Origin of the sequence: Thauera aromatica (assembly GCF_023093595.1) — a bacterium.
In the GTDB taxonomy this organism is placed as follows: domain Bacteria; phylum Pseudomonadota; class Gammaproteobacteria; order Burkholderiales; family Rhodocyclaceae; genus Thauera; species Thauera aromatica_A.
Window position 1 is genome coordinate 1 of sequence record NZ_JALLIK010000102.1, and the last position, 56,951, is coordinate 56,951.

The following is a 56,951-nucleotide window of genomic DNA, read 5'->3' on the forward strand; positions in this document are numbered from 1 at the left end:
AGCGCCACCACCGTCGAACACTTCGAGGCTCTCCTGCCCTGGAATCTCAAGGCTGAGCAGTTGATCACAGCGTAGCGAGCCCAGGAAGGATGGGGTTCGTGGAGCGCTTACGGTCAATAATCCGCGTGAGCTCACCGAAGCCGATGTGCGTGTGCTCTACGCTTCGGTCCTGTAAGGCCTGGGTCCGGTAACGGCGCACCCGGCTCCCGGCCGGGAGGGCGCCCCCCCGTCGGGCCGCCGATCACTTCCTGAACACCCTGAAACGAGATCGAGGGACGCATGATGCAACTGAAGGATTCCGCGCTGCTGCGCGAGCTGGCTTATATCGACGGCGTCTGGGCGGGGGCCGATCACGGCGCCCGGTTCGAGATCACCAACCCGGCTGACGGCAGCGTGCTGGCGCGGGTGCCCGACATGGGGGCGGCCGAGACCCGGCGTGCGATCGACGCTGCGGCCGCGGCGCTGCCGGCCTGGCGGGCGCGGACCGCGAAGGAGCGCGCCGCGGTGCTGCGCACGTGGTTCGAGCTGATCCTGGCGAACCAGGACGACCTCGCCGTGCTGATGACTTCCGAGCAGGGCAAGCCGCTCGCCGAGGCGCGCGGTGAAGTGGCCTACGGTGCCGCCTTCATCGAGTGGTTCGCCGAGGAAGGCAAGCGCATCTACGGCGACGTGATTCCGAGCCACGGCGCGGACAAGCGCATCGTCGTGCTGAAGGAGCCGATCGGTGTGGTGGCGGCGATCACCCCGTGGAACTTCCCGATCGCGATGATCACGCGCAAGGCCGGCCCGGCGCTCGCCGCCGGGTGCACGATGGTGATCAAGCCCGCCGAGGACACCCCGCTGTGCGCGCTCGCGCTCGCCGCGCTGGCCGAGCGCGCCGGCCTGCCGAAAGGCGTGCTCAACATCGTCACCACGCGCCGCGCCGCCGAAGTCGGCGGCGAGCTCACCGCCAACCCGACCGTGCGCAAGCTCTCCTTCACCGGCTCCACCGAGGTCGGTAAGCTGCTGATGCGCCAGTGCGCCGGCAGCGTGAAGAAGGTGTCGCTGGAGCTCGGCGGCAATGCCCCCTTCATCGTCTTCGACGATGCCGATCTGGACGCCGCGGTGGCGGGGGCGATGGCCTCCAAGTACCGCAACGCCGGCCAGACCTGCGTGTGCGCCAACCGCCTGCTGGTGCAGGACGGCATCTACGACGCCTTCGCCGCGAAGCTGGCCGAGGCGGTGGCCCGTCTGCGGGTCGGCCCCGGCCTCTCCGGTGAAGTCGAGCAAGGCCCGCTGATCAACGACGACGCGGTGGCGAAGGTCGAGACCCTGGTCGCCGACGCGGTGGGCAAGGGCGCCCGGGTGCTCTGCGGTGGCCAGCGCCATGCGCTCGGCGGGACGTTCTACGAGCCCACCATCCTCACCGGCGTCACCGCGCAGATGCGCGTCGCGCGCGAGGAGATCTTCGGCCCGGTGGCGCCGCTGTTCCGCTTCCACACCGAAGCGGAGGCGATCGCCCTCGCCAACGCCACCGAGTTCGGGCTGGCGGCCTATTTCTACGCCAGGGACATCGCCCGTGTGTGGCGTGTCGCCGAAGGGCTGGAATACGGCATCGTCGGTATCAACGAAGGGATCATCTCGACCGAGGTCGCCCCCTTCGGCGGGGTCAAGGAGTCCGGCATCGGCCGCGAAGGCTCGAAGTACGGCATCGAGGACTACGTCGAGATGAAGTACCTGTGCCTGGGCGGGATCCGGTGAGGCGGCGGCGATGACGGCATTCACCTTGACGCCCTCGCGCGCAAGGCCCTCGCCCTGCTCGCGGGCAAGCTGCCGCGCGTGCTCGAAGACGGTGACGACCTCGAGGCCCGCGCAGCGGTGCTCGAAGGCGCGATGCTCGCCGGGATGGCGTTCGTCAACGCCTCCGTCGCCGCCATCCACGGGCTGGCCTACCCGCTCGGCGCACGCTTCCACGTGCCCCACGGCCACGCCAACGCCCTGGTGATGGGGCCGGTGCTGCGTTTCAACCTGCGGGCGGCGACCCCCCTCTACGCCGAACTGGCCCCCTGCGTGCTGCCCGGGCGGGCGTTCGCGTCCGGCGCCGAAGCGGCCGCGGCCTTCGTCGCGGCGATGGAGGCGATGGCAGGGTGGGGCGGGCTCGCCACGCGCATGAGCCACTTCGGCGTCACCGCAGCGGACATCCCGTCGATGGCCGACGAAGTCGTCACCCAGATCCAGCGCCTGATCGCCACCAACCATGTGCGACATGGGGTTCGAGGATGTCTGCGCGATCTATCGCGCGGTCCTGTAGTCCTTGCGGTGCTCACCGCGGGTTCGAATCCCGCCCGTGGTGAGCGCTGCGAATCGGATCGTTGCGCCGAGTCACTGCGACGGAATCCTCCGGGGCGAGGGGGCTGGATGGTTCCCCGCGCTACTTTCCCCACAAGGTCGATAAGGGCGCAGCCCAGATCCGCTCGCCCAGCGGCATCGTCTCGCTGCCGTCGTACAGCAGCACGCCCATCCTGAACCGGTCGCCGGCAATGCCGGCCAGTTTCTTCAGGCCGCGCAGATCACCCTCCTTGACGGTGGCCGCGGCTTTCACCTCGACGCAAACGAGGTTTCCGGCGGCATTCTCGATCACGATATCGACCTCGACCTTGTCGGCATCGCGGTAGTACAGCAGGCGATAGTCGCCGTCTGCCGTGGTCGTGTGCTTGAGCAATTCCCCAAAGACGAAGGTCTCCAGCACCTTGCCGAACCGTGTGCGATCCTGCCGCACTTCCTCGGCCGTCAAATCAAGCAGCGTAGCCAGCAAGCCGGAATCGACAAACTGCAGCTTGGGCGTCTTGACCACGCGATTGAGCCGGTTGCGAGCCCAGACGTCGATGCGCTCGAGGAGGTACATCTGCTCGAAGACGCCGACATAGCGCGAGGCGGTCTTGCCATCCAGACCCACCTGGCCGCCGAGCTGGGTGTAGTTGCACATCTGGCCGGCCGTCTGCGCCAGGGCGCGCAGGAAGCGTGGCAGGTGATCCAGCTTTTCGATGCCTGCCACGTCGCCGACATCGCGCTGGATGATGGCGTCGATGTACTGGCGTGCCCACGTCATCCGGCGCCTGGCCGACGCCCGCGCAATCGCCTCGGGATAGCCGCCGCGCAGCACACGCTCGATCAGATCGTCACCCAGGGCCGGTCGACCCGGGTCGAGAATCCGCCCGGCGAATGCCTTGTCGACCCAGTTCGCAGAGCGCGATTCGATCTCGCTCTGCGACAAAGGCAGCAGGGACAAGGTCTCCATCCGGCCAGCCAGGGAGTCGGCCACGGTCGGCAGCGTCATCAGGTTGGCCGAACCGGTCAGCAGGAAACGCCCGGGGCGTCGATCCTCGTCCACGCTTTTCTTGATCGCCAGAAGCAGCTGGGGCGCACGCTGGATTTCGTCGATTACCGCCCGGTCGAGGCCGCGAATCATGCCGACCGGGTCTTCCCGTGCCGACAACAGGGTCAGCGCATCGTCCAGGGTCAGGTAGCGCAGTCCCTCCTGCTCCGCGATCTGGCGCACCAGCGTGGTCTTGCCCGCCTGACGAGGCCCGGCCAGCAGGACCACGGGCGTGTCCTGCAAGGCTTCAGCGATGCGGGGCTCGATTCTTCGCGGGTACAGGGAGGTCGACTTCATCAGGTGATGGTAGCGTAGATTGCGGACCAGCAAAGCGTAAATATCGGAAACATTTGTCGTTAATTACGGAATAATAGATCGTAAATAACGGAGCTTATCCACGCCGCCTTCGCGCTTCGGTCGAGCACGCCCCCGCGCAGGCCCCCGGCGCAAGCCCCTTGTGCAGACCTTGGGTCAGTCGCTCCAGCCGGTTTGCAGCTGCGGTTCAGTTTGCTCGTCCCGCTAGCACCGCGACCTGCTCGCCGATCGCCAGCGCCGCGGTGAGCCCCGGCGATTCGATGCCGTAGAGGTGGATCAGGCCGGGCACGCCGTGGGCGGCGGGGCCGTCGATACGGAAGTCGGCGTCGGGCTCACCCGGGCCGACGATCTTCGGCCGCACGCCGGCGTAGCCCGGCTGCAGGCGGCCGTCTTCCAGTTGCGGCCACCAGCTGCGGATCGCGGCGTAGAAAGCGGCGGCGCGCGCCGGGTCGACGGCGTAGTCGGGGGTGTCGATCCACTCGACGTCGGGGCCGAACTTGGCCTGGCCGCCCAGGTCCAGCGTCAGGTGCACGCCCAGCCCGCCCGGCTCCGGGATCGGGTAGATCAGGTGCGAGAACGGCGCCTTGCCGGTGTAGCTGAAATACACCCCGCGGGCGAAGTGTGCCTGTGGCGCGCGGGCTGCGGCCGGGCCGCGGATGGCGTGGCCGAGGGCGACTGCGTCGAGCCCGGCGGCATTGACGACGCAGCGCGCGCGCAGCGTGCTCGGTGCCTCGCCGCCAACTTCGAGGACGATGCCGTCACCGTCGGCCGCGCCGCCGAGCACCGGGCTGCCCAGGGCGAGCATCGCGCCGCGCGCCTCGGCCGCGCCGAGCAGGGACAGCATCAGGCCGTGGCTGTCGACGATGCCGGTGGAGGGCGACAGCAGCGCGGCATGGACGTCGAGCGCGGGTTCGAGCGCGGCGACGTCGGCGCGATCGAGCAGGCGCAGGTCGGTCACGCCGTTGGCGCGGGCGCGGGCGGCGATCTGCTGCAGCCTGTCCTCCTGTTCGGCGCGCGCGGCGACGACGAGTTTGCCGCAGCGCGCGTGCGCCACGCCGCGCTCGGCGCACCAGGCGTACAGCAGCGCGCGGCCCTCGACGCACAGGCGGGCTTTCAGCGAGCCGGGCGGGTAGTAGAGGCCGGCGTGGATGACTTCGCTGTTGCGTGCGCTGATGCCGCTGCCGAAGCCCGCCTCGCGCTCGAGGATGACGACTTCGCGCCCGGCCTCGGCCAGGCTGCGCGCGCAGGCCAGCCCGACGACGCCGGCGCCGATGACCACGCAATCGACTGTTTCCATTGCACCTCCCGAATGCTTGCAGCCCACCTGCGTGGGCCTGGTGCCGCCTCTCGCGGCGGCGGGAAGCGGTTTGTAGCAGATCGGCCGGGGCGCTGGGAAGGGGGCGTCTTCCGTCATGACGATCGATTGTGCACTGCAGTGTGCGGGATCGCCGACAGCGCGCGCTGGTCCGTTCCGAAGATCCGCGCAGGGGGCGCGGCGACAGTGCCCGGCCAGGCGCCGGAAAGCCCGCGGAATCAGGGAAAACGCCAATCCGGCAAGGCGTGCGTTGGTGGCACGGGAGTTGCTAAAGTGTTCTCGCTCACTGATGGGCAGATAACCCGAACCAATTCGAGGAGGCTTCCCGATGAAATCCCTGATCCGCAAATGTGCGCTCGGCACCCTGTTCGTCGCGGTCACGTCCGTGGCCTCGGCGGCGACCTTCGTCAATGTGCTGACCGGCGGCACCAGCGGTGTCTACTATCCGCTCGGCGTCACTTTGTCGCAGGTGTACGGCGAGGCCATTCCCGACAGCAAGGTCCAGGTGCAGGCGACCAAGGCCTCGGCCGAGAACCTCAACCTGCTGCAGGCCGGCCGCGGCGAGATCGGCTTTTCGCTCGCCGACTCGGTGTCGGATGCGTGGAAGGGCAATGCCGAGGCGGGCTTCACCAAGCCGCTCGACAAGCTGCGTGCGGTCGCCTCCGTGTACCCCAACTACATCCAGATCGTCGCCCTCGCCGACGCCAACATCCAGTCGCTTGCCGACCTCAAGGGCAAGCGCATTTCGGTGGGTGCGCCGCGCTCGGGCACCGAGATCAACGCCCGCGCGATCCTGAAGGCAGCAGGCCTGACCTACGCCGACTTTGCCAAGGTCGAATACCTGCCCTTCGGCGAATCGGTCGAGCTGATGAAGAACCGCCAGATCGACGTCACCCTGCAGTCGGCCGGTCTCGGCGTGGCGGCGCTGCGCGACCTCTCCGCCGCGGTGAAGGTAAACTTCGTGCCGATCCCGGCCGAGGTCGTGGCCAAGGTCGGCGACGCCGCCTATCAGTCGGCGAAGGTGCCGGCCAACACCTACGAGGGCCAGACGGCGGACGTCGCCACCGTGGCCATCAACAATCTGCTCATCACCCACGAGAAGGTGCCGGCCGAAGTCGTGTACCAGATGACCAAGGGCATCTTCGACAACCTCGAGCGCCTCGGCAACTCGCACTCCGCCGCGCGCCAGATCAAGCTCGAAAAGGCCATCGAGGGCCTGCCGGTGCCGCTCCATCCGGGCGCCGAGAAGTACTACCGCGAGCAAGGCCTGATCAAGTAAGCCAGTAAGCCGCGCTCCCGAGGCCGGACCCGGCCCCCGCCCGCTGCCGTCACCGCGGCGGGGGCGGGCCGGACTCCCCCCGCTTTCCCGCCGATTTCCAGACCGGGGCCGTCATGACTGCTACCGCCGTTTCGCCCGCTGCCGAGGCGACCAAGAAGATGCTGCGCGTGGTCTTCTTCAGCGCCATCCTGTTCTCCACTTTCCAGCTCGTCACCTCGGCCTTCAGCCCGTTGTCGAGCACCGTCGTGCGTGCGCTGCACGTCGGCTTCCTGCTGCTGCTGACTTTCCTGCTTCATCCCTGGCAGGGCGGGCAGGGGCGGACGAGCCTCGCGACCAAGGCGCTGGGCTTCGGCGCGCTGATCCTGTCGGGCTACCACTGGGTGTTCGAGGCCGAGCTGGTGCAGCGTGCCGGTGAGCTGACCGATGCCGACATGGTGGTCGGCGTCGTCACCCTGGTGCTGGTGTTCGAGGCCGCGCGCCGCATCATGGGCCTGGCGCTGCCGCTGATCTGCCTCGGCTTTCTCGGCTACGCGCTGTTCGGCGAATACCTGCCGGGGGCGCTGGCGCACCGCGGCTACGGCCTCGATCAGGTCGTCGGCCAGCTCGCCTTCGGCACCGAGGGCATCTACGGCACGCCGACCTACGTGTCCTCCTCCTACATCTTCCTCTTCATCCTGTTCGGCGCCTTCCTCGAGCAGGCGGGGATGATCGACCTGTTCACCGATTTTGCGCTCGGCACCGTCGGCCACACCAAGGGCGGGCCGGCCAAGGTGTCGGTGGTGTCGTCCGGGCTGATGGGTACGATCAACGGCTCGGGCGTGGCCAACGTCGTCACCACCGGCCAGTTCACGATTCCGCTGATGAAGAAGTTCGGCTACAAGCCGGCCTTCGCCGGCGCGGTGGAGGCGACGAGCTCGATGGGCGGGCAGATCATGCCGCCGGTGATGGGCGCGGTGGCCTTCATCATGGCCGAGACGATCAACGTGCCCTACGTCGAGATCGCCAAGGCGGCGGCGATTCCGGCGCTGCTGTACTTCTTCACCGTGTTCTGGATGGTGCATCTGGAAGCCGGCCGCGCCGGGCTGAAGGGCCTGCCGAAGGCCGAGTGCCCCGACCCGTGGGCGGCGATCCGCCAGCGCTGGTACCTGCTGCTGCCGCTGATCAGCCTCGTGTACCTGCTCTTCGCCGGGTTCACGCCGATGTTCTCGGGCATGGTCGGCCTCGCCCTGACGGTGGTGCTGATCTTCGGCGCCTCCTTCTCCGGCCACCTCAACGGCACTTCGCTGCGCCTGCTGTTCTGGATCGCGCTTGGGCTGGCGTGCTCGGCCTTCGCCAAGGTCGGAATCGTCGCCGTGATCGCCGTCATCGCCGTGCTCGCGGTGCTGCTGGCACCGCGCCAGGACGGGCGGGCGACGCTGCGCGTGGCCGTCACCGCGCTCGTCGACGGCGCGCTGCACGCGCTGCCGGTGGGCGTGGCCTGCGCCCTGGTGGGGGTGATCATCGGTTCGCTGACCCTGACCGGTGGTGCCACCGCGTTCGCCGGTTACATCATCCAGATCGGCGGCGAGAGCCTGTTCCTGTCGCTGGTGCTGACGATGCTGACCTGCCTGGTGCTGGGGATGGGCATCCCGACCATCCCCAACTACATCATTACCAGCTCGATCGCCGCGCCTGCGTTGCTTGAGCTCGGCGTCCCGCTGGTGGTGTCGCACATGTTCGTTTTCTACTTCGGCATCATGGCCGACCTGACTCCGCCGGTGGCGCTGGCGGCCTTCGCCGCGGCGCCGATCGCCAAGGAGTCGGGGCTCAAGATCGGCCTGCGCGCGGTGCAGATCGCGATCGCCGGCTTCGTCGTGCCCTACATGGCGGTGTATGCGCCGGAGCTGATGCTGCAGGGCGACAAAGGGCTCGGCGCCACCTTCTACGTGGTGTTCAAGGCGCTGCTTGCGGTCAGCCTGTGGGGCATCGCGGTGGTCGGCCACCTGCGCTCGGCGCTGAACCTGCTCGAACGCGTGCTCGCCTTCGCCGCCGCCTCGCTGCTGGTGGTCGCGCTGCCGGTCACCGACGAGGCCGGCTTCGCCCTCGCCGCGCTCGTGCTCGGCTGGCACATCTGGCGCTCGCGCAGCGCGCAGGCGCTGACGGTGTGATCGGCGTCTGCCTCGCCAACGCCGCCGGCGCCGCGGCGCTGGCGGGCAACGCCTTCACTCTGGCGTGGACGCACTCGATCGAGAAAGTGCGCTGGGAGGAGCGCTGGCGGGTGGAGGCGGCGGCGCTGGTGCTGGAGGCCGTGCGCGTGCGCGGCTTTGGTGCCGGCATGGAGCCGCCTGCCGAGGCGGTGCTGCGCGACGGCGTGTGGGAATGGCGGCCCGGCAGCCGCCACGCCGTGATGCGCCTGACGCGCTCGGGCTACACCGCCGACTACGAGTGGTGTACGGGCGAGGCGGCGGAGGGGGGCGAGCCGGCCTGCGTGCCGCTGTCGGCGATCCTTCCCGCCGACGGTGGCGTGACCGAGCTGCGGCCGTGCACAATAGCCTCTCCGCCGGCGCCTGGGCCGGCTCCCGCCATCCCCTGAACCGATGATCCGCCACCCTGCCTTGCACCGCCTCCCACCGGCGCCCCGCCTGGCCCGCCCGGCGCTGTTGTGCCTGCTCGTGGTGGCGCTGTTGTGGGCGGTGCATGGCTATCGCTTCAAGGCCGGCACCGAGGAACTGGCGCTCCATGCGAGCCAGCGCCTGGCGCTGCTGGCGGCGAGCCTGGACGCGGAGCTGCTGCGCTTCGAGAGCCTGCCCACGGTGCTCGCGCAGCACCCCGGCCTGCAGCAGCTGCTCCAGGCGCCCGATGACCCGGTGCGGGTGGCGGCGGCGAATGCCTTGCTCGAGCAGGTCAATGAGCGTACCGGGGCGGGAATGCTGTACCTGATCGACCCCACTGGGCGCACCCTGGCGGCGAGCAACTGGCGGCGGGCGGATTCCTTCGTCGGTGAGAACTATGCTTTCCGCCCCTATTTCCGCGATGCGCTCGCCGGTGGGAGCGGAAAGTTCTTTGCCGTCGGTGCCACGACCCAGGTTCCGGGCTTCTTCATCGCCCACCCGGTGCGCGCCGCTGGTCGCATCACTGGCGTGCTCGCGGTCAAGGTCGAGCTGACCCAGCTCGAAACCACGTGGGCCGCGGGCGGAGAGTCGGTGCTGGTCGTGGACCGCCACGGCGTGGTGGCGCTGTCGTCGAATCCGGCATGGAAGTTCGGCACCCTGGCGCCGCTGTCGCCGGATTCGCGCGCGGCGTTGGCGGCGACGCGGCAGTATTTCACCGCCGCGCTCGAACCGCTGCCGCTGGTCTGGCGCGAGCCCGGCCGTGCGCTGCTCGGCGGACGGGAATACGTCGTCGGCAGCCGCGCCCTGGGCTGGGTCGACTGGCGCATGCTGATGCTGCTCGACACCGCTCCGGTGCGTGCCGCGGCGTGGTCCGCGGTGCTCGCCGCGGGGCTGGCGCTGTGCGTGCTGGCGGTTGCCGGGCTGTACTGGGCGCTGCATGCGCGGCGCCTGCGCGAGCGCCTGGCGGCACAGGCCGAGCTCGAACGCACGGTGGCCGAGCGCACCGCCGACCTCGCCACGACTAACGCTCAGCTGTTGCGCGAGATCTCCGAGCGCAGCGCCACCGAACAGAAGCTGCGCGGCACCCAGCGTGCGCTGATCGAAGCCAACCGCCTTGCCGCCCTCGGCCAGATGGCCGCCGGTGTGGCGCACGAGTTGAACCAGCCGCTGGCGGCGCTGCGCAGCTTCGCCGGCAACGGCCTCACCTTTCTCGACCGCGGCCGGCTCCAGCCGCTGCGAGACAACCTGAACCAGATCATCGGCCTGATCGAGCGCATGGCCCGGCTCACCGCCCAGCTCAAGGTATTCGCCTCGCGCCAGCAGACCGGCGGCGGTTCGGCGTCGGCGGCGCAGGCGATGCGGGTGGTGGCGGGCTGGTTCCGCGAGCGTCTGGACGCGGCCGGGGTCGAGCTGCGCATCGATGCCGGCGAGGTGCGTCTGCCGCTGCAGCCGCAGGCGCTCGAGCAGGTACTGTCGAACCTGGTCGGCAACGCGCTCGATGCGCTCGCCGGGTGCGGTGGCGGAGTCATCGCGTTGCGCGCGGCGCGGCACGGCACGCAGCTCTGCCTTGAAGTCGCCGACAATGGTCCGGGCATTCCGCAGGAGCTGCGCGAACGCATCACCCAGCCCTTCTTTTCCACCAAGCCGCTCGGCCAGGGCCTGGGCCTGGGACTGTCGATCGTCAGCGATCTGATCGAAGGTTCGGGTGGCCGTCTCGAGATCGAGTCCGGCGCGGGCGGGGGTACGGTGATGCGGGCGTGCTGGCCGCAGGCGGCAGGCACAGATGGCGCTGGCGAGGGCAGGGCAGGGGAGGCAGAATGAACGAGCACGCGATCGAGGGGGCGGTCGGTGTCCTCTATGTCGAGGACGACGAGCTGGTGCGGATGGCGGGGTGCCAGACTTTCGCCCTCGCCGATATCGAAGTCGAGGGCCTGGCACGCGCCGAGCCGGCGCTCGCCCGCCTCGGTGCCGAGCGCCCGGTGGTGCTGGTGACCGATGTCCGGCTGCCGGGGATGGACGGTATGAGCTTGCTGAAACGGGCGCAGGCGCTCGATCCCGACCTGCCGGTGATCCTCGTCACCGGCCACGGCGACGTCGACATGGCGGTCGAGGCGATGCGGCTGGGGGCCTACGACTTCATCGAGAAGCCGTTCGCCCCCGAGCGCCTGGTGGAAGTGGTGCGCCGTGCGATCGAGAAGCGCCGCCTGGTGCTCGAGAACCGCGCGCTCAAGACCCGGCTGGCGCGAGCCTCAGGGTCGGATGGGCTGCTCGGCGACAGCGCGGCGATGCAACGGGTGCGGGATCTGGTTGCGGACCTCGCCGACACCGACGTCGACATCCTGATCGTGGGCGAGACCGGTACCGGCAAGGAGCGCGTCGCGCGCGCCCTGCACGGTGCCGGGCGGCGCAGCCGCGGCCACTTCGTCGCGGTCAATTGCGCCGCCCTGCCCGAGAGCGTGTTCGAGAGCGAGATGTTCGGCGTCGAGCCGGGGGCCTTTACCGGCGCCACCCGTAGCCGCGCGGGCAAGATCGAGCATGCCGACGGCGGCACCCTGTTCCTCGACGAGATCGAGGGCATGGCGCTGCAACTGCAGGCGAAGCTGCTGCGCGTGCTCCAGGAGCGGGTGGTCGAGCGCCTGGGCTCGAACCGGCTGATTCCGGTGGACTGCCGGGTGATTGCGGCGACCAAGCTCGATCTGGCCGCAGAGGCGGCGGCCGGGCGCTTTCGCGCCGATCTCTACTACCGGCTCAACGTCGTGCCGATCGTCCTGCCTGCGCTACGCGAGCGTCGTGAGGACATTCCCGCGCTGTTTGCCGCCTTCTGCCTGCAGGCGGCCGAGCGCTACCGCCGGCCGCAGCCGGTGCTGACGGCCGAGGTGTTCGACTGGCTGATGGCACAGGCGTGGCCGGGCAACGTGCGCGAGTTGCAGCATGCCGCCGAACGCTTCGTGCTCGGCCTGTGGCGACCGGCGGCGGGTCCGGCGGGCGAGGGCAGCGGGTTGGCGCAACGCGTCGCTGCGTTCGAGGCCGCGCTGATCGAAAGCGCCCTGCGCCGCAGTGCCGGTGACGTCGCCTCGGCCGCCGAAGCGCTCGCTGTGCCGCGCAAGACGCTGTACGACAAGATCGCCAAGTTCGGCATCCAGGTTGCGGATTTCCGCGGCTCCCCGTCCACCTTCTGAACATGGGATTGCCTGTGCCTGCCGCGCTCCGCTCCGCTCCGGACAGTGTAGATCGAGTATAGGGCGCGGGGGATGAAACGGTAATACAATGGATCTGGGCCGTATCCGCGGAAAATGTGCAACAGCACGCCGCGACGGCCCGCACAATTCCACAGGAGGGAAGACCATGTCCTATTCGATGCCCGTATTTCTTGCCCACGCGATCGCCATGGAGCGGGAGGCCGCCGAGCGCTATCTGGAACTGGCCGACATGATGGAAGCACACAACAACCTCGAGGTCGCGGCGCTGTTCCGCGACATGGTGCGCTACTCGACGATGCACGGCGATTCGATCGCGGAGCGTGCCGGCAAGCTCGAGCTGCCCAAGCTCCAGTCCTGGCAGTACCGCTGGGTGGCGCCGACCGAAGTCGGCGACGAAGAGGGTTTCGACTACACGATGAATGCCTACCAGGCGCTCGAGTACGCGCGCGAGAACGAGGCGCGGGCGATGAACTTCTACCGCACCGTCGCCGAAAAGAGCGCCGACGCCGAGATCAAGCGCCTGGCGATGGAGTTCGCCGCCGAAGAAGCCGATCACACGTCGGCGCTGGACAAGATGCTCGCGCAGACCTTGCGTCCGTGAGCGCCGCCCGGGCCGCGGCGTCGCGGCGGCCCGGGCCGTACCCGCGCGCTGGTGCCGGCGCCACGCAGGCCTTAACATCGGCGCCTGACCAGACGCGGAGAATTTCATGGCCTCATCCCCCGACAGCATCAGCATGGCGCTGTTCTGCGACTTCGAAAACGTCGCCCTCGGCGTGCGCGACGCCAACTACGAGAAGTTCGACATCAAGCGCGTGCTCGAGCGCCTGCTGCTGAAGGGCAGCATCGTGGTCAAGAAGGCCTATTGCGACTGGGAGCGCTACAAGAGCTTCAAGGCCGCGATGCACGAGGCCAACTTCGAGCTGATCGAGATCCCGCACGTGCGCCAGTCGGGCAAGAATTCCGCCGACATTCGCCTCGTCGTCGATGCGCTCGACCTGTGCTACACCAAGTCCCACGTCGATACTTTCGTCATCATCAGCGGTGACTCCGATTTTTCGCCGCTGGTGTCCAAGCTGCGCGAGAACGCCAAGCAGGTGATCGGTGTCGGGGTCAAGCAATCGACCTCCGACCTGCTGATCGCCAACTGCGACGAATTCATCTTTTACGACGATCTGGTGCGCGACAGCCAGCGCGCCGCGGCCAAGCGCGAGGCGCGCGACAACGTTCCGGCGGCCCGGCGCTCGCCGGAAGAGGAGGCGCGGCGCAAGGAAGAACTGGAAGGGCGCCGCCGCCAGGCCATCGACATCGCGGTGGAAACCTTCGAAGCCCTGCTCGCCGAGCGTGGCGAAAGCGGCAAGATCTGGGCCTCGATGCTGAAGGAAGCGATCAAGCGCCGCAAACCGGATTTCAACGAGAGCTATTTCGGCTTCCGTGCCTTCGGCAACCTGCTCGAGGAAGCGCAGACGCGCGGCCTGCTCGAACTCGGGCGCGACGAGAAATCCGGCACCTATGTTGCCCGGCCGAGCCATGGTGGGAGCGCCGCGAGCGAGCATGCGCTTGCGTTCGCCGCGCTCGAGCCGGTGCTCGCCGGCCAGGCGGCGGGGGCCGCCGAGCCCGCGGCTGCAGCCGAACCCGCGGCGCGCGCGGCGAAGACGCAGGGCCGTTCTTCGCGGCGGCGTGGCGGCGGCAAGGCGGCGGGGGAAAGCGAACGTACCGCCGAGACCGAGGCCGCACCGGTGCCGCCGGTTCATGGCGGGGAAGAACGGCGGGAAACCGCCGAAGCGGCCGCGCTGGCAGCGGCCCCCGAGGCGGAAGCGGGGGGCGAGGGCGCGGCGCCGGACCAGGACCGACCCCGTGCCGACAAGGGCAAGCCGAAGCGTGCCCGGGCGCGGCCCGAGCCGACTCCGCCGCCGCTCGAGGAAGGCCAGCAAACGGATTCGCGGCGCGGCAGTGCCAAGGGGAAGACGACGAAGGCCGCCGCCGCACCGAAAGCGGCCCGCGCACGCGCCGAATCCGCTCCGGGTGCGGGCGCAGCGGAGCGCGCCGGTACGGACCGCGACCGCCCCGCCGCGGAAGGCGCACCGCGCGACTCCGCACCGCCGGCACCGGCAGCCGAACCGTCGGCGCCGGCCAAGGTGCCGTCCCGCGCCCGCCGCCCGCGCAAGTCGAAGGAAGAAAGCGCCGGATGAACTCCGCCAGTGCCAGCCATCCGGAGCCCGTCCAGCCGGCGGCCTGGCCTGCTGCGCCAGGGGACTGGCCCTATCCGCACTGGATCGCGCACCGCGGCGCCGGTACGCTGGCGCCCGAGAACACCCTGGCTGCGTTTGCGCTCGGCCATGCGCACGGCTACCGGATGTTCGAATGCGATGTGCGCCTGAGCGCGGACGGACAGCCTTTCCTGCTCCATGACGACCGCCTCGAGCGCACCACCGACGGACAGGGCGAGGCCGTCGAGTGGCGCTGGGCGGAGCTGGCCGGGCTCGATGCCGGAAGCTGGCATTCGCCGCGCCATGCCGGGGAGCGGCTGCCGTCGCTGGCCGACGTGGTCGAGTTCTGCCGCCAGCACGACTGCGCGCTGAATGTGGAGTTGAAGCCGGCTCCCGGCGACGAAGCGCGCACCGGGCGGGAGGTCGCCACCCGCCTGGCCCGGTCATGGACCCTGGCTCTGCCGCCGCTGCTCAGCTCCTTCAGCGTGGCCGCGCTCGCGGCTGCGGCCGGCGTCGCACCGCAGCTTCCCCGCTGCTTGCTGCTCGAAGCTCTTTCGGACGAAGGGCTCGGTGCCGCGCGCCGTCTCGGCTGTGTCGCGCTGATTTGCGAGCAGCGTGCCTGGGACGTCTCTACCGTCCGCCAGGCCCGCGCCGCCGGATTCAGGCTTCTTGCCTACACGGTCGATGAGGATGGAGAGGCGGCTCGGCTGCTGGCCCTGGGGGTCGATGGCTTGATCACCGACCGGATCGACCATTTTCCCGCTTCCGTGGGGGCCTGACGGAAGCGTTTCCTACGGGTGGGAGCCGGGCAGAAAGCGGGATTGTCGGTGCGGCGACGGCCGCGATAGACTGCGCGGCCAGGGTCCGGACAAGCCGCACTGCGGCTTTTGTCGCGAGCTGTCACTTCACCATCACCGGGGCTGAAGCCGATGTCGTTTTCCGGGTTTCCGATCCGTCGCGCAGCACTTTCCGTGCTCGTTTCGTGCGCCTTCCTGCAGGCGCCCGCTGCGGCACTGGCGTCCGATGCGGTTTTTTCCGCCTGCCTTGCCGAGTTGCGCGCAAGCGCTGTGGACAAGGGGGTCGGCGCGGCGACCTTCGATGCGCATACGGCCGGCCTCGTCCCCGATATGGAAGTGGTCGGCTTTCTCGATGCCCAGCCCGAGTTCGTCACCCCGATCTGGGACTACATGGCCGGGCTGGTGGACGCGGAACGCATCGCCGACGGCCGTGCCCTGCTGTCGCAGTGGGCGCCGGTGCTGGCCCGGGTCGAGGCCGAATACGCGGTCGATGCGGCCACCGTGGTCGCGGTCTGGGGGGTGGAAAGCAATTACGGGCGCAACTTCGGCGAGCGGCCGTTGCTGGGCTCGCTGTCCACCCTGTCCTGCTTCGGCCGCCGCCAGGATTTTTTCCGCGGCGAGTTCTTCAACGCGCTGAAGATCCTGGAGGAGGGGCATGTCGCGCCCGAGCGCCTGGCCGGGTCGTGGGCGGGCGCCTTCGGCCACACCCAGTTCATGCCGTCGACCTTCCTGCGCCTGGCGGTCGATTTCGACGGTGACGGCCGCCGCGACCTGATCGACAGCGTGCCCGACGCGCTCGCCTCCACCGCCCATTTCCTCGCCCGTGCCGGCTGGCGCAGCGGCCAGCCCTGGGGGTTCGAGGTCCGCCTGCCGCCAGGGCTGGACACCGCCGGCAGCGGGCGGCGCAACAAGCGGCCGATGGCGGAGTGGCGTGCGCGCGGCCTGACCCGGAGCGACGGCTCGGCGCTGCCCGCCAGCGATCTCGCTGCCGGGCTGCTGCTGCCGGCCGGGCGGGAAGGGCCGGCCTTCCTGGTGACGCGCAACTTCGACGCGCTGTACTCCTACAATGCCGCGGAAAGCTATGCCCTGGCGATCGCCCACCTGTCCGACCGGCTGCGCGGTGGCGCGGCTTTCGCCGCGCCGTGGCCGACCGACGACCCCGGCTTGTCGCGCGCCGAGCGTCGTGAGCTGCAACTGCTGCTGATCGCCCGCGGCCACGATATCGGTGCGGCCGACGGCATGATCGGTGCGCGCACGCGCGAAGCGCTCCGGCGCGTCCAGGCCGAGCTCGGTCTGCCTGTCGATGGCCGCGCCGGCCAGCGCGTGCTGAACGCGCTGCGCGCAGCGCCCGCACGCTGACGCCCGGGACGGGCACCGAACCCGATCGCGCGCCGTCAGGCGCCTTCACGCCGCCGGCCGGCTCATCGGCGGGCGCGGCGCCCGCCGCGGCGCGGGTTCAGGGCGGCGCGCGCCGGCGCTGCGCGCGCTCGATCCGCCGGGCTTCGTCCTGGGCCTCGGCGAGCACCTGCTGGACGTAGTCCAGGTGCTCGCTGGCGAGGCGGCGGGCGTCTTCCGCCCGTCCTTCCATGATCGCGGTGTACAGCGCCTGGTGCTGGGCGAGCAAGGTGTCGCGGACCTCGCTGCCGATTGCGCACATGCCGCCGATGTTGGTCACGACGTTGCGCTCGAGCAGCTCGAACAGGCTGCGGATGGTGTGCAGCAGAACGGCGTTGTGGCTGGCTTCGGCGATCGCGAGGTGGAAATGGGCGTCGATGCGGCCTTCTTCCGCGCGGCTGATCCGGCCCTTGCGCTGGTAGCACGCCTGCACGCGCTCGAAGGCGGCGGTGAGCCGCTCCCGGTCCGGTGCGGTGGCGCGCAGCGCCGCATAGTAGGCGCAGGCGCCTTCGAGAGTATGGCGGAATTCGATCAGGTCGCGCTGGGCCTCGGGGGTCCGTTCGAGCAGTTCCACCATCGGGTCGCGGAACGAGGCCCCGAGCTGGTCGCTGACGAAAGTGCCGCCGCCGTGGCGGCTGACCAGCAAGCCGCGCGCGGCCAGTTTCTGGATGGCCTCGCGCAGCGACGGCCGGGAAACGCCGAACTCCTCGGCGAGGGTGCGTTCGGCCGGCAGGCGTTCGCCCGGCTGCAGGCTGCCTTCGACGATCAGGGTCTCGATGCGCGCGACGATGTCGTCGGACAGGCGGCGTTGCTGCAGGGGAGGGGGCTTCATCATGATGACGGATTCCGGTTCGGGAAAACCGCTCTTCGTGGGCGGCGGGATGGGGCGGCGGGATGGGGCGACGGCGTGCTCCTTCCGTGGAAGTCCCGGGCGTTTCGAAGGAGACGCCGATTGGGACGCGGATTGACCCCCCGATTGACACACCGCCAAACCCTTATTAGTCTAACTCGAGTTTTGGTTAAGTGGTAATACCAATGTTGGCGGTTCTGGCGAGATGACCCGGCAAGGGCGGTTCGATTCGCCGGTTCCGTTTTCCGGTCCGCTCGGTCGGCATGGCTGGCGCCCGGATGCCGATGGCCGGGAGCGCGGTGCCGGTCGCAATCCATGCGCCGGCGGTCGGTGGATGGCGTGTTCGATATCAGTGTTATCAGCAGTCGCGGCCGGGCTACGGCTGCTGCAGAATGAACAAAACCTTCGGAGAAGATGCGCATGAGCCACTCCCCCTTCGCCGCACCCAACGCCACCCGCGTGGCGCCGCCGCCGGCGCCGCCGCGCAGCTACCCGGCGAAACCGTCCGATGCGTACCTGTTCGGCACCTGCGTGCTCGACCTGTTCTTTCCGGATGCGGGCATGGACGCGATCCGCTTGCTCGAGCGCGAGGGCATCAAGGTCCATTTTCCGCAGGCCCAGAGCTGCTGCGGCCAGCCCGCCTACACTTCGGGCTACACCGAGGAGGCGCGTGCCGTGGCGCGCGCGCAGCTCGCCCTGTTCGGCGGCGACTGGCCGGTGGTGGTGCCTTCGGGCTCGTGCGCCGGGATGTTCCGCCACCATTACTTCGAGTTGTTCAAGGAGGAGCCGGAAACTCTGCCGCAGGTCGCCGCGCTGGCCGAGCGCACCTACGAGCTGGCCGAGTTCCTGCTGCACGTGTGCCGGGTCCAGTTGCGCGACAGCGGTGCGCCGGTGAAGGTGGCGTTGCATACCTCCTGTTCGGCGCGGCGCGAGATGAACACTCACGAGCACGGCCGCGCACTGCTCGCCCAGTTGGCCGGGGTGGAGCGGGTCGAGCACGACCATGAGAGCGAATGCTGCGGCTTCGGCGGCGCGTTCAGCGTGCGCATGCCCGATATTTCCGGGGCGATGGTGCGCGACAAGACCGCTGCGCTGAACGCTTCGGGCGCTGCCGAAGTGGTGAGCGCCGATTGCGGCTGCCTGCTCAACATCAACGGCGCGTTCGAGAAGCAGGGCGATGCCCTGCGCGGCGAACACCTGGCCAGCTTCCTGCTGCGTCGCACGGCGGGCAAGGCCGGGCAGGGGGCGGGGAAATGAGCGCCGCCGGACAACCGGGGGCCCCGATCGCCTTCAAGCGTAACGCCCGCGAAGCGCTGGGCGATGCCCAGCTGCGGCGCAACTTCCGCGGTGCGATGGACTCGCTGATGGCCAAGCGCCTGGTGCAGTTTCCCGATGGCGACGAGCTCGAACGCCTGCGCGCCTTCGGCAACCGGGTGCGGGCGCGGGCGCTGTCGAAGCTGCCCGAACTGCTCGAACGCCTCGAGGCCAACCTGACGCGCAACGGGGTCAAGGTGCACTGGGCGGAAACGGTCGACGAGGCTAATGCCATCGTCCAGCGCATCGCTGAGACCCATGCGGCGAAGAAGGTGATCAAGGGCAAGTCGATGGTCAGCGAGGAAATGGAGATGAACCATTTTCTCGCCGCACGCGGTGTCGACTGCCTGGAGTCGGACATGGGCGAGTTCATCGTCCAACTGCGCGAGGAGAAGCCCTCGCACATCATCATGCCGGCGATCCACCTCAATGCCGGGCAGGTCGCCAAGCTGTTCCACGACAAGCTCGACGTGGAGTACACCGAAGATGTCGACCGCCTGATCCGGATCGGGCGCGAGACCTTGCGGCGCAAGTTCTTCGAGGCCGACATCGGCGTTTCCGGGGTGAACTTCGCCATCGCCGAAACCGGCTCCCTGCTGCTGGTGGAAAACGAGGGCAACGGCCGGATGTCGACGACGGTGCCGCCGGTGCATATCGCGGTGACCGGGATCGAGAAAGTGGTCGAGAACCTGCGCGACGTGGTGCCGCTGCTGTCGCTGCTGACGCGCTCGGCGACCGGCCAGGCGATCACCACCTATGTGAACGTGATCTCCGGCCCGCGCAAGGCCGAGGAACTCGACGGCCCCCGCGAAGTGCACCTGGTACTGCTCGACAACGGCCGCAGCCAGGCCTTCGCCGACAGCGAGCTGCGCCAGACGCTGAACTGCATCCGCTGCGGCGCCTGCATGAACCACTGCCCGGTCTATACCCGCATCGGCGGCCACGCCTACGGCACGGTGTATCCGGGACCGATCGGCAAGATCGTCACCCCCCACATGCTCGGCCTGGAGGTTACCCGCGATCTGCCCACGGCTTCGTCGATGTGCGGCGCCTGCGGTGAAGTCTGTCCGGTGAAGATCCCGATTCCCGCCTTGCTCCGCCGCCTGCGCGAGGAGGCAGTACGGCCGCCGCAGGCCGAGCCGCACTTCATGCGCGGTCAGGGGGCGAAGTATTCGGCCAAGGAATCCATGGTGTGGAAAGCCTGGCGCAAGATGAACACTTCGCCCGTGCTGTACAAGGCGTTCACCTACGCCGGAACCCGTTTCCGTGGCCTGATGCCGGCCAGGATCGGGCCCTGGACCGAGCACCGCAGCGCGCCCCGGCTCGCTCCGCGCACGCTGCACGAACTCGCCCACGACCATCTCGGTGACGAATGAGGACTGAATGAACGCCAGGGACAGGATTCTTGCCAGGCTGCGCACCAGCCTGAAAGGTACGACAGCGCTTGCCGACGACTATGACGAAGCGCTGGTGACCGAGCCGTGGCGCTACGCGCCAGAACGGCGGATCGCCCGCCTGCGCGAAATGCTCGAGGCCGTGCACGGCGAGACCGTGCTCACCACCGCCGCGCAGTGGCCGGAGCGGGTGCTCGAAGCGCTCGCCGCGCGCGCCATCGAAGAGCTGCTGGTGGCGCCGGAAAGCGCGCACGGGCGGCAGCTCGCCGCCCATCTCGCCGAGGCCGGCGGCGCGCTGCGCCTGAAGGCTTATGACCGTCCGGTCGAGGCCTGGAAGGACGCGCTGTTCTTCCACACCCCGGCCAGCCTCACCGGCACCCTCGGGGCCATCGCCGCCACCGGCAGCCTGGTGCTGTGGCCGACGCCGCAGGAGCCCCGGCTGATGAGTCTGGTGCCGCCCTTGCATATCGCGCTGCTGAAGGCGAGCGAAGTCCATGACAACCTGTACGAAGCGATGCGTGCACAGGGCTGGACGGAGGGGCTGCCGACCAATGCGCTGCTGGTTTCGGGCCCGTCGAAGACGGCCGACATCCAGCAGACCCTGGCCTATGGCGCGCACGGGCCGAAGGAGCTGCTCGTGCTGATCCTCGAGGACGCCTGAGGCGGAGAGGGCGTTTGCGCCCGTTCAGCCGGCGGGGCGCGGCGCCTGGCGCAACCGCAGTGGTCGTGCCCGATGCGGGGGCGGCGACGCGCTCATTCGGCTCCGGCCGGAGGCACGGGTGATGCGCTCCCGGCCGGCTGCAGGTCGAGTTCGGCGCGCACGATGCCGGACTCGCCCGAGGGCACGAAGCGGAATTCGAGGAACTGCAGCAGCTTCAACATCGGCTCGTTTTCCGACATCACGTCGCCGACGAAGCGGCGGATGCCGCGCTGGCGGGCGTAGTTCATCAGCTTGTTCATCAGCAGTGTGGCGAGGCGCTGGCGCTTGATGTCGGAGCGGATGACGAGGGCGAACTCGGCGGTGTCGTTGTCCGGGTCGGCGACCGCGCGCGCCACGCCGAGCGTTTCCGGCTTGCCGTCGGCATCGATCGCGCTGGCGATGAAGGCCATTTCGCGGTCGTAGTCGATCTGGGTGAGACGTGCCATTTCGCGGCGCGGGAACTTCGGGATGTAGTGGAAGAAGCGGTAGGTGAAGTCCTGCCGCGTCAGCCGTGACAGGAAGTCGTAGTGGGTCGGTTCATCCTCGGGGCGGATCGGGCGCAGCAGGATTTCGCGTCCATCGCGCAGCACCGCCTTTTCTTCCAGGGCCTTCGGATAGGGCTGGATGGCGAGGCGGTATTCCTGGCGCGGCTCGGCCGACAGGCGGATGTGGGCGTCGATCGCCTGCACGCCTTTTTCATCGGCGAACAAGGGGTTGATGTCCAGTTCGGCGATTTCCGGCAGGTCGACGACGATCTGCGACACCTTGGTCAGAGTCAGCGCGATCGCGTCGCGGTCGGCCGCCGGCAGGTGCGGGCGCGCATCGAGCAGGGCGGCGGCCTTGGTGCGGTCGATGAGGTCGTGGGCGAGCGGCAGGTTCAGCGGCGGTAGGCCGACGCCGAGGCCGCGGTAGATCTCGAGGGCGCGGCCGCCTTCGCCGAACAGGATCAGCGGACCGAACAAGGCGTCGGTGGTGACGCCGATCAGCAACTGCCGGGCATGGCCGCGCAGCACCATGCGCTGCACGGTGAAGCCGCCGATGGTGGCGTCGGGGTGGGTGCTGCCGACGCGCGCGAGCATGCCGTGGGCGGCGGCCTCGACCGCCTCGGCGGTTTCCAGGTTCAGGGCGATGCCGCCGACGTCCCATTTGCGGCGGATGTCGCGCGACATCACGGTGAGCGCGACCGGCAGGCCGATGCGCTCGGCAATCCGCCCGGCCTCTTCCGGAGTCGCGGCGAGATGGGTCTGCACCACCGGGATGCCGTAGGCTTCGAGGATGGCCTTGGAGTCGGCCTCGCTCAGGCTGGTGCAGCCGGCATCGAGCGCGGCCCGGATCACGCCGCGGGCGCGGGCGACGTCGGGCCTGAACTCGACCGGCTCGGACGGCGGTACCTGGGTCAGCACTTCCGAGGCGATGCGGTGGTTGAACATGTGGAGAAAGGCGCTCGCCGCATGTTCGGGCGTGTCGAAAGTGGCGATCCCGGCATCGACGAACAAGCGGCGCTCCTCGGCGACGCTTTCGTCGCCGACCCAGCAGGTCATGACGTTGCCGCCGATCTCGCGCACGGTCTTGATCACGCTGTGCGCCACGTCCATGCTCTTGCTCAGCGCGTTGGGCGTGTGCATCAGCAGCACGGCGTCGCCGTCCTGCTCTTCCTGCAGCACCTTGAGCACTTCCTCGTAGCGCGAGGGTGCGGAGTCGACCTTGATCTCGATCGGATTCTGCCCGTCCCAGTCCGGCGACAGGATCCGGCGCAGGCGGGTCACGGTCTGTTCCTTCAGGGGCGGCATCATGTAGCCGCTCAGATAGAGGCTGTCCTCGACCATCACCCCGGCGCCGCCGCCGTTGCTCACCGCCACTAGGCGATTGCCGCGCAGGGGGCGGGAGCGGAGCACGGTCTCGACCGCGCCGAACATTTCGTCGAGGTGATCGACGCGCAGGATGCCGGCCCGTCGCAACACGGCGTCATGGACGTCGTCGCTGCTGACGAGGTTGGGGACGTCGAGGAACAGGGGGTCGGAGACGCCGAGCAGGCGGTTGTTGGGCGAGCGTCCGGCCTTGATCGCGACCACCGGCTTGTTGCGCGCGGCGGCGCGGGCCGCGGCCATGAAGCTGCGGCGCTCGTGGATCGATTCGATGTAGAGCAGGATCGCGCGGGTATCGGAGTCGCTGCCGAGAAAATCGAGCACTTCGCCGAAACCGATGTCGAGGCCGTCGCCCAGCGACACGAAATAGGACAGGCCGACTTTCTTGCGCAAGGCCCAGTCGAGCACCATGGTACCGACCGCGTCGCGCTGCGACACGAAGGCGAGCTTGCCGGGCTGGACCTGGATCTGGGAGAAGGTCGCATTCAGCCCCAGCCCGGGCACCAGGATGCCGAGCGTGCTGCCGCCGAGCAGACGGATGCCGTGACGCCGGGTGGCTTCGAGGATCGCCGCCGAGACCGGGCGGCCGTCGGCGCCGATCGTCGTCGCCAGCTGGTTGGCCATGACGATGACCGCGCGCGTGCCGCGCCGGCCGAGCTGCTCGATCAGCTCCGGGATGACCTTGGGCGGGGTGCAGATGATCGCGAGGTCGGGCGTCTGCGGCAGGGCGGCGACGTTGGGGTAGGTGAGGACGCCGGCTACCGATTCGTACTTCGGATTGACCGGCATGATCGGGCCGGCGAAGGTGCCCGCCAGCAGGTTGCGCATCAGCACGTTGCCCATGCGCCGGTGGCGCACGGTGGCACCGATCACGGCGATGGAGCGCGGATTGAACAGGCTTTGGAGGTGTCGGAAACTCATGACCCGCGACCGAGGATTCAGATGAAATACCAGTGTAATGCACTCGGCGGCATCTGTGAGCGGTTTGCCGGTGGGCTGCCCGGCGACACACCTGGTGAACGGTTCGCGGATTTTCGGGGCGGGGTGGGGCCGGGCGGCCCCGCCCCGTTTCAGGCCTGCTGTGCTTCGAGCAGATCGACGCCGTCGGCGGCGAGGAAGCGGCGCAACCGTTCGCGCAGCGCCGGCGGGATGGTGATGCCGTGCAGGCCGTCGAGTCCGGCGACCACGCGCACCAGGATGGCGCGCATGCGCACCTGTTCGCCGACCCGGCCTTCGACCATGAGCGTGAACGACTTGTTGCCGAGGCGGGTGACGAGCAGGCTCAGGCACAGGATGTCGCCGATCTTGCTCGGAGCGATGAAGTCGACCTCGATGCGTGCGGCGGGGACGCCGATGCGCTCGTTCATGTGAAGGTCGGCAAAGCTCGTGCCCATGCCTTCGATGAACCAGTCCTCGATCAGCTCGTCGATGATGACCAGGTATTCGGGGTAAAAGACGATGCCGGCGGGGTCGCAGTGATGGAAGCGGATCAGGTGATTTTTTTCGAACGCGGTGTTGGGGTGCATTGGAAGAGTCTTGTTGTGGTTGGAGAGAATCCGCCGCGGCGGGGCCGTGCGGGATGAGAGGGAGAAAAGGGGCGGCCCCGGGGTACGGGGCCACCCCGCCGGCATCGCCGAGCGGGCTCATGCCGGCAATGCCGGGGCCGCTGTGCGCAGCGCTTATTGTGCCCGGTGTTTTTCGACCAGTTTGCGCGCTTCGTCCAGCATGGCCTGGCCTGGATAGCCCTTGGCCGTTACTTCTGCCACCCACTCGGTCGCAATCTTATCGCCGATTCCGCGCCACTTGCTGGTTTCGGATGCGGGAATGGTGTTGAACTGGTTGCCGTTCCTGATCGCCACTTCGCGCGAGGGCGCGGCCGAATCGTCCCATGCACGGCCCAGGCGGGCGGAAAGCTCGATCCCCGAGTTGGCGTCGATGACCTGTTTCAGATCGGCCGGCAGGCTGTCGTACTTGGCCTTGTTCATCGCCACCACGAATACTGCCGAGTACAGTGCCGGTTCGGTCGCAGCCGTCTCGGAATGATAGCGGGTCAGTTCGTGCAGCTTCATCGATGGCACGATTTCCCATGGCAGCAGGTAGCCGTCGATGACGCCTTTGGAGACCGCCTCCACCACCGCCGGCATCGGCATGCCGACCGGTGAGGCGCCCATCTCGGCCAGCATCTTGTTGGTCAGACGGGTCGGCGCGCGCATCTTCAGGCCTTTGAAATCCTCCATCGTCCGGATCGGGCGCTTGCTGTTGTGGGCCTGTCCGTTGTCATGGACATGGAAGGCCAGCGGCTTGACTTGGGCAAAATCCTTTTGCCCATATTTTTCATAATATTCCCACAGCGCTCGGCTGGTCGTTTCCGCCTTGTGGGACATGAAGGGCAGTTCGAACACTTCGACCGAGGGGAAGCGGCCCGAGTTGTAGCCCGGCAGGGTCCAGCCGATGTCGGCAATGCCGTCGACGACTTGCTGGAACACCTGGGTCGGGGTGCCGCCGATCTGCATCGACGGGTAGATCTGGCACTTCATGCGGTTGTTCGACTCGGCCGCGATCTTGTCGCACCAGGGCACCAGTTGCTGATGTCCGAGCGCCGTTGTTGGCCACATATGCGACACCTTCAGGATGACTTCCTGGGCTGTCGCCGTCGTCGTGCATAGCGCTGCAGCTGTCGTAACCAGCGCTGCGCTCAGGTGCTTTCCTCTCATGCTTCGCTTCTCCTCACATGCGCCACTTGGTGTGATGGCAGGACGGATTCCCGTGGCTGTGACCCGTCCTGAAATGGCCGGTTTTATAACCGGCATTTTCCTTCTGAGCATCCAATCTCCAGTAAGCGCTGGAAGACGTTCGCAAAGAAAACAGGAGCTTGCAAAATGTTTTCTTGAGATGGTACAGCAATGCAGCGTCAGGATCGGCGCAAACGAGGCTCAGCCGCCGCGGAATAGAGGGGGACGTTTTTCCAGGAAGGCGCGCATGCCTTCTTTCTGGTCCGCGCTTGCGAACAGCAGCTGGAAAGCCTTGCGCTCGAGCATCAGGGCGGTGTCGAGCGAGGCGTCCTGACCGGCAAGGAGGACCTCCTTGATCTGGGCGATGGCAAGCGGGGGCAGGGTGGCGATGTGGCGGGCTAGTTCGAGGGCGCGCGCCTGGACCGCGTCATCGGCCACCACTTCGCTGGCCAGGCCCATCGTCAGGGCTTCGCGTGCGCTCACCGGGAGGCCGGTGAGAACCATTTTCATCGCCTGGAACTTGCCCACGGCGCGGGTCAGGCGCTGGGTGCCGCCAGCGCCGGGCATGATGCCGACCTTGACTTCGGGCTGGCAGAAACTCGCGCCTTCTCCGGCGATGATGATGTCGGCGTGCATCGCGAGTTCGCAGCCGCCGCCCCAAGCATAGCCGTTGACCGCGGCGATGACCGGTTTCGGACAGGCTGCGATGGCCTGCCACAGGCGCTGGGTCTGGCGCAGCATGATCTCGATCGCACCGGCGTCGGCCATCGCGCGGATGTCGGCGCCGGCGGCGAAGCAGCGCTCGCCGCCGGTGAGGACGATGCAGCGCACTTCGGCCGCCTGGCCGAGGCGGTCGAAGTGCTCGGCCAGTGCGCTGCGGACTTCCTGGTTGAGGGCGTTGCGGGCGTCGGGGCGGTTCAGGCGGACGACGGCGACATCGGGTGTCGGCTGCTCGACCAGTACTACGCTCATAAAGGACTCCTGAAGCAAGATAGGGCGAAAAACCGGCAGACGTGAATCAATCTGCCGCGCACGGGGATTGCTTCACCCTTGTTCAGAGGGTCGCCTGCAGCATGTCGCGCAGCCGATATTTCTGCACCTTGCCGGTGGCCGTGCGTGGCAGCTCTTCGAGGAACTGGATCGTGCGCGGACACTTGTAGATCGACAGCGTGCCGCGCAGGGTCGCCATCACCGCTTCGCTCAGCTTCTGCTGGCTCGCCGACGGATCCTCGGGCACGACAAACAGGGTCAGCCGGGTCAGACCGTCGTCGTTGGGAACGGCGACCACCACCGCTTCGGCGATGCCCGGCACGGCCGATGCGCAGCTTTCGATTTCCCCCGGGCTGACCCATTGGCCGGAAATCTTGAGCATGTCGTCGGCACGGCCGCTGTGGTACCAGAAGCCGTCGGCATCGAAGCTGAACATGTCGCCCGGGTAGTACCAGCCGTCGCGGAGGGCTTTGTCGGTGGTCTCGGGCAGCTTCCAGTAGCCCACGAACTGCGATGCCATGCGGATGGCGATCAGGCCCGGTGTGTCGGGGGTGGTGATTTCGTTGCCGAGCTCGTCGAGCAGGCGGACTTCCGCCCAGGGGACGCGCTTGCCGCAGGAGCCGATCCGGTGCGCATCGGGGCGGGCGCACAGGAACAGGAACACGGTTTCCGAGGCGCCGATGCCTTCGGTGATGGGGATGCCGAAGGTGTCGAGCCATTGCTGGCCGATGTTTTCCGGCAGCTTTTCACCGGCCGAGACGAAGTGGCGGATGTTGCGCATGGCTGCCGATTCGCCCGCCCCCTCGCGCAGCAGGTTGCGGTACATCACCGGGGTGCTGAACAGGATCGTCGGCTGGTGGCGCGCGGCCGTGGCCATGACGCGCTCGGCGTCGGGCCATCCGGGGGCGACGATGACGGTGGCGCCGCACTGCAGGCCGCCCATCAGGGAATGGCCGAGCGACCAGCCGAAGAACATCTTCGAGGTGGTGAATACCCGGTCGCCAGGCTGGATGCCGAAATACTCGCGTTCCAGGCGGTCGGCGATCAGCACCGAGCGATGGGCGTGCATGACCGCTTTCGGGCGTCCGGTGGTGCCGGACGAATACAGCCAGTAGGCGACGTCGTCCGGCGCGACCTGGACGGACTCCAGGGTGGCGGCCTGGCCGTCGAGGAAGCGCTCGAAGGCGATCGCCGGCGCGGGGGCTTCGTCGCCGCGGACCACGACCTGCGGCGGGGCCTCGAGTTCGTCGGCGATCTGCTGGTAGAGGTGGAGGAACTCGGCGTCGACATAGAGCAGGCGGCAGGCGCTGTCCTGGATCACGTAGAGGACGTCGCGCGGGGCGAGGCGCACGTTGAGCGCGACCGCGACCGCGCCGATGCGCAGCGTGCCCAGGTAGGCCGCGACCAGTTCGGGGGAGTCGTCCATCAGGAAGAGGACGCGATCGCCCTTGCCGACGCCATGGGCGCGGAGGGCGTTGCCGTGGCGGTTGGTTGCGGCGTCGAGCTCGCGGTAGCTGATCGAGCGCTCTGCGCACAGCATCGCGGTTTGTTCGCCGAGGCCCTGCGCCAGGGGACGGCCGATGATCTCGTCGGCGGCGTTCATGCTTTGTTGCGGCTGCAGTTGTTCAGACATCGTGCTTGCTCCGAATCGCGGTAAATCGCCCCGCTGGGGCGGATGGGGCGGCATGGGGAACCGGGCGTGCAGTTGACGGGAGGGCGCGATCGGGTCCGCTGGCCGGCACCGATGATCCGACCGGGGCGCTCGCTTAGGCGGGCGGCCCGGCAGGTCTGTTCAGAGCCTGTGAATCAATCTACTGCGCGGGCCGATTGCTGCGTTGCTCACTCGCTCACTCCTCGCCTATCCAGTTGATATGTCTCGTCGTTCGCTCACTCGCGCCTTGCACTCGGCCCTGTTCGCTACGATTTTTTCACAGGCTCTCCGCTGTCCTCGTAGGCGGTGAGGGTCTGGCGGGCAATGATCAGCTGCTGCACCTCGGTCGCCCCTTCGTAGATGCGCAGGGCGCGGATCTCGCGGTACAGGAGTTCGACCGGGTGGTTGCTGACCACCCCGCAACCGCCCCAGATCTGGACTGCGGAATCGATCACCTGCTGGGCGCTTTCGGTCGCCGTCATCTTCGCCATCGCCGCCTCGCGGGTCACCTTGTGGCCCTGGTCGCGGCGCCAGGCGGCGCGGTAGGTGAGCAGGGCGGAAATATCCACGCTGGTCGCCATCTGGGCGAGCTTGACCTGGGTGATCTGGAAGTCGGCGAGTTTTTGCTGGAACATCTCGCGGGTGGTGGCGCGGCGTAGCGCCTCGTCGAGGGCACGGCGCGAAAAGCCGAGCGCGGCCGCGGCGACCGAGGTGCGGAAGATGTCGAGCGTCTGCATCGCCACCTTGAAGCCGAGGCCGGGAGTGCCGAGCATGGCCGACTTGTGCACCCGGCAATCGGTGAAGCGCAGGCGGGCGAGGGGGTGGGGGGCGATCACTTCGATGCGCTCGGCGATTTCCAGCCCCGGGGTGTCGGCATCGACGATGAATGCGGACAGGCCGCGGGCGCCGGGCGCTTCGCCGGTGCGGGCGAACACGACATAGAAGTCGGCGATGCCGCCGTTGGAGATCCAGCTCTTCTCGCCGTCGAGGACGTAATACTCGCCGTCCAGACGCGCGCTGCAAGCCATCGCCGCGACATCGGAGCCGGAGCCCGGCTCGGACAGGGCGAAAGCGGCAAGGGCCTGGCCGCTGGCGACACGGGGCAGATATTCGCGCTTCTGGGCGTCGCTGCCGTGCAAGGTGATCGCTCCCGAGCCCAGGCCCTGCATGCCGAAGGCGAAGTCGGCCAGACCCGAGTGTCGTGCCAGGGTTTCGCGCAGCAGGCAGATCGAGCGCGTATCGATGGTTTCGTGCTCTCCGCCGTAGGCGGTGCCGCCGACGCAGTAGCGCAGCCAGCCGGCGGCGCCGAGCTTGGCGACCAGCTCGCGGCAGGCGGAGTCGAGCTCACCGTGGTGCTCGCTGATGTTGTTCGTGGCCCAGCTGTCGAGCTCGGCTTCCAGCTTGCGGTGGCGATCTTCGAAGAAAGGCCACTCGAGATAGGATTTTTCGCTCACTGCACGCTCCACTTGCTTGTTGAGTCATCGGCCGCACTCAATGCGGCCGGTATATCCGGTCAGGTCACATCACTTCGCCGCCGGCGACCGAGATCGACTGGCCGGTGATCGCCTCCGAGCCCGGCAGGCACAGCCAGAGGACTGCGTTGGCGACCTCCTGGGGCTGGACCAGGCGGCCCTGGGGGTTGAAGCGGGTCAGTTCGGCCAGCGCTTCGGCCTCGCTGCGCCCGGTCTTGGCCTGAATGTTCGAGACCGAGTCGCGGACGATGTCGGTGTCGGTGTAGCCGGGGCAGACGGCATTGACGGTAACGTTCTTCCTCGCCGTCTCCAGGGCCAGGGCCCGGGTCAGGCCGATCACGCCGTGCTTGGCGGCGCAGTAGGCGCTGACGTAAGGGTAGCCTTTCTGTCCCGCGGTGCTGGTGATGTTGATCACCCGCCCCCAGCCGGCGGCGAGCATGCCGGGCAGGACCGCGCGGGTGCCGAGAAAGACGCCGGTGAGGTTGACGTCGAGCATCTGCTGCCAGAGTGCGGGGTCGGTCTTGACGAACGGCGCACTGAGCGCCTGGCCGGCGTTGTTGACCAGGATGTCGACCGGGCCGAGGCGTGCCTGCGCGGCGGCAAAGGCGGCTGCGACCGAATCGGCCTGGGCGACGTCGACGGCTTCGCAGTGCACCTGGCTGAATGCTCGCAGCGCCTCTGCCTGCTGTTCCAGCCGGGGCAGGGTTCGCCCCATCAGGGTGACGGCGGCGCCCTGTTCCGCCAGGCTGTGGGCGATGGCCGCACCGATACCGCGGCCGCCACCGGTGATCACCGCGTGTTTTCCGGAAAGTGCGCGACTATGCGTCATCGGCAGGAGTCCTTGGCAGGGTTGGAGGGCGGCAGGCGGGCGCAGTGCAGGAGGCGCCCGCCGTGCCTGGCTTCAGTCGCCTTCGAAAACCGGCTTCTGCTTGGCCACGAAGGCGTTGTAGGCGCGGGTGAAGTCCTGTGTCTGCATGCAGATGGCCTGGGCTTCGGCTTCCGTTTCCAGCGCCTGCTCGATGCTCATGTCCCATTCCTGGTGCAGGCACTTCTTGGTCATGGCGTGGGCGAAGGCCGGACCGTTGGCCAGCGACAGGGCCATTTCCTGGGCCTTGGCGAGGACCTGCTCGGGTGCGACGAGGTCGTTGAAATAGCCCCAGGCCTGGCCTTCCTGGGCGCTCATGACGCGGCCGGTGTAGAGCAGCTCGGAGGCGCGGCCATGACCGATGATGCGCGGCAGGATCGCGCACGCACCCATGTCGCAGCCGGCGAGGCCGACGCGCACGAACAGGAACGCGGTCTTGGCGTCGGGCGTAGCGTAGCGCATGTCGGAGGCCATCGACACGATCGCGCCGGCGCCGGCGCAGATGCCGTCGATGGCGGAGATGATCGGCTGCGGGCAGGTGCGCATTTCCTTCACCAGGTTGCCGGTCATGCGGGTGAAGGTGAGCAGCCCGTTCATGTCCATCTTGGTGAGCGGGCCGATGATGTCGTGCACATCGCCGCCGGAGCAGAAGTTGCCGCCGGCGCCGGTGATGACGATCGAGCGCACGTCATCGACATACTGGAACTTGTGGAAGGTGTCGCGCAGTTCGGCATAGCTTTCGAACGTGAGCGGATTCTTGCGGTCGGGGCGGTTCAGGGTGATGGTGGCGACGCGGTCGACGACTTCGAGCTTGAAGTGTTCGGGATGCCAGTCGGCGGCTTTCAGCTTGTACATTGCAGTCTCCGGGATGTGAGTCGGGTTGATCGTGTTCGGGGCGCGGTCTCAGCCGACCATGGTCATGCCGCCGCTGACGCTCAGCACCTGGCCGGTGATGAAGTCGGAGTCGCTGCTGGCGAAGAACAGCACGGCATCGGCGATTTCGGACGGCTTGCCGAGGCGGCGCATCGGCGTCGCCTTGACGAAGGCTTCCTGGTGCTTTTCAGGCACGGCAGCGAGCAGCGGGGTGTCGGTGGGGCCGGGGCAGACGCTGTTCACGTTGATCTTGTAGCGCGCCATCTCGCGGGCCAGCGCCTTGCCGAAGGCGATCGCACCGCCCTTGGCACCCGAATACACGGTTTCGCCCGTGCTGCCGACGCGGCCGGCGTCGCTCGCCACGGTGATGACCTTGCCGCCCCGGCCGCGGGCGATCATGCCGCCCAGGAAGGCGTGGGTGACGGCGACCGGTCCGAGCAGGTTGAGATCGATGACCTTGCGCCAGAAATCGGGACTGTTTTCCATGAAGGGCTGGATCTTCCCCCAGCCGGCGACGTTGACCACGATGTCGACTTCCAGTCCGTTCTCTTCCACCGCCTTGGCGAACACGCCGACCGAGTCGAGGCTGGTGACATCGAGCGGGAAATAGTCGGCCTTGCGCCCGCTTTCACGGATGGCTGCAGCGACGGCGGCGCCTTTTTCCTGGTCGAGGTCGCCGATCACTACATGTGCTCCGGCCGCAGCCAGCGTTTCTGCCGTTGCCCGACCGATACCGGACGCGCCGCCGGTGACAACTGCCGTTTTGCCCTCAAGTCGCATTTGTTCGAACCTCCGGATTGGGATCATTGATTTCGCCGGGCGAGCGCTGCGCCGCTTTGCGCTCGATCGGTGTGCTTGCGGGTGCCGTTGGACAGCGGGGCGGCACCGCATGAGATGAATGATCATTCAGTCAGATTTTGAAGTCAAGAAAATTTTGTGCGGCCCTGGAGTTTCGTTGTTTCTGTTGTTAATAAAAGGCTTTGATCGTTGATGCGCTTGATTTTCGAGTTCCAGCATGCGACTCTTTGGATGAATGATCAATCAGTCACTGCAACCCGGCCGGACGTATGGCCTGGGGCATGCGCGGATGCGCTGGATCTCCCCCCTCAACCCAACGAAACGAAAGGAAGCCATGATTTCCCTGAATATCGATGGAGCGGTTGCCACCGCCACGCTGTGCCGCCCCCCGGTCAATGCCATCAACGACGAATGGCTGGACCGCTTCAATGAAATCCTGGACTGTGTCGAAGCCAATGACGAGGTCGGGGTGCTGTGGATTCGCAGTAATCAGCGTGTTTTCTGCGCCGGGGCCGATCTCGAACTGATCCGGACGCTTTTTTCGACCGAAGCGGGGCGGGCGCAGATGATTGCCAGCACGCGGCGCATGCAGGCGGTTTTTTCCCGGATCGAGCATTCGAGCAAGGTTTCGGTGGCGGAAATCGGCGGCGCCGCAATGGGGGGTGGTTTCGAACTCGCGCTGGCTTGCGATCTGCGCCTGGTCGCCGAGGAGGCCAGCGTCGGCCTTCCCGAAGCGCGGCTCGGGCTGCTGCCTGCTGCCGGCGGAACCCAGCGCATGACCCGGATCTGCGGCGAAGCGGTGTCCCGGCGCCTGATCCTGGGAGCAGAGCTGATCAGCGGTGCGCAAGCGGTGACCCTCGGCTGTGCCCATCGCGGTGCGCCGGCGGCTGAACTCGAGCGTCTTGCCCGTGAGCAGGTCGCCCGCCTCGCGGAATTGCCGGCGCAGGCGCTGGCGGCCTGCAAGCGCTGCATTTTCGCAGCGCTCGACGGCACGGTGGACGGTTACGAAGTCGAGCTCGAGGGCAGCGCCGCCTTGCTCGCCGCGCCGGATACCCAGGCGAGGGTGCAGCAGTTCCTCGCCCGGCAGAAATAATTCGTGGCGCCCGTCCCGCCTTGCCGGGGGATGGGGGGATCCAGGACAATGCACGCCGCCTCGGATGAGGCAGAGGCCGCCAGCCTTCAGCGGCCTGCCGGCTGCGCAGCCCTTGCAGTACGGACAAAAGTGTCAATAGGAAGAACGACGATGAGTGCAGCGGGAGAGGTGAAGAGTGTGGTGTCCGACCCCAGGTTGGTCGAGGAGCGCAGGCGGCAGATCATCCTCGCGGCGGTCGAGCTGTTTTCCGAGGAGGGCTACCACACCACCACGATCCAGCAGATCGCGCGCAAGGCCGGCACCAGCACGGGCTTGATTTACCAGTATTTCGGGGACAAGGAGGACGTGCTCTTCCTGACGCTCAAGCTGGTGATCGATTCCTACGAAAATGAGATCCCACCGCACCTGGAAGGGGTGTCCCATCCCGTGGAGCGGCTGTGCAAGGCCTTGTCGGCGTATTGCAGCATCGTCGACCGGCTGCGCGACGCCACGGTGCTGGCCTACCGCTCCACCATGTCGCTGCGCGCCGAGCGCCGCAGTCTCATCAAGGATGGGGAAACGCGCACCAACCGGCTGATCGAAGGGTGCGTGCGCGCGTGCACCAGCGCCGGCTTCATGCGCCCGGTCAACGAGCACCTGCTGGCCTATCAGTACGTGATGTTCGCCCACTCGTGGGCGCTCAAGCACTGGTCTTACCGGAACCGCTATACGTTGGAAGAATATGTTGCGGAGGGCATCCAGCTTCTGGTGGAGCCTTTCCTGACCGCCAAGGGCCACCTGGTGTTGGCCAGCATGCGCGCCGCCGAAGAGTCCGCGGCCAACCCGCCGGTGTGCTGAGTCGCGCGCGCGGCGGATCCGGCCGGGGTTGTGTTCATTCCGGACGCCGCGTGTGCAGCAGGTAATTGACGTCGGTGTCGGTGCCGAGCGAATAAACCTTGGTCAGAGGGTTGTAACTCAGGCCGATGAGTTCCGCGGTGTCCAGGCCGGCGTTGCGGCAATAACGCGTCAGCTCCGACGGTTTGATGAATTTCGAATATTCGTGGGTGCCGGCCGGCAGCAGCTTGAGAACGTATTCGGCGCCGATCACGGCGAATAGATAGGATTTCAGGTTGCGGTTCAGGGTGGAAAAGAAAACATGCCCTCCCGGCTTTGCCAGCCGGGCGCAGGCGGCGATCGTGCTCGCCGGGTCGGGAACGTGCTCGAGCATTTCCATGCAGGTGACGACATCGAACGTGCCGGCCTGCTCGTCGGCAAAGGCTTCGGCGCTGATCAGGCGGTAATCCACGTTCCACCCGCTTTCGAACAGGTGCAGGCGGGCGACGCTGAGTGCTTTTTCCGACAGGTCGATACCGCTGACCCGGGCGCCCAGGGCAGCCATGCCCTCGGCCAGGATTCCTCCTCCGCAACCGACATCGAGCACGGTCCTGCCGTCGAGCGCGACCTTGCTGTTGATCCAGTCCAGGCGCAAGGGGTTGATTTCGTGCAGGGGCTTGAATTCGGATGCAGGGTCCCACCAGCGGTGGGCGAGGTCGCTGAATTTCTGGAGTTCTGCAGGATCGGCGTTGAGTGAGCTCATCATTCGAAGAAGCGAAAGTGGGTTGTCGATTCGGACTGCCGAGTTCCCGGTGCGTTCAGGCAAATTCGGCACAGAAACGAAAAAGCCCCGCCGAGGCAGGGCTTTCGCATGACGGCTGCAGGATTACTTGGAGCCGATGACTTCCACTTCCACGCGGCGATCCGGCTGCAGGCAGGAAATCAGCGCGGCGCGACCACGGACGCTATCGCACTGCTTGCCGGTGACGGGCTGGGCTTCGCCCTTGCCTTCGGTGTAGATGCGGTTGGCGTCGACGCCTTGGGAGACGAGGTAGGTCTTCACTGCGGCGGCACGGCGTTCGGACAGACGCTGGTTGTAAGCGTCCGAGCCGATGCGGTCGGTGTGGCCGACGGCGAGGATCACTTCGAGCTTCAGCGACTTGGCCTTGGTCGCCAGTTCGTTGAGCTTGGTCTTGCCTTCGGGCTTGAGCACGGCCTTGTCGAAATCGAACAGGGCGTCGGCCGAGAGCTTGATCTTGTCGGCGGTGGGCTTCGGTGCAGCCTTCGGGGCCGGAGCGGCGGCGACTGGGGCGACACACTTGTCCTTGGCGACGATGTCGGAGTCGCATGCGCAGCCGACCGGGAACTCGCCGGCCATGGCGGTCGAAGCGGCTGCCGGGCTCCAGTAGCCAGTGCGCCAGCACAGGCCGGTGCCGCTGCGGGCAACGACATTGCGGGCGTCGATGACGTAGGGGATTTCGCCCTTGCCGTCGACAACCACGTCCTTGACTTGCGCAAACGCGCCGGGAGCGGACAGGCCGATCGAGGTGATGGCGGCCAGCATCAGCATCTGCTTCTTGGATTGTTTGATCATGGTTTCCTCTTTGTAGGGCGAGTCGCCGGAATTGCCACTGAAACGCGAAGATGAAGGCAGCCGCGAAGCCATCTCCATGCCGGATGAACCGTAGCTATCCAGTTCAATTAACAATTTTAGTTTGCCACACCGAAACCGCACGGAGCAATTCGCTGTCGTTAATATGCAACAGCGGGACGCCTTTGTCCACGCGGGATTCGCCGTTTACCCACACATGGGTGACGTGTTCTCGACCGGCAACGTAGACGAGATGCGACACCGGATCGAAACAGGGGCGGCTTTCCAGGTCGCCGAGGCGAATGGCGCACAGGTCCGCCTGTTTTCCAGGGGTGATGGAGCCGATGGAAGCGTCCAGCCCGAGCGCCTGGGCGCCTGCCAGTGTCGCCATGCGCAGCGCGGTGTGGGCCGGGACGGCGGTCGCGTCGAGGGTGCCGACCTTGGCGAGCAGGGCGGCGTGGCGCATTTCCTGGAAAAGATCGAGGCGATTGTTGCTCGCCGCGCCGTCGGTGCCGAGTCCGACCCGAAGCCCGGCATCGAGCAGGCGCGGTACCGGGGCGATGCCGCTGGCGAGTTTCATGTTCGATGTCGGGCAGTGGGCGATGCTGCAGTTGTAGCGGGAGAGGAGCTCGATGTCGTTTTCGTCCATCTGCACGGCGTGCACGCCGATGAAGTTTTCGCCGAGCAGGCCGAGGCGGGCGAGGCGGGCGAGGGGGCGCTGGCCGTCGGTGGCGAGTGCGTTGCGGATTTCGTCGGCGGTTTCGTGGATGTGGACATGGAGCGGGAGCCGGAGCTCGTCGGCAAGCGCGCGGGCGCGGATGAAGCTGGTGTCGGAAACCGTATAGGGGGCGTGCGGTGCGATCGAGAATGAAATCAGCGGGTGGCCGAGCCAGCGCTCGCGGGCGGCGAGGCCCTTGCGCAGGCAGTCGTCGGCATCGCTGGCGTAGGAGGTGGGGAATTCCAGCATGACCAGGCCGAGGACTGCGCGCATGCCGGCCTCGGCGAAGGCCGCGGCGGCGGACTCGGGGTAAAAGTACATGTCGCTGCAGGTGGTGATCCCCCCGCGCAGCATCTCGGCGGCGGCGAGCAAGCTGCCGTCGCGTACGAAGGCCGGCGAAACGTGCCGGCCTTCGGCGGGCCAGATCGCATCCTGCAGCCAGCGCATCAGGGGAAAATCGTCGGCGAGGCCACGCATCAGGCTCATCGCCGCATGGGTGTGCAGATTGACCAGGCCGGGGATCAGCACATGCTCGGCCAGTTCGACCTGCCTTGTCGCGCGGAAGCGGGTGAGCGCCTCGCTGCGGGGCAGGGTCGCGACGATGCGGCCATCGCGTACGGCGATCGAGTGGTTGTCGAGAACGGTCCCGGCAGGCTCGACGGGGACGGTCCAGCGGGCGTGGATCAACAGGTCGATGGCTTCGGTCACAAAAAACTCCACGGCAGGATGGTCGCCCTCCGCCGGTGAGGGGTGGGCGTCGGGGAGGGACTGCGGGAGTTTAAACACGTGGCCGAGGGGCGAACAACCGCTGCCGTGCCATCCGGCCGCGCGTGTCCGCGCTGTTCTCGTGCCTCCGACCGGGTTCATGCGACAATCGGCGCTGGCCACGTCCGGCGGCAGCATGAAACCTGCTGTTTCAATTGCATGAACCGGCTTCCTACCCGCATCGGAAAATACCGCATCGTCGAGGAGATCGGCCGCGGCGCAACTGCGACCGTGTACCTCGCGCAGAGCGACGATCACCCCTCGCCGGTGGCGCTCAAGCACGTCCGCTTCGACGACAAGGTCAAGGACGAGGCCAAGTGGAACCGGCGCCTGACCAAGCTGCTGAAGGCCGAGCGCGCGGTGTGCGAGCGCCTCGACCACCCGAACATCATCCGCATCTTCGATGTTGCGATCGAGCCCGACCAGGCTTACGTGGTGATGGAGTATTTCCCCGGAGGCTCGCTCGAGCGCTATTGCAGCTTCGAGAACCTGCTGCCGATCCATCGCACGATCGGCATCGTCTTCAAGTGCTGCATGGCGCTCGATCACGCCTTCCGCCAAGGCATCGTGCACCGCGACATCAAGCCTGCCAACATCCTGGTCGATGATCAGGACAACGTGAAGATCACCGACTTCGGCCTGGCGCTCAACATCAGCAAGAAGATCGATACCGACTCGACTTTCATCATGGGCGTCGGCTCGCCGGCTTACATGAGCCCGGAACAGATCAAGGGCTATCCGCTGAACCAGAAGACCGACCTGTATTCGCTCGGCGTGCTGCTGTTCCACATGCTCACCGGCCGGTTGCCGTTCAGGGGCGGCAGTCCGGCACAGCTGGTCTACAAGATCATCAATGCCGACCCGCCTTCGGTGTCGCAGCTCAACCCCGACGTGCCCGAGCAGATGGATGCGGTGATCCGTAAGGCACTGGAGAAGGATCTGTATTCCCGCTACCGCAACGGCGCTGAATTCGCCAAGGATCTCGCCGCGGTGCGCTACCGCATTCTCGACGACAGCCACGTACCCCCCGACGCCAGCCGCTTTGCCGCGTTGCGCGGGTTGGCCTTTTTCACCGAGTTCGAGGATGTCGACTTGTGGGAGGTGGTGCGGGTCAGCTCGTGGCGCAGGGTCGAGCGCCATGTCGCCCTGATGCGGGAGGGGGAGTCCGATCCGCGCTTCGGCATCGTACTCGAGGGCCGGGTGGAGCTCTCGATCGAGGGGCGGAGAGTGATGGAGCTCGGGCCGGGGGAAGTGTTCGGGGTTCAGGCCTGGCTCGATCAGCTCGAGCACCGCCACATGCATACGGTGATTTCGCTCGAGCCGCTCCATTATCTGGAGATCAATCCGGCCGCGCTCTCCCTGGCCAGCGAGGAGGTGCTGGAACGCTTCCTCCGCCAGCTGGGCACCGTCCTCGTGCGCCGCCTGGCGCTGCTCTCGAAGCAACTCGCCGCAAGCGCGGCAGAGGCGGTGAAGGCCGAGCGCAGCGTGGGCCCTCACGAACTGCAGTTGCTCGGCTCCTGAGCCTTCCTGCGGTATTTCAGTCCGCGCCGAGCGGTCTCGAGCAGGCTGAGGCCTCCTCGGGGCGAGGACCGTGGGGGGATTTCAGCGTTCCGCTCCGCTCGCCAGCGCCCGTTCGCGGGTGCCGGCGAGGGCTGCCGCATCGGGCGGGGGACGTTCGAGCCAGCTGCCCAGGTGCTGGCGGGAGAGTTCGGCGAGGGCGTCGATCCAGGCACTTTCCTCGTTCAGGCAGGCGATGTAGTGGAACGCTTTTCCGCCCTTGCCGAGGAAAGCTTCCTTGCACTCGATGGCGATCTCTTCGAGGGTCTCGAGGCAGTCGGAGACGAAGCCCGGGCACATCACATCGACCCGGCCCACGCCCTGTGTGGCCAAGGCTTCGAGCGTCGGCTGAGTGTAGGGCTCGAGCCAGCGAGCCTTGCCGAAGCGGGACTGGAAGCAGACCAGAACGCGGTCTGGTTCGAGTTCGAGCGCTTCGGACAGGAGGCGGGCGGTGGTCCGGCATTCGCAGTGATAAGGGTCGCCCAGTTCGAGCGTGCGTCGCGGCAGGCCGTGAAAGCTCAGCACCAGGCGGTCGGGATGGCCGTGGGCGACCCAGTGCCGGCGCACGTTGTCGGCGAGTGCGGCGATGTAGCCGGGATGGTCGTGGAAGTCGCGCACGAAGCGCAACTCGGGCGGGTTGCGCCAATGCTGCAGGCAGTGCGCGACCTCGTCGAACACGGTGGCGGTGGTGCTGGCCGAGAACTGCGGGTACAGCGGCAGCACCAGGATGCGGGTGCAGCCGCGGGCGCGCATCGCATTCAGGGTGGTCGGGATCGAGGGGGCGCCATAACGCATCGCGTAGCGGATGTCGAGCCCGTCGTGGCCTGCATCGGCGAGATGCCTGGTAAGCAGTCCGGCCTGGCGCAGCGTGTGCACCAGCAGCGGCGAGCCTTCATCCATCCAGATGCTGGCGTATTTTTTGGCGGAGGCCGCCGGGCGCGTATTGAGGATGATGCCGTTGAGGATCGGCCACCACAGCAGGCGCGGGATTTCCACGACGCGCGGGTCGGAGAGGAACTGCTTCAGATAAGGGCGCACGGCGGCCGGGGTCGGCGCTGCGGGGGTGCCCAGGTTGACCAGCAACACGCCGGTGCGTGCTGCGCTGCCGTGCTTGAAGGAAGGCTCCATCCAGTAGCGGGACATGGGGATCCTGGTTCATCGGGCCGACACCGAGCCGGCCGCGGCGATGTTCAATGGTTGGAAGACAGGGCGTTCGACAGCAGCCGCGCGGTGATGTCGACGATCGGGATCACCCGGTCATAGGCCATCCGCGTGGGGCCGATGACGCCGACCGAGCCGACGACCTGGCCGTCGACTTCGTAGGGGGCGGTGATCACGCTGCAGCCGTCGAGCGGGGCGAGCCCCGACTCGCCGCCGATGAAGATCTGCACGCCTTCGGCCTTGTTCGAGAGTTCGAGGAGCTGCATCAGGCTGGTGCGCTGTTCGAAAAGCTGGAACAGCTCGCGCAGGCGGGTCATGTTGGAGGACAGATCCTCGATGCCGAGGAGGTTGGTCTCGCCCGAAATGACGTAGCTCGTGGCGCTTTCTTCCGCAGCCTGGGTGCCGACGTCCACGGTCGCCGACATCAGTTCGGTCATGTCGCTGCGCAACTGGCGCAACTCGTTGGTGAGACCGTGACGGATCTCGTCGAAGGAGCGGCCGGCGAAGTGCTCGTTGAGGTAGGCGGCCGCATTGCCGAGCTCGCCCGCGGTGTAGGCCCGGCGAGTGAGCAGGATGCGGTTCTGCACGTCCCCTGCGGTGGTCACGATGATCAGCAGGATGCGGTTTTCGGCCAGGCTGATGAACTCGAACTGGCGGATGCGGGCGACGTCCTTGCGCGGCGCGACGACCACTCCGGCGAAGCGGGTGAGGTCGGACAGCAAGTGGGAAGCGGAGTTGAGCACGCGCCGTGGCTGGTCGGGCTGGAGCTGATCTTCGAGTGCCCGGACACGGGCGTTGCCCAGCGGCTGCACGGTGAGCAGCGCATCGACGAAGAAGCGGTAGCCGCGTGCGGTGGGAATGCGTCCGGCCGAAGTATGCGGACTGGCGATGAAACCCATGTCTTCCAGATCGCTCATCACATTGCGCACCGTCGCCGGCGACAGCTCGAGCCCCGAATAGCGCGATAGCGCACGCGAGCCGACGGGTTGCCCATCCGCGATATAGCGTTCGATCAGGGTCTTCAGCAGGATTTGGGAGCGAGGGTCGAGCGAATTCATGGTGGAAATCGAATATTGCTTTGATTCTAACAGCCTGTCGCGAAGCGTTGAAAAACTGTGACACCCGCCCGCCTGCCGCTGCACCGCCGATGCGCCAGTCCGCTACCCGGATGTGGTTTAATCCGGATCCATGAGCACGAATTTCCGCACGCTTGCCCTCATCGGCAAATATCAGAGCCCCGACGTCGCGGAGTCGGTGCTGACGATCGCCCGCTTTCTGCGCGAGCGCGGCCTGCTGGTGTGGATCGAGCAAGGTACGGCGAGTTCCATTGGCGGCGCCGCCGATTTCGCGGCGGCGAGCTACGAGTGCATCGCCGCGGAGGCCGATCTCGCGGTGGTGGTCGGCGGCGATGGCACGATGCTCAACACCGCCCGCCGCCTGGTCGAGCACGCCGTGCCGCTGGTGGGCATCAACCTCGGGCGATTGGGGTTCCTGACCGATATCGCGCGCAGCGACGCGCTCGCACGCCTCGACGAAATCGTCGATGGTCGCTACACCGAAGAAGTCCGCTTCATGCTCGATGCCGAAGTGTTGCGCGGCGGCATGCGCGTTTTCCATACTCTCGCGCTCAACGATGTCGTCGTGAACAAGGGCGAACTCGGGCGCATGATCGAATTCGAGCTTTCCGTGGACGGCGAGTTCGTGTACACCCAGCGTTCGGACGGCATGATCGTGAGTTCTCCGACCGGTTCGACTGCCTACGCGTTGTCATCGAACGGCCCGATCCTGCACCCGAGCGTCGGCGGCATCGCGCTCGTGCCCTTGTGCCCGCACGCGCTCACCGCCCGCCCGATCACCCTGCCCGATTCGTGCCGCATCGATATGGTGCTGCTTCCGCCACAAGATGCCCGGGTACATTTCGACGGCCAGGCCCGCTTCGATCTGCGCGCCGGGGACTGTGTCCGGGTGAGTCGTTCGCCGCACTCGCTGCGCTTGCTGCATCCCGAGGGGTACAGCTACTTCGCGATGCTGCGCGAGAAGCTGCACTGGAGCGCCGAGCCCAGACATGACTGATGCGCGCCCTGGCGCGGCGTACCGCGCGGCGGGGTCGGGGGAGCGGCTCCTGCGCCAAATCACCCGCTCCCGCCGCGGCGCCCCCGGTGCTTTTCGATGCCGCCCGTAATCCAACGACCTGCTGCCCCGTCCCGACCTTGCCATGCTGCGCAGCCTGACCATCCGTGATTTCGTCATTGTCGATCGACTTGAGCTCGAATTCGGTGCCGGTTTCGGTGCGCTCACCGGCGAGACCGGTGCCGGCAAATCGATTCTGCTCGACGCATTGGGGCTGGCGCTCGGTGGGCGGGGCGACGCGACCATGGTGCGCGCCGGGTGCGAGCGCGCCGAGGTGGCGGCGGAGTTCGACGCGCCCGATGCCGAAGCTTTCGCGTGCTGGCTGCAGGAGCAGGGACTGAGCGCCGACGACGGGGGGCTGATCCTGCGTCGCACGATCGATGCCGGCGGTCGCAGCCGGGGGTGGATCAACGGCAGCACGGTGACGCTGGCGCAGTTGCGCGCAGCCGGCGAATGGCTCGCCGACATCCACGGCCAGCATGGCCACCATGCGCTGCTGCGCGCCGAGGCGCAGCGCGCCCTGCTCGATGCCCGTGCGGGTGCCGGGCCGCTCGCTGCCGAAGTGGCCGGCCTGCACCGCGAGTGGCAGCGACTGGCACGCCTTCACCGCGAGGCCGAGGCCGATTCGGCCGGCTCGGCGCGCGAGCGCGAATTGCTTGGGTGGCAGCTGCGCGAGCTCGAAGAGCTCGCTTTCGACGCCGGCGAATGGGACGAGCTCAACGCTGAACACAGCCGCCTGGGTCATGCCGCCGGCCTGATCGAGGGGGTCGACGAAACGCTTGCCGCACTCGGCGAGGGAGATCTGGCGGTCTGTTCCAGCCTGCGTCATCTCGGCGGGCGGATCGCGGCGCTGGCCGGCTACGACCCCGGGCTCGATGATGTGCGCGAACTTTTGACGGCCGCCGCGATTCAGGCCGACGAGGCCCTGCATGCGCTGCGTCGCTACCGTGATCGCCTCGAGCTCGACCCCCTGCGCCTGCGCGCGGTCGAGGCGCGCATTGCCGCCGTGCTCGATACGGCACGCAAATACCGGGTCGCTCCGCACGAACTGCCTGAACTGCAGCGCCAGTGGCAGCTGCGGCTCGACACGCTGGAGGCGACGGCGGACCCGGCGCGCCTGGCTGCGGCCGAGGCGGGCGCACGCCGCGCGTTCGAAGACGCCGCCGGCCGGCTGTCGGCAGCGCGCCAGCCGGCGGCGCAGCGCCTGTCGGCGGAAATTACCGCGGCGATGCAGACGCTGGCGATGGCCGGAGGGCGGTTCGAGGTTGCGCTGCGTCCTTGCGAACCGACTGCGCACGGTCTGGAGGTGGTGGAGTTCCAGGTGGCGGCCAACGCGGGTCAAGCTTTGCATGGGATGGCGAAAGTTGCCTCAGGGGGCGAACTGTCGCGTATCGGATTGGCGATTCAGGTCATGGCCAGCCGTGATTCGGCGGTGCCGACGCTGATCTTCGACGAAGTCGATGTCGGCATCGGCGGCCGGGTGGCGGAGATCGTCGGCACCCTGCTCGCACGCCTGGGGCGGGACCGTCAGGTGCTGTGCGTGACGCATTTGCCCCAGGTCGCGGCCTGTGCCGACTGGCAGTGGCGCATCGCCAAGCTCGAGCGTTCCGGTGAAACGCTGAGCGAGGTCACGCCGCTCGATGCTCAGGGCAGGATCGACGAAATCGCCCGCATGCTGGGCGGCGTGAAGATCACCGCGACGACCCGCGAGCATGCCGCGGAAATGCTCGGGCGGGGTGCGTCCGGCAGTGCTTGAACGCGCTTCCCGCACGCTCCCGGCCCCTGCTCTTGGCGCTTTTCGCCGCGGGGGCCTTGCTTACTCCGGTGAGGACCGGCTTTCGGCGTCGGCGTCGCGATGCGGGCAGTTCTCACGCTTGCAGTCGGCATAGATGTAGAGTGCGTGCTCGCGGATCGCGAAGCCGCGCTCGGTGGCGATCTGGTTCTGCCGGCGCTCGATTTCGGGGTCGAAGAACTCTTCCACCTTCCCACACTGCATGCAGACGATGTGGTCGTGGTGCCCCCCCTTGTTGAGTTCGAAAACCGCCTTGCCCGACTCGAAGTAGTGGCGCTCGAGCAGGCCCGCCTGTTCGAACTGGGTCAGCACCCGGTAAACCGTGGCGAGACCGATGTCCATGCCCTCGTTCATCAGGGTGCGATAAACGTCCTCGGCGGTGAGGTGGCGCTGATCCGAGCTCTGGAAGAGGTCGAGGATCTTCAGGCGCGGATAGGTCGCCTTCAGACCGATGTTTTTCAGATTCTTGGAGTTGTCGGACATGGGAGCCTGTTGGGGAAAGGAGCGGCGGATGGCAGGGTCGGCATGAACGAGCGGGCCTCGCGAGACGTGGAACGCCCTGTGATGCCACCATATGTTATATTTTTTGCCCCTTTCTGAGAACTGCGACCACGTCGCGCCAGCCCCGATACCTTTCATGCCCTCCTATCTCGTCGCGGCGCTCGTCGCCACCAGTGTGCTCGCCGGCTGCTCCTTCGATTCGATTGTCGGAGTGGTCGATCCGTACCGCATCGATGTCCGCCAGGGCAATTACGTCGACCAGGAAATGGTTTCCCAGCTTCGCCGCGGCATGACGCGCGACCAGGTACGCTTCGTCATGGGATCGCCGCTGGTCGTGGACATGTTCCGCGAAGATCGCTGGGATTACGTCTATCGTTTCCGTCCCGGCCGCGGCGACGTCCAGCAGCGCGTGATTTCGGTGCTGTTCGTCGACGACCTGCTCGATCGGGTCGAAGGTGATGTGCAGCCGGCGGCTTCGGCCGGCACCCGGGCCGCCGCCCCCGAGCGCAGCCGCGTGGTCGAGGTCGCGCCCGCCGCCGATCGCTGATTTCCGTACCGCTCGCGGTCTTGCCCGGGGCTGTCGCCGGGCTTCGCTTTTTAAGGATTAGAGTTTCATGTCTGACATTCGTGTAGCGATCGCCGGAGCTTCCGGCCGCATGGGCAGGATGCTGATCGAAGCCGCGCTGAAGGAAGAGGGCGTCGTGCTCGCCGCCGCCTTCGATCGCCCGGGAACGCCCTTCGTCGGCCGCGATGCCGGCGAGATGGCGGGCGTGGCGACCGGGGTGATGATCGGTGACGCTGCCCGTGCAGCGATCGCGGCTGCCGACTGCGTGATCGATTTCACCCGTCCCGAAGGCACGCTTGCGCATCTGGCACTCGCGCGCGAACTGGGGCGCGCGATGGTGATCGGCACCACCGGCTTCGACGCCGCGGGCAAGGCGGCGATCGCCGAGGCCGCGCGTGCGATTCCGGTCGTGTTCGCGCCCAACATGGCGGTCGGGGTCAATGCCGTGTTCCGGCTGCTCGAAGTCGCGGCGCGCATCCTGTCCGAAGGCTACGACGTCGAAGTCATCGAGGCACACCACCGTTTCAAGGTCGATGCGCCGTCCGGCACCGCCTTGCGGATGGGGGAAGTCGTCGCCCGCGAGCTCGGGCGCAGCCTCGAGGCGTGCGCGATTTACGGACGCGAGGGCCATACCGGCGAGCGCAAGGCCGATACCATCGGTTTTTCGACGATTCGCGGCGGCGACGTGGTGGGGGACCACACGGTGCTCTTCGCCGGCATCGGCGAGCGCATCGAAATCACCCACAAATCGGGGAGCCGCATGCCGTACGCGCTGGGCTCCATGCGCGCGGCGAAGTATCTCGCCGGGCGGGGTGAAGGTCTGTTCGACATGCAGGACGTTCTCGGCCTGCGCTGAGCGCGACATGGACGGGCACGCCGGCAGAAGGAGCGGGGAGGCGGGCGACCTTCCTGCTTCGATGGCGGGGGATGAGCCCGGCCACGAACTGCAGCGTGTGCGCCGGCATCTGGCGCTGATTTCGGCCAATACCGCCACCGGGGTCTGGGAGTTCGATCTGCGCACCGGTACGCTGCAGCTCGACGAGCGCTGGTGCGCACGCCTCGGTTACCGCACGGAGCGGCTCCGCGCGGCGCTTGCGGACTGGCCGGCGCTCGTTCAGGCGGACGACCGTCGGGCCATGCAGGCCTGCCTGCGCGCACACCTGCGCGGCGAATCCGCGGAGTTCCACATCGAGCTCCGGGTACGGGGCGCGGCCGGCGCCTGGCATTGGGTCGAGGTGCGGGGCGCGGCGGCAGACCGCGCAGCCGACGGTCGCTGGTGCAGCGTGCTGGGCACGGTCCGCGACATCACCGAGCGCAAGGTGCGCGAACTGGAGCTGCTTGAAGCCAAGGAGGCGGCCGAAGCAGCGAGCCGGGCGAAAGGCGATTTCCTCGCCAACATGAGCCATGAGATCCGCACGCCGATGAACGGCATCATCGGAATGACCGAGCTGCTGCTCGATTCGGATCTCGGCGGCGAACAGCGCGAATACCTGCGCACGGTGAAATCCTCGGCCGAGGCCTTGCTCACCATCCTCAACGACATCCTCGATTTTTCCCGCGTCGAGGCGGGCCGGCTTGAACTCGAGCGCATCGATTTCGCCGTCGGCGCGGTGCTCGCGGAAACGTGCCGTACCCTGGCCTTGCGCGCCGCCCAGAAAGGCGTCGAGCTGTTCTTCGAGATCGGTGCCGACGTGCCGGCGGTGCTGCGCGGCGACCCCACCCGGCTGCGCCAGATCCTGCTCAACCTGGTCGGCAATGCGGTCAAATTCACCGATCGCGGGGAAATCGAAGTCACCCTCGAGCGTCTTGGCGCCTCCGTGCATCCCGCGCTGCTGCGGTTTTCGGTGCGCGACACCGGCTGCGGAATTCCCGCGGACAAGCTCGACGGCATCTTCGATGCCTTTTCCCAGGCCGACACCTCGGTCACGCGGAAATACGGCGGCACCGGGCTCGGGCTGGCCATTTCGCGCCGTCTCGTCGAGCGGATGGAGGGCACCCTCGAAGTCGATAGCGCGCCGGGAAAAGGAAGCGTTTTCAGCTTCACGCTGCCGTTCGAGGGGGTGGCCGAGGCGCGCCCCGGAGGCCAGCACGCGCTGCGCGGAGCGCGCGTGCTGGTCGCGGCGCGCAATCCTGCCTTCGGCGAATGCCTCGGCCGGATGATGCGCAGCCGGGGGATGCGTCCCTTGGTCGCGGTCGGCGCTGAAGCCGTGCTGGTCGCCCTCGGTGGCGCGTGCGACGGCCGCGACCCCTTCGACTTCCTCGTCATGGACGCGGAACTGCCCGAGCCGGCCGGCTTCGCCCTGGCGCAGCGCTTTGCCGAAGCCGACCCGCGGCACGACCGCCTGGTGATGATGCTGTCCAGCCATTCGCAACGCAATGACGCGGTGCGCTGCGATCAGCTGGGGCTGCCGTTCCGCCTTGTCAAACCGTTTTCCAGCGACGACCTGTTCGATGCACTGAACATGGCGCGCAGCGGCGCCATGGCGGGCGCGCTGGGGGATGAGCCGCTGGTGCTGGTTTTCGATCCGTCCTTCCCCGCCTCGGCTCCGGCCGGAGCCGAGGCGGGCGATCGCACGCTCGACATCCTCGTTGCCGAAGACAACCCGGTCAATCAGATGGTTGCGGTGCGGATGCTCGAGCGTGCCGGGCACCGGGTCACGCTTGCCGCCAATGGCGAAGAGGCGCTGGAGGCGATCGATCGGCGACGCTTCGACCTCGTGCTGATGGATGTGCAGATGCCGGTGATGGGCGGTATCGAGGCTGCCCGGGCAATTCGCGCCCGTGAGGCGCGGCGCAGCTGGGTGGCGCAGGGGGCGTGGATGCCGGTGCCGATCATCGCGATGACCGCGCACGCGATGGACGGCGACCGCGAGCGCTGTCTCGATGCGGGGATGGATGATTACATTTCCAAACCGGTTCGCCCCCAGACCCTGTTTTCCGCGATCGAGCGTGTGCACCGGCGCCTGGCCGGCACGGATGGGGAGGAGGACGACTCCGGTGCCTTCGATCGCCCCGAATGCGGTGACGACGAGCGCGGCCGTATCGCCTGCCTGGACGAGACGCGCGCGATGTTCGACGGCGACGAGGCCGTGGTGCAGCAACTGCTCGCCGTCTTCCTGCGCGACGCCGGGCGGACGGTGAGCGAGCTGCAGCGGGCTGCGGCCGGACTGGATTACGCTCGCCTGGGCGAACTCGCACATGCCCTCAAAGGCTCGCTCGGGCTGTTCGCTGCGACCCGCTCGGTCGATGCGGCGCAGCGCCTTGAGGAACTCGCACGGGCCGGCGACCCCGCCGCCGCGACGCTCCAGGCCCAGGTCCTGATCGATGAGATCGGACTGCTGACCCGGGCCGTGCGTGGCGAGGCGGCGGCCCTTGCGCAGGCTGCGTGCGGGGCTGCGGAGAACGGCGGCCGGGGGGCTGCGCAGTGACGGGTGCCGTGCGCCCCTGCCTGCTGGCGCGGGCCTCTGCCGGGCGGGCGAATTTGCCTTCAAACGCCCGAAAATATACAATCCTGCGGTTTATACAGCGGGATCGGCCCAGAGGCTCGTCCCGCTTTTTTGCACATGCCGGGCAGGGATCGAACTTCCTGCCCCCAGATTTTCAAGCTGAATCCAGGAGTTTCTCGTGAGTGCATTCCCGTCCGCCCTCCTTGCGCTTGCCGACGGAACGGTGTTTCACGGCAAGGGCATCGGCGCGGTTGGCAGCACGGTCGGCGAGGTCGTGTTCAATACCTCGATGTCGGGGTATCAGGAAATCCTGACCGACCCGAGCTATTGCCGCCAGATCGTTACGCTGACCTATCCGCATATCGGCAACACCGGCGTCAATGCCGAGGACGTCGAATCCTTCAAGGTGCACGCGGCCGGTCTCATCATTCGCGATTTGCCGATCCTGCCGTCCAACTTCCGCATGACCCAGCGCCTCGATGCTTATCTGCAGGCCGCGGGAGTGGTTGCGATCGCCGGGCTCGATACCCGCAAGCTCACCCGCGTGCTGCGCGAAAAGGGCGCCCAGGCCGGCTGCATCGTCACTGCCGGCGCGGGGGAGACGCTCAGCGCCGAAGCCGCCGTCGCCCAGGCGCGCACCTTCCCCGGCCTGGCCGGGATGGACCTCGCCAAGGTCGTCAGCGTCAGCGAACGCTACGACTGGAAGCAGGGTGAATGGGGGCTCGACCGCGGCTACACCGACCGCGCCGATGGCCGCTTCCACGTCGTCGCCTACGATTTCGGCGTCAAGTACAACATCCTGCGCATGCTCGTCGAGCGCGGCTGCCGCCTCACCGTGGTGCCGGCGCAGACGCCGGCGGCCGAAGTGCTGGCGCTCAATCCGGATGGCGTGTTCCTGTCCAACGGCCCGGGTGACCCCGAACCCTGCGACTACGCGATCGCCGCCATCCGCGAGATCGTCGCCACGCGCACGCCGACCTTCGGTATCTGCCTCGGTCACCAGCTGCTGGCCCTGGCCTCGGGGGCGAAGACCATGAAGATGGCCACCGGCCACCATGGCGCCAACCACCCGGTCAAGGATCTGGACACCGGCAAGGTGTTGATCACCAGCCAGAACCACGGCTTCGCGGTCGACCCCTCGACGATGCCGGCGAACCTGCGCGTCACCCATGTGTCGTTGTTCGACGGCACCAACCAGGGGCTGGTGCGGACCGACGTCCCGGCGTTCTCCTTCCAGGGCCATCCGGAGGCGAGCCCGGGCCCGCACGACGTCGCCTACCTCTTCGACCGTTTCATCGGTTTGATGCAAGCCGCCGCGTAACACGGCATCCGGCGGGTCCGTCCCGCCGCCCCCCGTTTTCGATGCGCGCGCATCCGGCGCCGCATCAAGGAATCATCGAGGCAAGACAATGCCGAAACGTACCGACATAAAGAGCATCCTGATCATCGGCGCCGGTCCGATCATCATCGGCCAAGCCTGCGAGTTCGACTATTCCGGTGCCCAGGCCTGCAAGGCCCTGCGCGAGGAAGGCTACAAGGTCATCCTGGTGAACTCGAACCCGGCGACGATCATGACCGACCCGGAAACGGCCGACGTCACCTATATCGAACCGATCACCTGGCAGGTGGTCGAGCGCATCATCGAGAAGGAGCGTCCGGACGCGATCCTGCCGACCATGGGCGGGCAGACCGCGCTCAACTGCGCGCTCGACCTCGGCCGCAACGGGGTGCTGGCGAAGTACGGCGTGGAACTGATCGGCGCCTCCGAAGAGGCCATCGACAAGGCTGAGGACCGCCTCAAGTTCAAGGACGCGATGACCAGGATCGGCCTCGGCTCGGCGCGCTCGGGCATCGCCCACAGCATGGAAGAGGCGCTGCAGGTGCAGGGCGGGATCGGCTTCCCGGTGATCATCCGCCCGAGCTTCACCCTCGGCGGCACCGGCGGCGGCATTGCCTACAATATGGAAGAGTTCCACGAGATCTGCAAGCGCGGCCTCGAGGCCAGCCCGACCAACGAGCTGCTGATCGAAGAGTCGCTGCTCGGCTGGAAGGAATACGAGATGGAAGTCGTGCGCGACCGCGCCGACAACTGCATCATTGTGTGCTCGATCGAGAACCTCGACCCGATGGGCGTGCACACCGGCGACTCGATCACCGTCGCCCCGGCGCAGACCCTGACCGACAAGGAATACCAGATCCTGCGCAACGCCTCGATCGCGGTGCTGCGCGAAATCGGCGTCGACACCGGCGGCTCGAACGTGCAGTTCGCCATCAACCCGAAGGACGGTCGCATGATCGTCATCGAGATGAACCCGCGCGTGTCGCGCTCCTCGGCGCTGGCCTCGAAAGCGACCGGTTTTCCGATCGCCAAGGTCGCAGCCAAGCTCGCCGTCGGTTATACCCTGGACGAACTGCGCAACGACATCACCGGCGGCGCGACCCCGGCTTCGTTCGAGCCTTCGATCGACTACGTCGTCACCAAGATTCCGCGCTTCGCCTTCGAGAAGTTCCCCCAGGCCAACGACCGCCTGACCACGCAGATGAAGTCGGTGGGCGAAGTCATGGCGATGGGGCGCAGCTTCCAGGAATCCTTCCAGAAAGCCCTGCGCGGCCTGGAAGTCGGTGTCTACGGCCTGGACGAGGTCGAAGCCGACCGCGAGGATCTGGAACACGAACTCGCCAATCCGGGGGCGCAGCGCATCTGGTATGTCGGCCAGGCTTTCCGCGAAGGCATGAGCCAGGAGCAAGTGTTCGCCCTGTCCAAGATCGACCCCTGGTTCCTCGCCCAGATCGAGGACATCGTGCTCACCGAAAAAGCGCTCGCCGGCCGTTCGCTGAAAGCCCTGCAGGCGGGCGAGCTGCGCGAGCTCAAGCGCAAGGGCTTCTCCGACCGCCGCCTGGCGAAGCTGCTCGGTGCCGATGAAACCGCGGTGCGCCTGCACCGCCACGCACTCGGTGTGCGCCCGGTGTTCAAGCGCGTCGACACCTGCGCGGCGGAATTCGCCACCTCCACCGCCTACATGTATTCCTCCTACGAGGACGAGTGCGAGGCACGCCCGACCGACCGGAAGAAGATCATGGTGCTCGGCGGCGGCCCCAACCGCATCGGCCAGGGCATCGAGTTCGACTACTGCTGCGTGCATGCCGCGCTCGCGCTGCGCGAGGACGGCTTCGAAACGATCATGGTCAACTGCAACCCGGAGACCGTGTCCACCGACTACGACACTTCCGACCGCCTGTACTTCGAGCCGATCACGCTCGAAGACCTGCTCGAGATCGTCCATATCGAGCAGCCGGTCGGCGTCATCGTCCAGTTCGGCGGCCAGACTCCGCTCAAGCGCGCCCAGGCGCTCGCCGACAACGGCGTGCCGATCATCGGCACCAGCCCGGACATGATCGATGCGGCCGAAGACCGTGAGCGCTTCCAGAAGCTGCTCAACGACCTCGGCCTCAGGCAGCCGCCCAACCGCACCGCGCGCACGCCGGAAGCGGCAGTCCGGCTCGCCGCTGAAATCGGTTACCCGCTGGTGGTACGGCCGAGCTACGTCCTTGGCGGGCGGGCGATGGAAATCGTGCATGAGCAGAAGGATCTCGAGCGCTACATGCGCGAAGCGGTCAAGGTTTCCAACGAGTCGCCGGTGCTGCTCGACCGCTTCCTCAACGACGCCACCGAAGTCGACGTCGACGCGATCTCCGACGGCAAGCAGGTCATGATCGGCGGCATCATGGAACACATCGAGCAGGCCGGCGTGCACTCGGGCGACTCGGCCTGCTCGCTGCCGCCCTACACCTTGTCGGCGAAGCTGCAGGACGAGCTGCGCCGTCAGACGGTGGCGATGGCGCGTGCGCTCGAAGTCGTCGGCCTGATGAACGTCCAGTTCGCGATCCAGGGCGAAGGCGACAACGCCGTGGTGTACGTGCTGGAGGTGAACCCGCGCGCCTCGCGCACCGTGCCTTTCGTCTCCAAGGCCTGCTCGCTGCCGCTGGCCAAGATCGCCGCGCGCTGCATGGCCGGCCAGAGCCTTGGCAGCCAGGGCGTCACCGGCGAGGTCGTGCCGCCGTACTACTCGGTCAAGGAAGCGGTGTTCCCCTTCGTCAAGTTCCCCGGCGTGGATACCATCCTCGGGCCGGAAATGAAGTCCACCGGCGAAGTCATGGGCGTCGGCCGCAGCTTTGCCGAAGCCTTCGTCAAGAGCCAGATCGGCGCCGGAGTGCGGCTGCCGACGTCCGGCGCGGTGTTCATCAGCGTCAAGCAAAGCGACAAGCCGGTGGCGGTCGAAGTGGCGAAGGAACTCCACGATCTCGGCTTCACCCTCGTCGCCACGCGCGGCACGGCGTCGGCGATCGAGGCGGCGGGAATCCCGGTGACGGTGGTCAACAAGGTCAATGAAGGCCGCCCGCACGTCGTCGACATGATCAAGAACGAGGAAATCGCCCTTGTGATCAACACCGTCGAGGAAAAACGCCAAGCGGTGACCGACTCGCGCTCGATCCGTACCAGCGCGCTGGCCGCCAAGCTGTCGATCTTCACCACCATCGAAGGGGCGCGTGCCGCGTGCATGGGCATGCGCCATCTGGCCGGCAGCATCGAAGTCTATTCCGTGCAGGAGCTGCACGCCGAACTCAATCAGACCGCATGAACAAGACTCCGCTTACCGTGGCCGGCGCCGAGAAGCTGCGCGCCGAACTCCACCGCCTGAAGACCGTCGAGCGTCCGAACGTGATCGCTGCGATCGCCGAGGCGCGCTCGCATGGCGACCTCTCGGAAAACGCCGAATACGAGGCCGCCAAGGACCGTCAGGGCTTCATCGAAGGCCGTATCATGGAGGTCGAGGCCAAGCTCGCCAACGCCCAGATCATCGACCCGAAACTGCTCGACGCCGACGGGCGCTGCGTGTTCGGCGCCACCGTCGAACTCGAGGATCTCGATTCCGGCCAGATCGTGACCTATCAGATCGTCGGTGACGATGAAGCCGACATCAAGGACAGCAAGATTTCGATCAGCTCGCCGATCGCCCGCGCGCTGATCGGCAAGTACGCCGGCGATATCGCGGAAGTACAGGCGCCGGGAGGCGTGCGCGAGTACGAGATCATCGACGTGCGCTACCTCTGAACATTCCAACCGCTGCGGGCGGTGGAATGTTCTCTCACTTCGCGTTCGGTCTTTCCCGGGCCGACGCGACCGGGGGCCGTCAGAGGGGACTCGGCGGGGGGCTCAGCGCCCGCGTGAGCCGCTACTGCTGCGGCTCCGTGGCGCCGGGGTGCGTCTCGATTCAGCGCTGGCCTTGGCCAGCGCGGCACGCCGCGCCGCGGCGGCGAAGGCTGCGGCCGATTTGGCCGTGGCGGCGCCGCGAGCGGGCTTGCTTTCGGTGGCCGGGGCGGGTTTTTCAGTCTCGCGGCGTGCGCGCCAGACGATCAGGATATTGCCGATGTGCTGCACCGGGCTGGCATCGAGGGTGGCGCACAGTTCCTCCATCAAGGTGTCGCGCTGCTCGCGCTCGGTGCCCTGGACCTTGATCTTGATGAGTTCGTGCGCCTGCAGCGAGCGTTCGATCTCGGCCACGACGTTGGGGGCGAGGCCGTTGCCCGCGATGGTGACCACGGGGTTCAGGTGATGGGCGCGTGCGCGCAGATCGCGGCGCTGTGCCGGGGTGAGCTCGGTCATTGAAATTCTCTGGGTGCTTGACTTCCTTGGGACCCGGATTCTACTCCGAGTGCGTGCCCTGTGCCCGCGCCGGAACTGCGGACGAACGGATGAAGAAGAACAAGACCAGTCGTGCCTGGGTGCATGATCACCTGAACGATCCTTATGTGCAGCGCGCGCAGGCCGAAGGCTATCGCGCGCGTGCCGCGTACAAGCTGATCGAGATCGATGATCGCGACCGGCTCCTGAGGCCGGGAGCGGTAGCGGTCGATCTCGGCGCGGCGCCCGGCTCCTGGTGCCAGGTCGCGGTCAAGCGCTGCGCCCCGAACGGACGTGTGTTCGCACTCGACCTGCTGCCGATGGAAGCGGTCGCTGGGGTCGACTTTCTGCTCGGCGACTTCACCGAAGAGGCCGTGCTCGAAGCGCTTGAGGCCCGCCTCGAGGGGGCGCAGGTCGATGTCGTACTGTCGGACATGGCGCCGAACCTGTCCGGCGTCGCCGCGGTGGACCAGGCGCGTTCGATCCATCTGTGCGAGCTTGCGCTCGAGTTTGCCCGTCGCCACCTGAGGCCGGGCGGTCACTTCCTCGTCAAGGTGTTCCAGGGTGAGGGCTTCATGGCTTATCGCAAGCAGATGGAAGCGGCTTTCGCCAGCGTCCAGGTGCGCAAGCCGAAGGCTTCGCGCGATCGCAGTGCCGAAGTCTATCTGCTGGGCAAGGGGCCGCGCCCGTTTTGAATGTTCGGGCGGGCGAACGATTGCCTTTTCCAATCGCTCCTATTGGTTTGCCCGTGGGAACGTTCACCACTAGAATCGGTCAGTCGCGTACAGATACAGGCCGCAGCGGCCTTCGGGGAACAGAACGTTGAACAATCTTTTGAAGAATCTCGCGATCTGGATGGTCATCGGCGTCGTGCTGATGACCGTATTCAACCAGTTCAATGCGCGCCAGACGCCGCCCAACACGATGGAATACTCCCAGTTCCTGGAGGAAGCCAAGGCGGGGCGCATCGCGAAAGCGACGATCGACGGCCGCATGCTCAAGGCGACGACCCAGGAAGGCCGCTCGATCACCGTGTATACCCCCGGCGTCCAGGACATCTGGATGGTGTCCGACCTGATGCGCTACGGCGTCCAGATCAACGCCTCCAAGCCCGAGGAGGAGCAGTCCTTCCTGGCCAGCATCTTCGTGTCCTGGTTCCCGATGCTGCTGCTGATCGGCGTGTGGATCTTCTTCATGCGGCAGATGCAGGGCGGTGGCAAGGGCGGTGCGTTCTCGTTCGGCAAGAGCAAGGCGCGCATGCTCGACGAGTCGGCCAACTCGATCACTTTCGCCGACGTCGCCGGTTGTGACGAGGCCAAGGAAGAAGTGTTCGAACTGGTCGAGTTCCTGCGCGATCCGTCCAAGTTCCAGAAGCTCGGCGGCCGCATTCCGAAGGGCGTGCTGATGGTCGGCTCGCCCGGTACCGGCAAGACCCTGCTCGCCAAGGCCATCGCCGGCGAGGCCAAGGTGCCGTTCTTCTCGATCTCCGGTTCGGACTTCGTCGAAATGTTCGTCGGCGTCGGTGCGGCGCGCGTGCGCGACATGTTCGAGCAGGCCAAGAAGCACGCGCCCTGCATCATCTTCATCGACGAGATCGACGCCGTCGGTCGCCAGCGCGGTGCCGGCCTGGGCGGCGGCAACGACGAGCGCGAGCAGACACTGAACCAGCTGCTGGTCGAAATGGACGGCTTCGAAGGCCAGACCGGCGTGATCGTGATCGCCGCGACCAACCGTCCCGACGTGCTCGACCCCGCGCTGCTGCGCCCGGGCCGCTTCGACCGCCAGGTCGTGGTGTCGCTGCCCGACATCCGCGGCCGCGAGCAGATCCTCAAGGTGCACATGCGCAAGGTGCCGATCGCACCCGACGTCGATCCCCAGGTTCTCGCCCGCGGCACGCCCGGCTTTGCCGGTGCCGATCTCGCCAACCTGGTCAATGAGGCCGCGCTCTTCGCTGCGCGTGCCAACAAGCGCCTGGTGGATATGGAGGATTTCGAGCGCGCCAAGGACAAGATCATGATGGGCGCGGAGCGCCGCTCGGTAGTCATGCCCGAGGAGGAGCGGCGCAACACCGCCTACCACGAGTCCGGCCACGCCGTCGTCGCCCGCCTGCTCGACAAGACCGATCCGGTGCACAAGGTCACCATCATCCCGCGCGGGCGCGCGCTGGGGGTGACCATGCAGCTGCCGACCGAAGACCGCTACAGCCAGGACCGCGAGCGCCTGCTGCAGACCATCACCGTGCTGTTCGGCGGGCGCATCGCCGAAGAAATCTTCATGAAGCAGATGACCACCGGCGCCTCCAACGACTTCGCCCGCGCCACCGATCTCGCCCGGCGCATGGTCACCCAGTGGGGGATGTCGGACAACCTCGGGCCGATGGTGTATGGCGAGGAGGAAGGCGAGATTTTCCTCGGCCGTCAGGTCACCACTCACCGCAACGTTTCCGAAGCGACGATGCAGAAGGTCGACGCCGAAATCCGTCGCATCATCGACCAGCAGTACTCGCTGGCGCGCCGCCTGCTCGAAGAGAACAGCGACAAGGTCGAGGCCATGACCAAGGCGCTGCTCGAGTGGGAGACCATCGATGCCGACCAGGTCAACGACATCATGGCCGGCCGCCCGCCGCGCCCGCCCAAGCCGGCCGCGACACCCACTTCGCGGACCAAGGACGACACGCCGGGTGCTGCGCCGACTGCGGCGGCTCCGGCAGCCTGAGTTCTGCCCGCACCCCCTTGGGGGTGCGTCCGACAAGAGGGGCCGGCATGTCCGGCCCGTTTCCTTGCTGCGCCTGACCCGTACCTGCCTGTGAACCGCCCCCGGGAAACGGCTTTGCCGTTTCCGCCCCCCAGGGGGCAAGAAAACCTGGGGCGGCCCGGCGTTTTCTTGAGAGTCCTCCATGTCTTTTCTGCTTTGCGGCCGTTTCCGGCTCGACCCGAGCCAGCCGCGGGTGATGGCAATCATCAACCTCACCGACGACTCCTTTTCCGGCGACGGTTGCCGCGGCGATCTGGCGGCGGCGATCGGCCGCGCCGAACGTGCGCTCGAAGAAGGGGCGGACATGCTCGACATCGGTGCCGAGTCCACCCGTCCCGGCTCCGATCCGGTCCCGGAGCAGCAGGAACTCGAGCGCGTGGTCCGCTTCGTCGAACACACCCGTGACTGGCAGGTGCCGCTGTCG

Annotated in this window: 47 protein-coding genes (1 of these 47 running past the window's edge); 28 read left to right on the forward strand and 19 right to left on the reverse strand. The window is 67.3% G+C overall.

Annotated features, from left to right (window positions below):
* Positions 1-282 precede the first annotated feature (282 nt).
* Positions 283-1,740: an NADP-dependent succinate-semialdehyde dehydrogenase gene (gene gabD, locus MXC99_RS09610; protein ID WP_247725325.1), complete on the forward strand. Its 1,458-nt coding sequence runs from the start codon at positions 283-285 to the stop codon at positions 1,738-1,740.
* Positions 1,741-1,818: 78 nt separating this feature from the next.
* A complete protein-coding gene (locus tag MXC99_RS09615; protein ID WP_247725241.1) occupies positions 1,819-2,505 on the forward strand; it encodes an iron-containing alcohol dehydrogenase in 687 nt (228 codons plus the stop codon).
* Here the strand turns inward: MXC99_RS09615 and MXC99_RS09620 are convergent.
* Entirely contained in the window at positions 2,411-3,583 is a 1,173-nt protein-coding gene (locus MXC99_RS09620) for an ATP-binding protein (protein ID WP_247725242.1), read from the reverse strand. The two genes, MXC99_RS09615 and MXC99_RS09620, sit on opposite strands and share 95 nt — an antisense overlap.
* A gap of 274 nt (positions 3,584-3,857) precedes the next feature.
* Positions 3,858-4,967 carry an NAD(P)/FAD-dependent oxidoreductase gene (locus MXC99_RS09625; RefSeq protein WP_247725243.1) on the reverse strand — a complete coding sequence of 370 codons (1,110 nt, stop codon included), beginning with the start codon at positions 4,965-4,967 and terminating at the stop codon, positions 3,858-3,860.
* Positions 4,968-5,313: 346 nt separating this feature from the next.
* Between MXC99_RS09625 and MXC99_RS09630 the strand changes: the two genes are divergently transcribed.
* The 9 genes from MXC99_RS09630 (at position 5,314) to MXC99_RS09670 (ending at position 16,418) form a co-directional block, all read left to right on the forward strand.
* On the forward strand, positions 5,314-6,264 hold the full coding sequence (locus MXC99_RS09630) for a TAXI family TRAP transporter solute-binding subunit (RefSeq protein WP_247725244.1): 951 nt from the start codon (positions 5,314-5,316) through the stop codon (positions 6,262-6,264).
* Between the two features lie 113 nt (positions 6,265-6,377).
* On the forward strand, positions 6,378-8,411 hold the full coding sequence (locus tag MXC99_RS09635) for a TRAP transporter permease (RefSeq protein ID WP_247725245.1): 2,034 nt from the start codon (positions 6,378-6,380) through the stop codon (positions 8,409-8,411).
* Entirely contained in the window at positions 8,408-8,836 is a 429-nt protein-coding gene (locus MXC99_RS09640) for a DUF1850 domain-containing protein (RefSeq protein WP_247725246.1), read from the forward strand. The genes MXC99_RS09635 and MXC99_RS09640 overlap by 4 nt, the downstream gene beginning before the upstream one ends.
* Before the next feature lie 4 nt (positions 8,837-8,840).
* Entirely contained in the window at positions 8,841-10,676 is a 1,836-nt protein-coding gene (locus MXC99_RS09645; RefSeq protein WP_247725247.1) for a sensor histidine kinase, read from the forward strand.
* Complete coding sequence (locus MXC99_RS09650) at positions 10,673-12,034, forward strand: sigma-54-dependent transcriptional regulator (RefSeq protein WP_247725248.1); 1,362 nt, start codon at positions 10,673-10,675, stop codon at positions 12,032-12,034. The genes MXC99_RS09645 and MXC99_RS09650 overlap by 4 nt, the downstream gene beginning before the upstream one ends.
* A 166-nt stretch (positions 12,035-12,200) precedes the next feature.
* Entirely contained in the window at positions 12,201-12,656 is a 456-nt protein-coding gene (locus tag MXC99_RS09655; protein WP_107220949.1) for a ferritin-like domain-containing protein, read from the forward strand.
* A gap of 106 nt (positions 12,657-12,762) precedes the next feature.
* Positions 12,763-14,244, forward strand: coding sequence for an NYN domain-containing protein (locus MXC99_RS09660; protein ID WP_247725249.1), 1,482 nt, complete (start codon positions 12,763-12,765; stop codon positions 14,242-14,244).
* Positions 14,241-15,041: a glycerophosphodiester phosphodiesterase gene (ugpQ, locus tag MXC99_RS09665; RefSeq protein ID WP_247725250.1), complete on the forward strand. Its 801-nt coding sequence runs from the start codon at positions 14,241-14,243 to the stop codon at positions 15,039-15,041. Before MXC99_RS09660 ends, ugpQ begins: the two co-directional genes overlap by 4 nt.
* Positions 15,042-15,191: 150 nt before the next feature.
* A complete protein-coding gene (locus MXC99_RS09670) occupies positions 15,192-16,418 on the forward strand; it encodes a lytic murein transglycosylase (protein WP_432654242.1) in 1,227 nt (408 codons plus the stop codon).
* A 97-nt stretch (positions 16,419-16,515) separates the two neighbouring features.
* On the opposite strand, the gene MXC99_RS09675 is transcribed toward MXC99_RS09670, so the two are convergent.
* A complete protein-coding gene (locus MXC99_RS09675) occupies positions 16,516-17,289 on the reverse strand; it encodes a GntR family transcriptional regulator (protein ID WP_247725252.1) in 774 nt (257 codons plus the stop codon).
* A gap of 435 nt (positions 17,290-17,724) precedes the next feature.
* Here MXC99_RS09675 and MXC99_RS09680 point away from each other — a divergent pair, with 435 nt between their 5' ends.
* Genes MXC99_RS09680 through MXC99_RS09690 form a run of 3 tightly spaced genes read left to right on the forward strand, consistent with a single transcriptional unit; the run spans position 17,725 to position 20,673 of the window.
* On the forward strand, positions 17,725-18,561 hold the full coding sequence (locus tag MXC99_RS09680) for a (Fe-S)-binding protein (RefSeq protein ID WP_247725253.1): 837 nt from the start codon (positions 17,725-17,727) through the stop codon (positions 18,559-18,561).
* Entirely contained in the window at positions 18,558-19,994 is a 1,437-nt protein-coding gene (locus tag MXC99_RS09685; RefSeq protein WP_247725254.1) for a LutB/LldF family L-lactate oxidation iron-sulfur protein, read from the forward strand. The genes MXC99_RS09680 and MXC99_RS09685 overlap by 4 nt, the downstream gene beginning before the upstream one ends.
* Positions 19,995-20,001: 7 nt before the next feature.
* Positions 20,002-20,673 carry a LutC/YkgG family protein gene (locus MXC99_RS09690; protein ID WP_247725255.1) on the forward strand — a complete coding sequence of 224 codons (672 nt, stop codon included), beginning with the start codon at positions 20,002-20,004 and terminating at the stop codon, positions 20,671-20,673.
* A gap of 92 nt (positions 20,674-20,765) precedes the next feature.
* On the opposite strand, the gene MXC99_RS09695 is transcribed toward MXC99_RS09690, so the two are convergent.
* From MXC99_RS09695 to MXC99_RS09735, 9 genes are all read right to left on the reverse strand, one after another.
* Positions 20,766-23,498 carry a bifunctional acetate--CoA ligase family protein/GNAT family N-acetyltransferase gene (locus tag MXC99_RS09695; RefSeq protein WP_247725256.1) on the reverse strand — a complete coding sequence of 911 codons (2,733 nt, stop codon included), beginning with the start codon at positions 23,496-23,498 and terminating at the stop codon, positions 20,766-20,768.
* 149 nt (positions 23,499-23,647) lie between these two features.
* Positions 23,648-24,103 (reverse strand): acyl-CoA thioesterase, encoded by a 456-nt coding sequence (locus MXC99_RS09700; RefSeq protein ID WP_247725257.1) that lies wholly within the window; start codon positions 24,101-24,103, stop codon positions 23,648-23,650.
* Between the two features lie 153 nt (positions 24,104-24,256).
* Entirely contained in the window at positions 24,257-25,402 is a 1,146-nt protein-coding gene (locus MXC99_RS09705; RefSeq protein ID WP_247725258.1) for a TRAP transporter substrate-binding protein, read from the reverse strand.
* 108 nt (positions 25,403-25,510) lie between these two features.
* The gene (locus MXC99_RS09710; RefSeq protein WP_247725259.1) at positions 25,511-26,281 is read right to left on the reverse strand and encodes an enoyl-CoA hydratase; all 771 of its coding nucleotides are present in this window, start codon (positions 26,279-26,281) and stop codon (positions 25,511-25,513) included.
* Positions 26,282-26,363: 82 nt separating this feature from the next.
* A complete protein-coding gene (locus MXC99_RS09715) occupies positions 26,364-27,932 on the reverse strand; it encodes a benzoate-CoA ligase family protein (RefSeq protein ID WP_247725260.1) in 1,569 nt (522 codons plus the stop codon).
* A gap of 284 nt (positions 27,933-28,216) precedes the next feature.
* Positions 28,217-29,404 (reverse strand): acyl-CoA dehydrogenase family protein, encoded by a 1,188-nt coding sequence (locus MXC99_RS09720; RefSeq protein WP_247725261.1) that lies wholly within the window; start codon positions 29,402-29,404, stop codon positions 28,217-28,219.
* 64 nt (positions 29,405-29,468) lie between these two features.
* Positions 29,469-30,251, reverse strand: coding sequence for an SDR family NAD(P)-dependent oxidoreductase (locus MXC99_RS09725; protein ID WP_247725262.1), 783 nt, complete (start codon positions 30,249-30,251; stop codon positions 29,469-29,471).
* A 72-nt stretch (positions 30,252-30,323) separates the two neighbouring features.
* A complete protein-coding gene (locus MXC99_RS09730) occupies positions 30,324-31,142 on the reverse strand; it encodes an enoyl-CoA hydratase family protein (protein ID WP_247725263.1) in 819 nt (272 codons plus the stop codon).
* Between the two features lie 48 nt (positions 31,143-31,190).
* Positions 31,191-31,967, reverse strand: a complete 777-nt coding sequence (locus MXC99_RS09735) for an SDR family NAD(P)-dependent oxidoreductase (RefSeq protein WP_245880867.1) — start codon at positions 31,965-31,967, stop codon at positions 31,191-31,193.
* A gap of 325 nt (positions 31,968-32,292) precedes the next feature.
* Between MXC99_RS09735 and MXC99_RS09740 the strand changes: the two genes are divergently transcribed.
* Both MXC99_RS09740 and MXC99_RS09745 read left to right on the forward strand, forming a co-directional pair.
* The gene (locus tag MXC99_RS09740) at positions 32,293-33,051 is read left to right on the forward strand and encodes an enoyl-CoA hydratase/isomerase family protein (RefSeq protein ID WP_247725264.1); all 759 of its coding nucleotides are present in this window, start codon (positions 32,293-32,295) and stop codon (positions 33,049-33,051) included.
* 150 nt (positions 33,052-33,201) lie between these two features.
* Positions 33,202-33,888 (forward strand): TetR/AcrR family transcriptional regulator, encoded by a 687-nt coding sequence (locus MXC99_RS09745; RefSeq protein ID WP_247725265.1) that lies wholly within the window; start codon positions 33,202-33,204, stop codon positions 33,886-33,888.
* A 34-nt stretch (positions 33,889-33,922) separates the two neighbouring features.
* On the opposite strand, the gene ubiG is transcribed toward MXC99_RS09745, so the two are convergent.
* From ubiG to MXC99_RS09760, 3 genes are all read right to left on the reverse strand, one after another.
* Positions 33,923-34,627 carry a bifunctional 2-polyprenyl-6-hydroxyphenol methylase/3-demethylubiquinol 3-O-methyltransferase UbiG gene (ubiG, locus tag MXC99_RS09750; protein ID WP_247725326.1) on the reverse strand — a complete coding sequence of 235 codons (705 nt, stop codon included), beginning with the start codon at positions 34,625-34,627 and terminating at the stop codon, positions 33,923-33,925.
* A 123-nt stretch (positions 34,628-34,750) separates the two neighbouring features.
* Positions 34,751-35,458: an OmpA family protein gene (locus tag MXC99_RS09755; protein ID WP_247725266.1), complete on the reverse strand. Its 708-nt coding sequence runs from the start codon at positions 35,456-35,458 to the stop codon at positions 34,751-34,753.
* A 103-nt stretch (positions 35,459-35,561) separates the two neighbouring features.
* Positions 35,562-36,881, reverse strand: a complete 1,320-nt coding sequence (locus MXC99_RS09760) for a TRZ/ATZ family hydrolase (RefSeq protein ID WP_247725267.1) — start codon at positions 36,879-36,881, stop codon at positions 35,562-35,564.
* 216 nt (positions 36,882-37,097) lie between these two features.
* Between MXC99_RS09760 and MXC99_RS09765 the strand changes: the two genes are divergently transcribed.
* On the forward strand, positions 37,098-38,459 hold the full coding sequence (locus tag MXC99_RS09765) for a serine/threonine-protein kinase (protein WP_247725268.1): 1,362 nt from the start codon (positions 37,098-37,100) through the stop codon (positions 38,457-38,459).
* A gap of 81 nt (positions 38,460-38,540) precedes the next feature.
* Here MXC99_RS09765 and hemH read toward each other — a convergent pair whose 3' ends face one another.
* Positions 38,541-39,638, reverse strand: coding sequence for a ferrochelatase (gene hemH / locus MXC99_RS09770; RefSeq protein ID WP_247725269.1), 1,098 nt, complete (start codon positions 39,636-39,638; stop codon positions 38,541-38,543).
* Between the two features lie 47 nt (positions 39,639-39,685).
* Entirely contained in the window at positions 39,686-40,714 is a 1,029-nt protein-coding gene (gene hrcA, locus MXC99_RS09775; RefSeq protein WP_247725270.1) for a heat-inducible transcriptional repressor HrcA, read from the reverse strand.
* Positions 40,715-40,844: 130 nt separating this feature from the next.
* Between hrcA and MXC99_RS09780 the strand changes: the two genes are divergently transcribed.
* Positions 40,845-41,729: an NAD kinase gene (locus MXC99_RS09780; protein WP_247725271.1), complete on the forward strand. Its 885-nt coding sequence runs from the start codon at positions 40,845-40,847 to the stop codon at positions 41,727-41,729.
* A 142-nt stretch (positions 41,730-41,871) separates the two neighbouring features.
* Positions 41,872-43,542 (forward strand): DNA repair protein RecN, encoded by a 1,671-nt coding sequence (recN, locus tag MXC99_RS09785; protein WP_247725272.1) that lies wholly within the window; start codon positions 41,872-41,874, stop codon positions 43,540-43,542.
* Positions 43,543-43,602: 60 nt separating this feature from the next.
* Here the strand turns inward: recN and fur are convergent, their stop codons facing one another.
* The gene (gene fur / locus MXC99_RS09790) at positions 43,603-44,061 is read right to left on the reverse strand and encodes a ferric iron uptake transcriptional regulator (protein ID WP_107220971.1); all 459 of its coding nucleotides are present in this window, start codon (positions 44,059-44,061) and stop codon (positions 43,603-43,605) included.
* A 154-nt stretch (positions 44,062-44,215) separates the two neighbouring features.
* On the opposite strand from fur, the gene MXC99_RS09795 reads away from it, so the two are divergent.
* The 6 genes from MXC99_RS09795 to greA all read left to right on the forward strand — a co-directional run bounded on the left by MXC99_RS09795 (position 44,216) and on the right by greA (position 53,203).
* The gene (locus MXC99_RS09795) at positions 44,216-44,626 is read left to right on the forward strand and encodes an outer membrane protein assembly factor BamE (RefSeq protein ID WP_247725273.1); all 411 of its coding nucleotides are present in this window, start codon (positions 44,216-44,218) and stop codon (positions 44,624-44,626) included.
* Between the two features lie 67 nt (positions 44,627-44,693).
* Entirely contained in the window at positions 44,694-45,500 is an 807-nt protein-coding gene (dapB, locus tag MXC99_RS09800) for a 4-hydroxy-tetrahydrodipicolinate reductase (RefSeq protein WP_247725274.1), read from the forward strand.
* A 7-nt stretch (positions 45,501-45,507) separates the two neighbouring features.
* A complete protein-coding gene (locus tag MXC99_RS09805) occupies positions 45,508-48,072 on the forward strand; it encodes a response regulator (RefSeq protein ID WP_247725275.1) in 2,565 nt (854 codons plus the stop codon).
* A gap of 196 nt (positions 48,073-48,268) precedes the next feature.
* Entirely contained in the window at positions 48,269-49,411 is a 1,143-nt protein-coding gene (gene carA, locus MXC99_RS09810; protein WP_247725276.1) for a glutamine-hydrolyzing carbamoyl-phosphate synthase small subunit, read from the forward strand.
* A gap of 88 nt (positions 49,412-49,499) precedes the next feature.
* Positions 49,500-52,730, forward strand: coding sequence for a carbamoyl-phosphate synthase large subunit (carB, locus tag MXC99_RS09815; RefSeq protein ID WP_247725277.1), 3,231 nt, complete (start codon positions 49,500-49,502; stop codon positions 52,728-52,730).
* Positions 52,727-53,203 carry a transcription elongation factor GreA gene (greA, locus tag MXC99_RS09820; RefSeq protein ID WP_247725278.1) on the forward strand — a complete coding sequence of 159 codons (477 nt, stop codon included), beginning with the start codon at positions 52,727-52,729 and terminating at the stop codon, positions 53,201-53,203. Before carB ends, greA begins: the two co-directional genes overlap by 4 nt.
* A gap of 102 nt (positions 53,204-53,305) precedes the next feature.
* On the opposite strand, the gene yhbY is transcribed toward greA, so the two are convergent.
* Positions 53,306-53,755 carry a ribosome assembly RNA-binding protein YhbY gene (gene yhbY / locus MXC99_RS09825; RefSeq protein WP_247725279.1) on the reverse strand — a complete coding sequence of 150 codons (450 nt, stop codon included), beginning with the start codon at positions 53,753-53,755 and terminating at the stop codon, positions 53,306-53,308.
* Positions 53,756-53,844: 89 nt separating this feature from the next.
* Between yhbY and MXC99_RS09830 the strand changes: the two genes are divergently transcribed.
* The 3 genes from MXC99_RS09830 to folP form a co-directional block, all read left to right on the forward strand.
* Positions 53,845-54,468 (forward strand): RlmE family RNA methyltransferase, encoded by a 624-nt coding sequence (locus MXC99_RS09830; RefSeq protein ID WP_247725280.1) that lies wholly within the window; start codon positions 53,845-53,847, stop codon positions 54,466-54,468.
* Between the two features lie 127 nt (positions 54,469-54,595).
* Positions 54,596-56,488 carry an ATP-dependent zinc metalloprotease FtsH gene (gene ftsH / locus MXC99_RS09835; RefSeq protein WP_282099873.1) on the forward strand — a complete coding sequence of 631 codons (1,893 nt, stop codon included), beginning with the start codon at positions 54,596-54,598 and terminating at the stop codon, positions 56,486-56,488.
* A 181-nt stretch (positions 56,489-56,669) separates the two neighbouring features.
* Positions 56,670-56,951: the beginning of a dihydropteroate synthase gene (gene folP, locus MXC99_RS09840; protein WP_247725281.1), read on the forward strand. 549 nt of this gene lie beyond the right edge of the window; only the first 282 of its 831 coding nucleotides appear in the window; it begins with the start codon at positions 56,670-56,672; its stop codon lies beyond the right edge, outside the window.

What these genes read in the sequence shown, in the direction of transcription:
- MXC99_RS09685 (WP_247725254.1), top strand. Translation starts at nt 18,558, where the DNA reads ATGAGCGCCGCCGGACAACCGGGGGCCCCGATCGCCTTCAAGCGTAAC.
- MXC99_RS09735 (WP_245880867.1), bottom strand. Translation starts at nt 31,967, where the DNA reads ATGATCCCAATCCGGAGGTTCGAACAAATGCGACTTGAGGGCAAAACG.
- MXC99_RS09630 (WP_247725244.1), top strand. Translation starts at nt 5,314, where the DNA reads ATGAAATCCCTGATCCGCAAATGTGCGCTCGGCACCCTGTTCGTCGCG.
- MXC99_RS09745 (WP_247725265.1), top strand. Translation starts at nt 33,202, where the DNA reads ATGAGTGCAGCGGGAGAGGTGAAGAGTGTGGTGTCCGACCCCAGGTTG.
- MXC99_RS09655 (WP_107220949.1), top strand. Translation starts at nt 12,201, where the DNA reads ATGTCCTATTCGATGCCCGTATTTCTTGCCCACGCGATCGCCATGGAG.
- ugpQ (WP_247725250.1), top strand. Translation starts at nt 14,241, where the DNA reads ATGAACTCCGCCAGTGCCAGCCATCCGGAGCCCGTCCAGCCGGCGGCC.
- MXC99_RS09670 (WP_432654242.1), top strand. Translation starts at nt 15,192, where the DNA reads ATGTCGTTTTCCGGGTTTCCGATCCGTCGCGCAGCACTTTCCGTGCTC.
- MXC99_RS09740 (WP_247725264.1), top strand. Translation starts at nt 32,293, where the DNA reads ATGATTTCCCTGAATATCGATGGAGCGGTTGCCACCGCCACGCTGTGC.
- MXC99_RS09625 (WP_247725243.1), bottom strand. Translation starts at nt 4,967, where the DNA reads ATGGAAACAGTCGATTGCGTGGTCATCGGCGCCGGCGTCGTCGGGCTG.
- MXC99_RS09765 (WP_247725268.1), top strand. Translation starts at nt 37,098, where the DNA reads ATGAACCGGCTTCCTACCCGCATCGGAAAATACCGCATCGTCGAGGAG.
- MXC99_RS09695 (WP_247725256.1), bottom strand. Translation starts at nt 23,498, where the DNA reads ATGAGTTTCCGACACCTCCAAAGCCTGTTCAATCCGCGCTCCATCGCC.
- hrcA (WP_247725270.1), bottom strand. Translation starts at nt 40,714, where the DNA reads ATGAATTCGCTCGACCCTCGCTCCCAAATCCTGCTGAAGACCCTGATC.
- MXC99_RS09830 (WP_247725280.1), top strand. Translation starts at nt 53,845, where the DNA reads ATGAAGAAGAACAAGACCAGTCGTGCCTGGGTGCATGATCACCTGAAC.
- MXC99_RS09700 (WP_247725257.1), bottom strand. Translation starts at nt 24,103, where the DNA reads ATGCACCCCAACACCGCGTTCGAAAAAAATCACCTGATCCGCTTCCAT.
- greA (WP_247725278.1), top strand. Translation starts at nt 52,727, where the DNA reads ATGAACAAGACTCCGCTTACCGTGGCCGGCGCCGAGAAGCTGCGCGCC.
- MXC99_RS09690 (WP_247725255.1), top strand. Translation starts at nt 20,002, where the DNA reads ATGAACGCCAGGGACAGGATTCTTGCCAGGCTGCGCACCAGCCTGAAA.
- MXC99_RS09730 (WP_247725263.1), bottom strand. Translation starts at nt 31,142, where the DNA reads ATGTACAAGCTGAAAGCCGCCGACTGGCATCCCGAACACTTCAAGCTC.
- yhbY (WP_247725279.1), bottom strand. Translation starts at nt 53,755, where the DNA reads ATGACCGAGCTCACCCCGGCACAGCGCCGCGATCTGCGCGCACGCGCC.
- MXC99_RS09755 (WP_247725266.1), bottom strand. Translation starts at nt 35,458, where the DNA reads ATGATCAAACAATCCAAGAAGCAGATGCTGATGCTGGCCGCCATCACC.
- MXC99_RS09660 (WP_247725249.1), top strand. Translation starts at nt 12,763, where the DNA reads ATGGCCTCATCCCCCGACAGCATCAGCATGGCGCTGTTCTGCGACTTC.
- MXC99_RS09795 (WP_247725273.1), top strand. Translation starts at nt 44,216, where the DNA reads ATGCCCTCCTATCTCGTCGCGGCGCTCGTCGCCACCAGTGTGCTCGCC.
- MXC99_RS09680 (WP_247725253.1), top strand. Translation starts at nt 17,725, where the DNA reads ATGAGCCACTCCCCCTTCGCCGCACCCAACGCCACCCGCGTGGCGCCG.
- MXC99_RS09635 (WP_247725245.1), top strand. Translation starts at nt 6,378, where the DNA reads ATGACTGCTACCGCCGTTTCGCCCGCTGCCGAGGCGACCAAGAAGATG.
- gabD (WP_247725325.1), top strand. Translation starts at nt 283, where the DNA reads ATGCAACTGAAGGATTCCGCGCTGCTGCGCGAGCTGGCTTATATCGAC.
- MXC99_RS09705 (WP_247725258.1), bottom strand. Translation starts at nt 25,402, where the DNA reads ATGCTCAGAAGGAAAATGCCGGTTATAAAACCGGCCATTTCAGGACGG.
- hemH (WP_247725269.1), bottom strand. Translation starts at nt 39,638, where the DNA reads ATGTCCCGCTACTGGATGGAGCCTTCCTTCAAGCACGGCAGCGCAGCA.
- MXC99_RS09715 (WP_247725260.1), bottom strand. Translation starts at nt 27,932, where the DNA reads ATGTCTGAACAACTGCAGCCGCAACAAAGCATGAACGCCGCCGACGAG.
- carB (WP_247725277.1), top strand. Translation starts at nt 49,500, where the DNA reads ATGCCGAAACGTACCGACATAAAGAGCATCCTGATCATCGGCGCCGGT.
- dapB (WP_247725274.1), top strand. Translation starts at nt 44,694, where the DNA reads ATGTCTGACATTCGTGTAGCGATCGCCGGAGCTTCCGGCCGCATGGGC.
- MXC99_RS09710 (WP_247725259.1), bottom strand. Translation starts at nt 26,281, where the DNA reads ATGAGCGTAGTACTGGTCGAGCAGCCGACACCCGATGTCGCCGTCGTC.
- recN (WP_247725272.1), top strand. Translation starts at nt 41,872, where the DNA reads ATGCTGCGCAGCCTGACCATCCGTGATTTCGTCATTGTCGATCGACTT.
- ubiG (WP_247725326.1), bottom strand. Translation starts at nt 34,627, where the DNA reads ATGAGCTCACTCAACGCCGATCCTGCAGAACTCCAGAAATTCAGCGAC.
- MXC99_RS09675 (WP_247725252.1), bottom strand. Translation starts at nt 17,289, where the DNA reads ATGATGAAGCCCCCTCCCCTGCAGCAACGCCGCCTGTCCGACGACATC.
- fur (WP_107220971.1), bottom strand. Translation starts at nt 44,061, where the DNA reads ATGTCCGACAACTCCAAGAATCTGAAAAACATCGGTCTGAAGGCGACC.
- MXC99_RS09645 (WP_247725247.1), top strand. Translation starts at nt 8,841, where the DNA reads ATGATCCGCCACCCTGCCTTGCACCGCCTCCCACCGGCGCCCCGCCTG.
- MXC99_RS09780 (WP_247725271.1), top strand. Translation starts at nt 40,845, where the DNA reads ATGAGCACGAATTTCCGCACGCTTGCCCTCATCGGCAAATATCAGAGC.
- MXC99_RS09805 (WP_247725275.1), top strand. Translation starts at nt 45,508, where the DNA reads ATGGACGGGCACGCCGGCAGAAGGAGCGGGGAGGCGGGCGACCTTCCT.
- MXC99_RS09650 (WP_247725248.1), top strand. Translation starts at nt 10,673, where the DNA reads ATGAACGAGCACGCGATCGAGGGGGCGGTCGGTGTCCTCTATGTCGAG.
- MXC99_RS09725 (WP_247725262.1), bottom strand. Translation starts at nt 30,251, where the DNA reads ATGACGCATAGTCGCGCACTTTCCGGAAAACACGCGGTGATCACCGGT.